General features: G+C 69.1%; 22 protein-coding genes and 1 pseudogene (1 of these 23 only partly in view). 13 read left to right on the top strand and 10 right to left on the bottom strand.

The window, feature by feature from the left end:
• On the top strand, positions 1–497 hold the 3' end of the coding sequence (locus tag ACFMRZ_RS06890; protein ID WP_400178379.1) for an MCE family protein. 502 nt of this gene lie to the left of the window's left edge; 497 of the gene's 999 nt are visible here — the last part of the coding sequence; the start codon falls outside the window, past its left edge; its stop codon occupies positions 495–497.
• A 12-nt stretch (positions 498–509) separates the two neighbouring features.
• Positions 510–647 carry a hypothetical protein gene (locus tag ACFMRZ_RS06885; RefSeq protein ID WP_400178378.1) on the top strand — a complete coding sequence of 46 codons (138 nt, stop codon included), beginning with the start codon at positions 510–512 and terminating at the stop codon, positions 645–647.
• A 6-nt stretch (positions 648–653) separates the two neighbouring features.
• On the opposite strand, the gene ACFMRZ_RS06880 is transcribed toward ACFMRZ_RS06885, so the two are convergent.
• From ACFMRZ_RS06880 to ACFMRZ_RS06870, 3 genes are read right to left on the bottom strand one after another with little or no spacing between them, the layout of a single operon-like run.
• Positions 654–1,397 carry an SDR family NAD(P)-dependent oxidoreductase gene (locus ACFMRZ_RS06880; protein ID WP_400178377.1) on the bottom strand — a complete coding sequence of 248 codons (744 nt, stop codon included), beginning with the start codon at positions 1,395–1,397 and terminating at the stop codon, positions 654–656.
• Entirely contained in the window at positions 1,394–2,401 is a 1,008-nt protein-coding gene (locus ACFMRZ_RS06875; RefSeq protein ID WP_400178376.1) for a phosphotransferase family protein, read from the bottom strand. The genes ACFMRZ_RS06880 and ACFMRZ_RS06875 overlap by 4 nt, the downstream gene beginning before the upstream one ends.
• An 11-nt stretch (positions 2,402–2,412) precedes the next feature.
• A complete protein-coding gene (locus ACFMRZ_RS06870; protein WP_400178375.1) occupies positions 2,413–3,612 on the bottom strand; it encodes an acyl-CoA dehydrogenase family protein in 1,200 nt (399 codons plus the stop codon).
• A gap of 129 nt (positions 3,613–3,741) precedes the next feature.
• Here ACFMRZ_RS06870 and ACFMRZ_RS06865 point away from each other — a divergent pair, with 129 nt between their 5' ends.
• Positions 3,742–4,635 carry a TetR family transcriptional regulator gene (locus ACFMRZ_RS06865; RefSeq protein ID WP_400178374.1) on the top strand — a complete coding sequence of 298 codons (894 nt, stop codon included), beginning with the start codon at positions 3,742–3,744 and terminating at the stop codon, positions 4,633–4,635.
• Positions 4,636–4,657: 22 nt separating this feature from the next.
• On the opposite strand, the gene ACFMRZ_RS06860 is transcribed toward ACFMRZ_RS06865, so the two are convergent.
• Genes ACFMRZ_RS06860 through ACFMRZ_RS06850 form a run of 3 tightly spaced genes read right to left on the bottom strand, consistent with a single transcriptional unit; the run spans position 4,658 to position 7,828 of the window.
• On the bottom strand, positions 4,658–5,416 hold the full coding sequence (locus tag ACFMRZ_RS06860) for an SDR family oxidoreductase (protein ID WP_400178373.1): 759 nt from the start codon (positions 5,414–5,416) through the stop codon (positions 4,658–4,660).
• 34 nt (positions 5,417–5,450) lie between these two features.
• Positions 5,451–6,224, bottom strand: a complete 774-nt coding sequence (locus ACFMRZ_RS06855) for an enoyl-CoA hydratase/isomerase family protein (protein WP_400178372.1) — start codon at positions 6,222–6,224, stop codon at positions 5,451–5,453.
• The gene (locus ACFMRZ_RS06850) at positions 6,221–7,828 is read right to left on the bottom strand and encodes an AMP-binding protein (RefSeq protein WP_400178371.1); all 1,608 of its coding nucleotides are present in this window, start codon (positions 7,826–7,828) and stop codon (positions 6,221–6,223) included. Before ACFMRZ_RS06850 ends, ACFMRZ_RS06855 begins: the two co-directional genes overlap by 4 nt.
• Before the next feature lie 122 nt (positions 7,829–7,950).
• Here ACFMRZ_RS06850 and ACFMRZ_RS06845 point away from each other — a divergent pair, with 122 nt between their 5' ends.
• The gene (locus ACFMRZ_RS06845; RefSeq protein WP_400178370.1) at positions 7,951–8,577 is read left to right on the top strand and encodes a TetR/AcrR family transcriptional regulator; all 627 of its coding nucleotides are present in this window, start codon (positions 7,951–7,953) and stop codon (positions 8,575–8,577) included.
• Positions 8,578–8,622: 45 nt separating this feature from the next.
• On the opposite strand, the gene ACFMRZ_RS06840 is transcribed toward ACFMRZ_RS06845, so the two are convergent.
• On the bottom strand, positions 8,623–10,401 hold the full coding sequence (locus ACFMRZ_RS06840) for a CocE/NonD family hydrolase (protein ID WP_400178368.1): 1,779 nt from the start codon (positions 10,399–10,401) through the stop codon (positions 8,623–8,625).
• Positions 10,402–11,649: 1,248 nt separating this feature from the next.
• Here ACFMRZ_RS06840 and ACFMRZ_RS06835 point away from each other — a divergent pair.
• The 5 genes and pseudogenes from ACFMRZ_RS06835 to ACFMRZ_RS06815 form a co-directional block, all read left to right on the top strand.
• Positions 11,650–22,596, top strand: a pseudogene (locus tag ACFMRZ_RS06835) (amino acid adenylation domain-containing protein); the annotation flags it as partial.
• Positions 22,597–22,726: 130 nt separating this feature from the next.
• Complete coding sequence (locus ACFMRZ_RS06830; protein ID WP_400178367.1) at positions 22,727–26,719, top strand: amino acid adenylation domain-containing protein; 3,993 nt, start codon at positions 22,727–22,729, stop codon at positions 26,717–26,719.
• Between the two features lies 1 nt (position 26,720).
• A complete protein-coding gene (locus tag ACFMRZ_RS06825) occupies positions 26,721–47,360 on the top strand; it encodes a non-ribosomal peptide synthase/polyketide synthase (protein WP_400178366.1) in 20,640 nt (6,879 codons plus the stop codon).
• Positions 47,361–47,513: 153 nt separating this feature from the next.
• Positions 47,514–48,188 carry a cupin domain-containing protein gene (locus ACFMRZ_RS06820; protein ID WP_400178365.1) on the top strand — a complete coding sequence of 225 codons (675 nt, stop codon included), beginning with the start codon at positions 47,514–47,516 and terminating at the stop codon, positions 48,186–48,188.
• 30 nt (positions 48,189–48,218) lie between these two features.
• Complete coding sequence (locus tag ACFMRZ_RS06815; protein WP_400178364.1) at positions 48,219–48,608, top strand: VOC family protein; 390 nt, start codon at positions 48,219–48,221, stop codon at positions 48,606–48,608.
• Positions 48,609–48,665: 57 nt separating this feature from the next.
• On the opposite strand, the gene ACFMRZ_RS06810 is transcribed toward ACFMRZ_RS06815, so the two are convergent.
• Positions 48,666–49,994 (bottom strand): protein kinase, encoded by a 1,329-nt coding sequence (locus tag ACFMRZ_RS06810; RefSeq protein ID WP_400178363.1) that lies wholly within the window; start codon positions 49,992–49,994, stop codon positions 48,666–48,668.
• Between the two features lie 495 nt (positions 49,995–50,489).
• Here ACFMRZ_RS06810 and ACFMRZ_RS06805 point away from each other — a divergent pair, with 495 nt between their 5' ends.
• A complete protein-coding gene (locus ACFMRZ_RS06805) occupies positions 50,490–52,124 on the top strand; it encodes an ABC-F family ATP-binding cassette domain-containing protein (protein WP_400178361.1) in 1,635 nt (544 codons plus the stop codon).
• A gap of 171 nt (positions 52,125–52,295) precedes the next feature.
• Positions 52,296–53,252 carry a patatin-like phospholipase family protein gene (locus ACFMRZ_RS06800; protein WP_400178360.1) on the top strand — a complete coding sequence of 319 codons (957 nt, stop codon included), beginning with the start codon at positions 52,296–52,298 and terminating at the stop codon, positions 53,250–53,252.
• Between the two features lie 24 nt (positions 53,253–53,276).
• On the opposite strand, the gene ACFMRZ_RS06795 is transcribed toward ACFMRZ_RS06800, so the two are convergent.
• Complete coding sequence (locus tag ACFMRZ_RS06795; protein ID WP_400178359.1) at positions 53,277–53,918, bottom strand: hypothetical protein; 642 nt, start codon at positions 53,916–53,918, stop codon at positions 53,277–53,279.
• Between the two features lie 544 nt (positions 53,919–54,462).
• Here ACFMRZ_RS06795 and ACFMRZ_RS06790 point away from each other — a divergent pair.
• Positions 54,463–55,122, top strand: coding sequence for a response regulator transcription factor (locus ACFMRZ_RS06790; protein ID WP_280271795.1), 660 nt, complete (start codon positions 54,463–54,465; stop codon positions 55,120–55,122).
• Between the two features lie 15 nt (positions 55,123–55,137).
• A complete protein-coding gene (locus ACFMRZ_RS06785; protein ID WP_400178358.1) occupies positions 55,138–56,559 on the top strand; it encodes a sensor histidine kinase in 1,422 nt (473 codons plus the stop codon).
• 6 nt (positions 56,560–56,565) lie between these two features.
• On the opposite strand, the gene ACFMRZ_RS06780 is transcribed toward ACFMRZ_RS06785, so the two are convergent.
• Positions 56,566–57,489, bottom strand: coding sequence for a TAXI family TRAP transporter solute-binding subunit (locus ACFMRZ_RS06780; protein WP_400178357.1), 924 nt, complete (start codon positions 57,487–57,489; stop codon positions 56,566–56,568).
• Between the last annotated feature and the right edge of the window lie 182 nt (positions 57,490–57,671).

The raw sequence follows: 57,671 nt of genomic DNA, 5'->3' as shown, positions 1-57,671 counted from the left end.
AGAACAACACCGCCACCCTCACCGGAATCACCGCTAGGTTGGGCCCTGTAGTCGACGTCCTCGGCGACGGCAGCCGCAACTTTCTGCAAATCTCCACCTCCCTCACCGCACAGGCCCGGACGTTCAACGCCATGTGGAACGCCGAAGATCAGAGCATCACCGCCAAGATCATCATCGAACTGACTCCCCACCGGGCCTACACCCGCGCCGACTGCCCCCGCTACGGCACCCTCGAGGCCCCCAGTTGCCGCACCGCACCGCCCGGCGAGCACACCATCATCGGCCCCGACGCACTCGCGCCACCGCAGCCGCCCCGCCTCATCGGCGGAAATGTGGGCCCCATCGGCAGCCCGCAGGAACAACGGCAGATCGCCTCGATCCTCGGCATCGCGCCGAACACCGCGGCCGACATCCTGCTCGGCCCGGTGCTCAGAGGTAACGACGTAACAACAACTCCCGCAACGGATTCGGCCACGCCAACAGGAGGGCAGCGGTAATCTATTGGGCCGGTGCCTGACCTGCAATTGTTTCGGGGTACGGCGATCGACGACTGGTCGGTCATCCCCGTGGGTGAGGTCGTGCACGCGGAGTATCGGACGGGCGGCAACAGCGGCCTCGCGATGGCGAGCGTCCTGGCCGAGTGGTGATCGGCGCTATGCGCGGTAGCCGTCCGTGCCCGCGCGTGACATGACGATGTTGGGTACCACGGCGCGGGCCGAGAGGCGCAGCACCGCGTCGACCATTTCCACGACGTCGGCGACGGGGAGCATCTGTTCGGGTGCGACCCGGTCGTGGATCCAGCTGCTCATGTCGGTGTCGACGTAGCCGGGTGCGATGGTGGTGGCGCTGATGCCGTTGCCGGACTCCTCGGCGTTGAGGGTGGCGAACAATGCGATGAGGGCCGCTTTGGCGGCGCCGTACACCGCGAGTCCGGCCTCGGCGTAGACGCCCGTGATCGATGCCAGCGCAATCACTTTCGCGCCACGCTCGGGCTGTGTTCCGGCGGCGGCGCGCAGCATCGGCAAGGCGCCCTGGATGAGCTGCAGGGGCGCGCGCAGATTCACGGCCAGCGTTTTGTCGAAGCGGCGTAGCGAGGATTCGGCCACGGTGCCGGCGGTGCCCACGCCGGCGTTGAGGATCAGGGCCGAGAGTGTCCCGAACCGGTCCTGATGCTGGTTGAGTACGCGGGTGACGCCGTCGGTGTCGGACATGTCGGCGGCGACGGCGACGACCTCGGCCGCACCCGCCGAGCGCAGTTCGACGGCGACGGCGTCGAGGCGGGCGCTGTCGCGTGCGCTGATGGTGAGCGAATACCCTTGCTGCGCAAGGCGTGTGGCGATACCGAGGCCGATCCCGCGGGAGGCGCCGCTGATCAGTGCGGTGTGGTTGCCGGTCATGTCCGGATTCCTTTCAGTGCGCGCAGGCCCGCGGCCATGAATTCGGGTGTGGCCTCGGCCGCGCGTTCGGCGGCCGATCCGGCGTCGGAACCGTGCAACGCCCGGTGGGTGATGCCTTCGCCGATCACGCCGAGCTTGAAGTTGGCCAGGGCGAGGTAGAAACCCCAGTGCGCGAGGTCACGACCGGAGGCGGTGGCGTATGCCTGCGCGAGGTCGTCCGGGGCGGGCATCCGGTGGCTGGTCCAGGCGGCGCGCGAGCCCAGGACCAGGTCGAAGATCGGCGCCCGGTACACGCACATCAGCGCCGCGTCGGTGAGCGGATCGCCGAGGGTCGACATCTCCCAGTCGACCACCGCGCGGACGCGGGCGGGATCGGCCCGGTCGAGGATCGTGTTGTCGATGCGGAAGTCGCCGTGCACGATCGAGGCCGCCGACTCCGGTGGCAGCGCCTGCGACAGCGCCGCGTGCAGGGCGGCGACGTCGGGTAGGTCACGGGTTTTGACCCGGTCCCACTGTGACGCCCACAGTGTCACCTGGCGGGCGAGGAAACCCTGTGGCCGACCGAACTTTTCGAGGCCCACCGCGGCGGGATCCACCGCGTGCAGGTCGGCGAGTACTCGCATGAGCCCGCCGATGCTCGCGGTCAGCTGGTCGTCGGTGAGCGCGGCGAGGTCGTCCTGGTCGCGGACGACGGTTCCCTCGACGTACTCGACGACGGTCATCGGGGCACCGAGGACGGACCCGTCCGCGTCGAAGGCGACTGTCTTCGCCACGGGCACAGCGGAATTCCGCAGCGCGCCGGTGACGGTGAATTCGCGCGCCATATCATGCGCCGACGGGGTGAGCCCGGCGACGGGCGGGCGGCGCACCACCCACCGCGACGCGTCGTCGGCGGCGAGGAAGGTCAGATTCGACCGGCCGCCACTGATCAATTCCACCCGCAACTCGCCGCGGACGTCGACGCCGCGTTCGCGCAGGAACCGCACCAGGGCGGGAATGTCCATGCCCGGCAGTGTCATTCGCCCGCCCGCCTCGCGCGGGCGATCGCGCGTTTGGCGATGGCCCAGCGGTGCACTTCGGAGGGGCCGTCGTAGATGCGGAACGGGCGCACTTCGCGGGACAGCCGCGCCAGCGGCAGGTCACCGGAGACGCCCAGGCCTCCGCACATCTGCATGCTGCGGTCGATGATCCGGTGAATCGCCTCGGCCGCAAAGGTTTTCGCGATCGAGGTGGCGTCGGCCGCGGGCTCACCGCGATCGAGTTCCCAGCACGCGCGAGTCAGCAGGGCGCGGGTGGCGGCAATATCGATCTCGTTGTCGGCGATCATCTGCTGGACCATGCCGAGGTCGCCCAATCGGGCACCGAACCCACGCCTTTCGGCCGCGTGCGCCACGGCGACGTCGTGGCCGCGCCGTGCCGCGCCGAGCCAGCGCATCACGTGCGTCATCCGGGCGGGACCCAGACGCACCTGCGCGTATTCGAAGCCGCGGTCGACCTCACCCAGCACCGCGGAATCGGGGACCAGCAGGTCGGTGAAGAACACCTCGCAGTGGCCGCCGATCATCGACCGGTCGAGGGTGTCGAGATGGCGGCCCACCTCGATGCCGGGGCTGTCGGCGGGCGCGAGGAACATCGTCGCGCCGCCGCGTTGTCCGGGCTCGCCGGAGGTGCGGGCCATGATGATGAACAGGCTCGCGCCGTCGGCGCCGGTGATGAACCATTTGTGCCCGTTGATCCGCCACCCGCCGTCGGTGCGGACCGCGCGGGTGGTCAGGGCCGACGGGTCCGACCCGGCACCGGGCGCGGGCTCGGTCATGGCGAACGCCGAGCGCACCTCGCCGCGCGCGAGGGGCGCGAGATAGCGCTGCTTCTGCTCCGGATTCGCGATATGGGCGAGCATGTGGACGTTGCCCTCGTCCGGGGCGGCGATATTCAGTGCCGTGGGGCCGAACAGGGAGTACCCGGCCGCTTCGAAGACCGGGGCCCGATCCGACATGCCCAGACCGTGGCCGCCGTATTCGATCGGCGCGTGCGGCGCGAACAACCCGGCCGCGCGCGCGGCCCGCTGCAGTTCGATCCGGAACGTGTCACCGCCCGCGGCGGCGATATCGCCGGCGTGGGCGTCTTCGAGCGGCAGCACCTGTTCGCGGATGAACTCGCGGGTGCGTTCGGTCAGTGTGTGCACCTCGGGCGGAAGTGTCAGATCGATCGCCACGGACCACTCCTCGTTCACAGTCGCCGAACGATCGCTCGGCATTCGACTGTTATGCAGACAAGCATGCGGTGATAAGTACTGTCAAATCGCCATTTATCTCGACACGTGGTGTTCAGGTATTCTGAACAAATGGACGACGGTGAGCGTGATCGACAGGCGCTGGGAGCCCGGGTGCGGCACGCCAGGACGGCGTCGGGGCTCTCGTTGCGCGCCGCCGCGCAGCGGATCGGTGTCAGCCCGGCGACCCTGAGCGCGGTCGAGAACGGCAAGACCGGCGTATCAATTCCGCGGCTGCGCGTAGTGGCCGCGGAACTCGGCACCACGGTGCCCTGGCTGATCGGTGCGTGGCAGCCGTCCACGACCAGTGCTCCCCAACGACGCCGCGCACCTGGCATTCCCCGCGATACCGACGGTGACGTGGTGGGCGACTGGCGGAGGTTTCCCCCACTCGAGATCGACCCGGTCCTGGCCGCCGCGATCGGTGCGTTCACCGAGATCGGGTACCACGGCGCCACCATGCGCTCGATCGCGCGGCGTGCCGGGATGAGCGTGCCCGGCGTCTATCACCACTACCGGGACAAGCAGGAGCTGCTGGTGCGGGTGTTGGAGTTGACGATGGACGAGTTGCACTGGCGGGTCCGCGCCGCCCGCGGCGAGGCGGGCACCGGTCGCGCGCGGGTGTGGCAGGTGGTGGAAGCGCTGGCCCTGTTCCACACCCACCGCCGCGAACTGGCCTTCATCGGCGCCAGCGAGATGCGGGGCCTGGCCCCCGCGAATCGGCGCCGGATCACCGCGTCTCGCAACGAGATTCAGTATCTGCTCGACGAGGATATCGATGCCGCGCTCGCCGAGGAAGGCCTGCCCGCCGAGCACGCCCGCGTCGCGGGCCGCGCCATCGCGACCATGTGTACCGCACTGCCGCAATGGTTTCGGCTCGACGGTCCCGTCACGCCAGAGCAAATCGCCACGGAATACGCGGCTTTCGCCCTTCGGCTACTCGAGATCCGGGAGCCGGACCGGTGATCCGGTGCCGTCGCGGGTGCTGTCAGCGGATCGAGGAACCGATGCCCAGGCCGCCGTCGACATCGAGGACCACTCCGCTGACATATCCCGCGGCCGGTGAGCACAGGTAGGCGGCCGCCTCGGCGATGTCGCGGGGCTGCCCGGTCTTGCGTTGGGGCACTTTGGCGATCAACTTGTCGCGGGCCGCGGTGTTCATCGAGGCCAGCATGGGTGTGTCGATGAGGCCCGGCGCTATCGCGTTGGCGGTGATGCCCTGGCGGGCAGTCTCCAGTGCGATGGTGCGGGTCAGTCCGACGATGCCCGCCTTGGCGGCGACGTAGTTGGCTTGGCCGAAATTGCCGCGCCAGCTCATCGAGGAGAACGACACTATCCGGCCGTAACCGCGTGATCGCATGTGCGGCAGCACGTTTCGCGTGCAGTAGAAAGCGCCCGTGAGCGAGGCGTCCAGCACCGCGTGCCAGTCGGCGTCGTCGATGTCCTCGATCCGGTTGTCGCGGATGATTCCGGCGTTATTCACCAGGACATCAATGCGGCCGTGCGCGCGGACGACGGCGTCGACCCACTCGCCGACGTCCGCCGAGGAGGTGACGTCGACCCGATGGGCCGGGCAGGCGCGCCCGAATTCGGCCGCCAGCCGGTCGGCGAGTTCGCCGGCGGCGGCCTCGTTGACGTCGCCGATGGCCACGATCGCTCCTTCGGCCGCGAATCGCTCGGCCATCGCCGCGCCGAGCCCTCGGGCTCCGCCGGTCACGAGGACTACTTGGTCGGTGTAACGGTTCATTGCACTCCCAGAGGGTGAGTCGGCTCGGTGCGGTTCAGGCGGATCGGCGTCGCAGGAACGCGGTCAGCGCGGCCGGTACGTCGGTGGTGTTCCAGTGCTGTTCGAAATCGGCGAGTTCCCTTGCCAGGCCCTGGGTTTCGTTCATAGTGGTCAGCGTGTGCAGCAGGGCCTTGAACGCGGCTTGGGCCGGGCTGCTCGCGGCGGCCAGCTCGCTCGCCGCGGCCTGGGCGCGGGGGAGCACTTCCTCGGCGGGTACCACCGCGTGCAGCCAGCCGGTGGCGGCGAGTTGCGGGGCGGGCACCAGCTGTCCGGTCAGGGCGAGCCAGCGTGCCGTGGAGTCGCCGACCTTGCGTGGCAGCCGCACGCTCGAGCCGGCGGCGGGGAGCAGGTTGTTGCGGATATGGCCGTCGCCGATCAGCGTCGTGTCGGCGGCGATGACCACATCGCAGGCCAGGGCGAGCTCGAGACCACCGGCGACGGCGTGGCCGTGCAGGGCGGCCACCACCGGAAGGTGGCTCGTCTCGAACCGGGTGACCACGGCCGAGACGCGGCGCAGGAACGGCGTCGGCCCGCCCGGGACGTCGGCTGTGCTCAGGAAGTACTGCAAATCGCTTCCGGCGCAGAAGCTTTCGCCCGCTCCGGCGAGGACGACGCACCGGGTGTGCGGATCCTGTTCGGCCTCGGTCAGGGCGGCATCGAGAGCCTCGATCAGATCCGGGTCGAGGGCGTTGCGGCGGTGGGGGCGGTTGAGGGTCAGGGTGCGGATCGGCCCGGCGCGGGTGACCAGCACGGGTGCGGGTGAGGTCATCGGACGACCGGGCCGGTGTCCGCGCGGCGGCGGCGTAGTTGTGCGCGTTGGATTTTGCCGCTCGGGGTCTTGGGCAGGGCGTCGACGAAATGGATACGCCGCGGGTAGGCGTGCGCGGCGTAGTTGTCCTTGACCCATTGCTGTAGCCGCTCGACCAGTTCGGCGTCGGCGGCCGTGCCGCCGGTGAGCACCACGAACGCCTCGACGACCTCGCCGCGCACCTCATCGGGTCCGGCGACGACCGCGGCCTCCGCTACCGCGGGGTGCCGCAGGAGTGTGGACTCGATGTCGAAGGGCCCGATGCGATAACCGGCCATGATGATCACGTCGTCGTCGCGCGCGGAGAACCGGACAATGCCCTCGGCATCGATGGAGGCGATGTCGCCGGTCAGGAAATAAGCGCCGTCCGCGCGGAACCGGTCGCTGCCTCGCCCTCCGACGTAACCGCGGAAGGTCATCAGCGGACTGTCCGCCACCACGATCGCCAGCCGTCCCGGCTCTCCGGCCGCGACCGGCGTGTCGCCGTCCTCGCTCAGGACGACGGCCTCCCAGCCCGGCAGCGCGGTGCCCATCGCACCGGTCAGCACCGGACGTCGCACGCTCGGATGGTGCGGGAAGCCGATCGGCATGCCGAGTTCGGTCTGGCCGTAGTGATCGTGCACTTCCAGCCCGAGCGCGTCGCGGGCCCAGTCGTTGACCTCCGGTGTCAAAGGCTCACCCGCGCTGGACAATCGGCGCAGGGCGAGGTCGCCGGGAACCGGGACTCCCGCGGCGCGCAGCCCGCGATAGACCGTGGGCGCGGCGGTGTAGTCGGTGACCGCGAGATCCTTCAGCACCCTCCAGGTGTTCGCGGCCGAGAATCCGCCGCGCAGCAGAATCGTCGGCACGCCCGCGGCCAGCGGCGCCACGATCGCGGTGTAGAGCCCGTAGGCCCAGCCCGGGTCGGCGCCGCACCAGAACACGCTGTCGGGTTGCACACCGAGACCGAACTCCAGGTAGCTCAGCCAGCCGGCGGCATAGCGCACCGGATGCACCACGCCCTTGGGCTTTCCGGTGGTGCCGGAGGTGAACATGTGCACCAGCGCCCCGTCGCCGCCCACCGGCATCGAGTCGATGTCGTGCCACGCGGCCGTGGCGAGCCGGGCGCTCAACCCGCCGGGGGAGTCGTCTGCGACGATCAGTGTCCAGTCACCCGCGGGCACCTTCGCTCGCTGATCCGCGTCGGCCACGACGAGCGTGACGTCGGCGTCGATGAGCCGGGATCCGATCGCGTCCTCGGCGAACGCGGTGAACAACGGCACGTACACCGCGCCCAGCCGCCAGTTGCCGAGCACGACCGCGACCAGGTCGGCGCTCTTGCCCATCAGGGTCGCGACCCGGTCGCCGCGTCGCACCCCGGCCTCGGACAGCACGGCCGCGGCCCGCCGCGACGCTTCGGCCAGCTCGCCATAGGTGTAGTCGCGCACGGTCAGGTGTTCGTCGACGATCGTGAGCGCCGTGGCCGCGACCGGGTGGCGGTCGCACAGCAACCGGGCCACATCGGCGTCCGGCGAGCCGAATTCCGCGAGCAACTCGGCGACCCGTGTCGCACTGTCAGGACTCATTGCCACTCCCATGTGGGTACTTAAAATAGTTCTAGATTACCCATAATAGTACCGGAGGTGCGTTCGCGGATAAAGACCGCTGCTCGCGGCGGGCCGGTCGCCGGTGTGAAACACTCGATCCCATGCCTCCTACGGCCTCGACGCGTCGAACCACGGTCAACAGCCCGCGTAAGCGACGGGTGGATGTGGCACGCCGGGAGGATCTGCTGCGGCAGGTGCAGGAGATTTTTCTCCGCGAGGGTTTCACCACCCTCACGATCGGTCAGTTGACCGAGCGACTGCACTGCTCCAAGGCCACCCTCTACAGCGTCGCCGCGACCAAGGAACAGCTCGTGGTGCTGGCCACCAAACAGTTCTTCGGGGAATCGGCCGAGCACATCGAGGCCGAGGTGTCCGCCCAGGCCGACCCGCAAGCCAAGATCCTCACCTACCTCGGCGGGGTCGCGACCGCGATGCGGCGCAATTCGAAAGCGTTCTACGAGGACATGGTGGCCTTCGCGCCCACCGCGGAGATCTACGCGCGCAACACCGCTCGCGCGGCCGAACGCGTCCGCGAACTGATCGACGAGGGCATCGAGTCGGGCCGGTTCCGTGCCACCGACGGCAGGTTCGCCTCCCAGCTCGTCGCCCTCGCGATCGAGGGGGTCCAATCCGGGGTCCTGCTCGAGCGCACGGGTCTGTCGGCGGCGGATGCCTTCAACGAACTGGCGACCCTGCTGCTGAACGGCTTGCTGCACAACGCCGAATGACCGGGCGGGTCGCGGCTGTCTCCGCGGCCCAGCCCGGTGACGATGTCAGGCGGCGGGCACCACCGGCAGGATCAGCCGGGAGGGTCGCGTGGCGTCGTGGAAGATTTGCTGGTGCGCGATGCGGTGTTCGGTCGCGACAGCCGGGTCTTCGCCGGTGTTGAGGTTGCGATCCCAGCGCGGGAAGTTGCTGGAGGTGACCTGAACTCGGAGCCGATGCCCGGCTTTGATCACGATACTGGTCGACCACAGGTCGATCTCGTGTTCGTCGACGCGGCCGCTTTCGGTGCGGACACGGGTGATGCCGTCGACGATGTTGAGCGATGTACCTTGTTCGTCGACGTCGCACAGCCGCACGACCCAGTCGGTGGACGGCCCGTCGGTGGCGGCGAACAGGCTCGCGGTCACGCGGCCGGTGATCTCGAGGTCCTCGGTCAGCGGATCGCTGGTGAACACCAGCACATCCGCCCGGGATTCCACTCGCTGCTGATCGAGGGGGCCGGAGGGGTAAGCGCTCGCCATGACCAGTGGGCCGCCCGTCGTCGGCACGGGGTCGGCGGGATCGTAATCGTAGGACGACGCTGAGTCTTGTTGTGCCGGAGCGGAAGTCGACAGCCGGTCGCCGGGGTGGAGAAAGAACTCGGTGTCGCGGGCGCGCTCGAGGGGCCATTGCGGTTCGTGCCGCCACTGGTTGACGCCCATGACGAACAGGTCCACGCCCGTGTCCGGTTCCTTGTCGGCGGGGTGGTCGGGCAGGAACCGGTCGAACCAGTCCAGCTGGATGCCGGTCATGGTCGCGTCGCCGAGCGGCGGTGCGACCGAGGCCAGTCCGAAGTTCACCTCGCCGATCCGCTCGGGCCGGGGGTTCATATCGTGGTAGTGATCCCACGGCCCGACGATCAGGCGCGTCGTATGGCCCTGTTCGCGCGCGGCGAGGTAGTTGTCGATCGTGCCCTGGAGGAAAACGTCGTACCAGCCCGCGACGTTCAAGGACGGGACCGCGACCTCCCCGTGCCGGCCCGCGACCCTCGCCTCGGCTGTCGAGGCGGGATCGCGCAGCGCGCGCGCCACCCCGATATCGGGCAGGTTCGTGCGCGCCACCACCGGCGACGCGCCGGAGGGCAACTCCCAGTACGTCGTCTCGGCGAGCCGATCGAAGTCGGTGATCGCGGCGCCCAGTCTGGCGAACAGTTCCTCGGTGTCAGCGGCCACCTTCGGTAGCTGTCCGAGCGAGACCATCAGGGACCAGAAGATATTCAGCCCGTGCTCGATCGCCCCGCCGCGGAAGAAGATCCCGTCGGCAGGCTCGCACCAGGTGATCTGCGGCGCAATGGCTTTCAGGCCCGGCGCTCCCGCGACGGCCGCCGACCACTGGGTGTTGCCGGTGTAGCTGCCGCCGAACATCCCCACCTTCCCGTTGCTCCCGGGCAGAGTGGCGGCCCACTCGACGGTGTCGTAGCCGTCCTCGTGCTCGTAGGCCCACGGCAGCCACTCGCCCTCCGACGCGAATCGGCCGCGCGTGTCCTGCTGCACCACGATGTAACCGCGCCGGACCGCCTCGAGCAGGTCGAGCTGGGCCGCCGCCAGCGGTGACGACTTGTCGTACGGCGTGCGCTGCAGGAGAACCGGCCACGGCCCCGCACCCGTCGGCCGATAGACATCGGCCCGCAGGATCACCCCGTCACGCATGGGCACAGGCACGTCGAACTCGATCGCCACTTGGTTCATCGGATCCTCACTGATCACTCGCGCACTCCGGCACGGCAGTCGGAGAACGTAATGCGGTACTAACGTATTCAATATAGTACCCACAGTGATGTGGCGCACTACCGGTTCGATCCGCGTGGCATAGACCTGGGGGACTGTCTCGACGCGGCCACCGCCGCCTGGCGGGCCGGGGCCGGGGACACCCCGCTGTCCGAACTTCTAGACCGGGCAATGGGCGTACTGGCGGAGCCGGAAATCACCTGGGGGGATCGGTCGAGCGAAGATTCCACGGCGAAGAAATAAGATCGACCGAGCGGCGTGCAGAGCGGACAGCAGGTCCATCGGGATGCAAAATGGGATCCCTGCCTTTGTAGCGGCTCTCGACGCGGAGCCGACCACGGTCGCGGAGGAGATCTTCCGAATGGATGCGCAACGGGCTCTCATCGTCAACCATCACATGGGCCGACCAGGGTTTTCCGGGCCGACTGGGCTCGTGGTAGGGCTCAGTCTATTCGCCGTGGGGCGTCGGCGCCGCAGGACGGTCGCCGATCTCGCCGTGGTGACGGGCGATGACCCTGTCGTGGAGATCGGGTGTGGACCTGGCGTTGCGGTGGCGGCGGCCGCGCGCCGCGGCGCCGGCGGAGGCCCGGCTGGTGTTGACTTCTGGATCGGAAAGGTTTCTGGGACAGCAGGTTACGGCTGGCCGTATTCCGACCGGTCCGTCCACGGATCGCGGCCGCGCGCCGAGTATCGTGTTGCCGCCCACGGGTGCGGATCGACAGTTGCTGATGATCGGGGGCGTGCGGTCGTCTTCCCCGTTCCGCCGACGCGTGCGAACCTGCGGCCGACATAGAGAAGATTTCCAGGACGTCCAGTTTGTCTTGATCCCCCGAATTAGGTTGGGTACCTTGACAAATCGGCATCCGGAAGGAACTCTGAGGTATAGACGGGGGTTCCAACGACGGGGCCGAACATCCACCACCGTGTTTTGCGGGCCCATTTGCCGTGGCCTCGTTTCAGTGTTCTCCAATGGTTCGTCCAGCTGATTCCAGCCAGCGTGTGCGCCCTGTCGGTATGGATTCCGTTCGAAGCCGAAAGGAGTTTCGGAATGAGTGCAGAAGCCACGGGGGGCGGTCGGAAGACGTCGAGTGTGTCATCGCGGTGTCTGCGCCGTCTTGCGCTAGGCTGGTCCCGCTGACCACGATGTGACGGCCGGTCGAAAATCTATCTGGATCACAACAGAACACTCGATTGCGTTCGCTTTTCCCTAATGCTCGTCCGGTTGGTGATGCGCGCAGGATAGCCGACCGGGTATGTCGCACACAGGATTTCCGGTCCATCCGGTGTGCGCCCGCAGGAAACCACACAATGACGGCTTGTCCGATATGCAATCCGGGAGTTAGGTCACCTATGCATCGTTCGACTTCGATTCAGAACGAACTTTGGATCGCTCACGAATTGTCGGATATTCCTAATAATTGCATTGTATATATCGATATCCGTGCCGCATTGGACCGACGCCGCATGGATACCGCGCTCCGGCAGGTATTCGCCGAGTCGGAGGCGCTGCGGGTGAACTTCCTGCGCGGCGCCGACGGGCTCATGGCCGTCGAACGGGATATCGACGGCTGGGCCTCCGCGTACGTCGATTTCACCGCGGAGCCCGATCCGGTATCGGCCGCCTTCGGCTATATGGCCCGGGACCGTGAGTCGGGTTTCGATCTGGAGCGGGATGCACTGCTGCGGGTCGCGCTGCTGCAGGTGGGGGATGATCACTATTTCTTGTCGGCGTGTTTCGATCACATCATCATGGACGGTGTGGGCGTCGCGGCCTGGGCGCAGCGAGTGCTGGATGTGTACGGCGCGCTGACGGCCGAAACCACTCCCGAGCCTTCGGGTTTCGTGAGCATCGACGATATCGTCGAAGACGATCGTGCCTATCGCCGCCACCAATGGGCACTCGATCGCGAGTACTGGCGCGGGCGCGTGTCCGATGTCGACCCGCTGCGGCTCCCGGGCCATGCCGATGCCGACGCGCGGCCCGGACGGCTCGGTCGCACGTACAGCTTCTCCGCCGCGGCGCTCGGCGAATTGGTGAGTGCGGCGCGCGCCGCCGAGGTCAAGCTGCCGTTTTTGCTCATGTCCGTCGCCGCGGCCGCCATCCAGCGCTGTTCGCTGCGCGACGAATTCTGCCTCCAGATGCCGGTATCGAACCGAGTCGGCCGCGCCGGCCGGACGCCGTGCCAACTCTCCGATACCGTTCCCCTGCCCATCGAGTCGAGTCGCGACCTCTCGCTGCGCGAGCTGGCAGCCAGGATCGCCGGCGCCTTCTCGGAGGCCGAACCCCACCTGCGGTACGGGATTCCGGACATTCTGCGCGACAGGCGGATACCGAACACCGGGCACAACCCGTTCGGTCCGGTCGTCAATGTCATGTCGTTCTTCGGCGCCCTGCGAATGAGCGGCGGCACAGCCGATCTCCAGCTGTACTCGGCCGGAAACAGTGGCGATCTGTCGATCGTCTTCTATTACGAACGACAGTCGGAGCGTGGGGGATATCTACGGCTGGAGGGGGACGCCCGCGTATACACCGACGACGATCTCCGCACTTATCTCGGATTCATCGAGCACTATCTGCGGCAAGCGATGTCCGATCCGGCCGTGCCGATCGGGGACGTAGATATTCTCGGTGACGACCGCCGGTTGGTGACGGATGTATGGAACGACACGGCAGTGCCGATCGATGCGGATGCGACGCTGCCAGGGTTGTTCGAGGACCGAGCGCGGCAGGTACCGGACGCGGTGGCGGTGGTCTCCGACGGGGTCGAACTTTCCTACCGGGAGCTGAACGCGCGGGCGGACCGCGTCGCACGGGAATTGATCGTACGAGGCGTGGGTGCGGATAGTGTTGTGGCCGTGGTCCTGCCGAGATCGGCGGACCTGATCGTCGCGATGCTGGCGGTGCTGAAAGCGGGCGGCGCCTATCTTCCCCTCGATCCGAGTTATCCGGCGGACCGGCTGGCATTCGTCCTCGGAGATGCCGCGCCGGTCACGGTCCTCACCGATGGCGCCACCTCGAAAGCAGTGCCGGAGAACGGGATTCCGCTCATTCTCCTCGACGAGATCGGCGCGGAATTCCCGCACGAACAGGCGGCGGCCCGCGAACCGCGACCCGGCAACCTCGCATATGTGGTGTATACGTCCGGATCTACCGGCGCACCGAAGGGTGTCGCCGTCACCCATCGCAATGTGGTCTCGTTGTTTCTCGGCACCGCTTCGTGGTGTGAATTCGGTCCCGACGATGTCTGGGCGTGGTGCCATTCCCAGGCGTTCGACTTCTCCGTCTGGGAAATCTGGGGCGCGCTGCTGCACGGTGGCCGGATCGTGGTTGTGCCCTGGGAGGTGGTGCGCACTCCCACACAGCTGTGGGATTTGGTGGTGGACAAGGGAATTACGGTCCTCAACCAGACCCCCGCCGCATTCCGTGCCCTGGCGGAGGCCCGATTGCTGCGCGACAGCACCGATTCCGCGCTGCGCCTGGTGATATTCGGCGGAGAGGCGCTGCACGACACGCATGTGCGGCCCTGGTATGCGGCCGGACGCTCCGAACTTCCGGCTCTCGTGAACATGTACGGAATTACCGAGACCACGGTCCATGTGACGCGGCTGGACCTGTCGACGGTGCACGACATCGCGGGCGGCAGCCCTATCGGGTGTCCGTTGGCCAATGTCCGGGCGTACGTGCTGGATTCGTGGTTGCAGCCGGTTCCGGTCGGGGTAGCGGGTGAGTTGTACGTGGCCGGTGCCCAGGTAGCGCGCGGGTATCTCGACCGGCCCGCGCTGACCGCCGCGCGGTTCGTGGCCGATCCGTTCGACCCGGGCGGCCGGTTGTATCGCACGGGTGATGTGGTGCGGTGGAATTCCGCCGGGCAGCTGGAATTCGTGGGCCGGGCCGACGATCAGGTGAAGATCCGCGGATTCCGCATCGAACCGGGCGAAGTGGAAGCCGCGCTGGCACAGCATCCTTCCGTCTCGCAGGCGGTCGCGACCGGCCGTGACGTCCGCGGTGACACCAGGCTGGTCGCGTATGTCGTGGTCGACCGAGGCAGTCCGGTCGAGGGCGGGGAGGTGCGTCGGTGGGTGGCGGATCGGCTGCCCGATTTCATGGTGCCGAGCACGGTCACGGTGATCGAGTCGATTCCGTTGACCGCCAACGGGAAAGTGGATCGGCGGGCACTGCCCGATCCTGAGGTGGCGTCGTCGGCGGAATATCGAGCCCCCGGCAGCGAGCGTGAGCGGGTACTGGCGGAGCTGTTCGCCGAAGTCCTCGGACTCGATCGAGTGGGCGTGGACGACAACTTCTTCGAATTGGGTGGCCATTCGCTGCTGGCGACTCGGTTGGTGAGTCGTATACGGGTGGTGCTGGGAATCGAGGTATCGATCCGCACGGTGTTCGACGCCCCGGCCGTCGCGCAACTCGCGACCCGGTTGGATGCGAACGCTCACGTGCGTCCGGCGCTGTCGGCCCGGCCGCGCCCCGATGTGGTGCCACTGTCGTTCGCGCAGCGGCGGTTGTGGTTCATTCATCGGCTCGAAGGTCCTTCGGCCACCTACAACATCCCGTTGGCCGCACGGCTGCGGGGCGTGTTCGACCCGGACGCGTTCGCGGCGGCGGTCGGTGACGTGATCGCGCGGCACGAGAGTTTGCGGACGGTCTTCGCCGAGGTGGACGGTGTGCCTGCACAGCGGGTGCTCGAGGTCGCGGATCTCGAACCGCCGGTGACGGTTACGGACGTGGATTCCGAGGCGCTCGATGCGGCCGTGACCTCGGCCCTCGGGCACCACTTCGATCTGTCCACCGAGATCCCCGTGCGCGCGTCCGTATTTCGTGGTGACGGCGACGAGTACGCCATGGTTTTGCTGATGCACCACATTGCCGGTGACGGGTTGTCGGCGGGCGTGTTACTGCGCGACTTGTCGACGGCGTATACGGCACGGCGAGCGGGCCGACCGCCGGAGTGGGCGCCGTTGCCGGTGCAGTACGTGGATTACACGCTGTGGCAGCAGGACTGGCTGGGGGCGAGCACCGACCCCGACAGCATCCTGTCTCGTCAATTCGAGTACTGGCGGCGCGAACTCGACGGGTTGCCGGAGGAGTTGCGGTTACCGACCGACCGGCCACGGCCGCGAGTGGCGTCCTATCGCGGGGACATGGTGCTGTTCGACATCGATCCCGAAATCCGTGACGCGGTGGAACGCCTGGCCGTTCGTGAGGGTGCGACGGTGTCGATGGTGTTGCAGTCGGCACTGGCGGTGTTGTTGTTCAAACTCGGTGCGGGCGAGGATATCCCGATCGGATCGCCGATTGCCGGGCGCACCGATGAGGCGTCGGCCGATCTGGTGGGATTCTTCGTCAACACGTGGGTGCTGCGCGCATCGGTCGCTCCGGCCGCCGCCTTCACCGAATTGCTGGCGCAGGTGCGAGCGAAAGCGCTGGCCGCGTACGAGAATCAGGACGCGCCGTTCGAGTTGCTGGTCGAATTGCTCAATCCGGCCCGCTCGGCGGCCCACCATCCGCTGTTCCAGGTGCTGCTGAGCTTCCAGGACAACACCCTGGCGACGCTGGAGCTGCCGGGCGCCGACATCGAGCCCAGGCCGCTCGCCACCACGACCTCACGATTCGATCTGACCGTCAATATCGGCGATACCGCCGGCACCGCCGGGTGGGAAGGATTCATCGAGTACGCCACGGATTTGTTCGACCGCCCCACGGTCGAGGCGATGGCGGCGCGGCTGGTGCGAATACTGCGGCAGCTGATCGCCGACCCGCACACCGCGATCGGATCGATCGAGGTGCTGGGCGCCGACGAACGCGAACGAGTAGTGCACCGCTGGAACGACACCGCCGTCGAGGTCCCCGGCGGCACCGTGCTCGACTTGTTCCGGGCGCAGGTCGCCCGGACACCGGACGCGGACGCCGTGTACTGCGGTGACACGGTCCTGTCGTATCGGGAACTCGATTCCCGGGCCGATCGGGCGGCGCGGCTCCTCACCGCACACGGAGTCGGCCCGGATGCCGTGGTCGCGGTGGCACTGCCGCGGTCGGCGGAACTGATCGTGACGGTGTTGGCGGTGTTGCGGGCGGGCGGTGCGTATCTGCCGATCGATCCGGCCTATCCGTCGGATCGGCTGGCCCTCATCTTCTCCGATGCCGCGCCGGTGGTCGTCGTGACCGACTCCGCCACCGCGAACATCCTGCCGCACACCGAGATACCGCAACTCCATGTGGAGACTCTCGACCGGGCCGGAGAGCCCGCTCGGATCGCTCCGGCGCATCCGCAGAATTTGGCCTACGTGATCTACACCTCCGGTTCGACCGGGGTGCCGAAGGGCGTCGGCATCAACCACCGGAACCTGCTGAATCTGGTGTCCCAGACCTGGTCGGCAGGGCCGGGTGAACGCGTGCTGGCGCATTCGTCGATCGCCTTCGACGCGTCCACCTACGAGATCTGGCCCGCGCTGACCAGTGGCGGCGCACTGGTCGTGGCCACCGAGCAGCGCTCGGACCCGGCCGAGATCATCGACCTGGTCGGTACTCGATCGGTGACGAAGATGTTCTCGACCCCGGCATTTCTCTCCGCGCTGCTCGACCGGGCGGAGTCGGCGCCCGGCAAGGGATTACGAAGCCTGAACCAGCTGATCGCCGGTGGCGCGGAGCTGACCTCTCCGACCGCGCGCCGGATGAAAGCCCTCGCCGCGACGGCCAATGGCTACGGTCCGACGGAGACCACGGTGTTCGCCACCATGTTCGCGGTGGGCACGGCGTCGACGGGCCTCTCGGTGCCGATCGGCGCCCCGTTGGCGAATATGCGTGTGTACGTGCTGGATTCGTGGTTGCGGCCGGTTCCGGTGGGGGTGGCCGGTGAATTGTATGTGGCCGGTGCGCAATTGGCGCGCGGGTATCTCGGACAGGCGGCGCTGACCGCCGCGCGGTTCGTGGCTGACCCGTTCGATGTGGGTGGCCGGTTGTATCGCACGGGTGATGTGGTGCGGTGGAACCCTGCGGGGCAGTTGGAGTTCGTGGGTCGTGCCGACGATCAGGTGAAGATCCGAGGATTCCGGATCGAACCGGGCGAGGTGGAAGCCGCACTCGTACAGCATCCTTCGGTGTCGCAGGCCGTGGTGGTGACGCGTGACACCGAGGCGGGCGGCAAACAGCTGATCGCGTATGTCGTCGCCGATCCGGGCAACCCGGCCGACGGCGGACGACTGCGCCGGTGGGTGGCCGACCGGCTGCCGGAATTCATGGTGCCGGCCGCGGTGACGGTGATCGACTCGATTCCGTTGAACCCCAACGGAAAAGTGGACCGCCAGGCCCTGCCCGACCCCGAATTCACCGCGATGGCCGGCTACCGCGCACCGGACACCGAGCCCGAGCGGGTGCTGGCCGGACTGTTCGCGGAGATTCTCGGGGTCGATCGGGTCGGTGCGGACGACAGCTTCTTCGCCCTGGGCGGGCACTCGCTGCTGGCTACCCGGCTGGTGAGCCGGATCCGGGCGGCACTGGGCATCGAGGTGCCCATTCGGACGGTGTTCGACGCACCCACCGTCGCACAGCTCGCGCACCGCATGGATACCGGTGTCCAGGTCCGCCCGATACTGACCCCCCGGCCGCGACCCGATGTCGTGCCACTGTCGTTCGCGCAGCGACGGCTGTGGTTCATCCATCGGCTGGAGGGCCGGTCCGCCACCTACAACATGGCCTTGGCGGTCCGCTTGTGTGGCGTCGACATCGCGGTCCTGCGTGCCGCGGTCGGTGATGTGGTGGCCCGGCACGAGAGCCTCCGCACGATCTTCGCCGATGTCGACGGCGAACCGTCGCAGCGCGTACTCGACTCCGGCGATGCGGACGTGCCGTTCCTCGTCACGGACACGACCGCAACGGAATTGGCGCCGGAAGTGACCGCGGCGGCGCGGTACGGATTCGAGCTGTCCGCGGAGATTCCTTTGCGCGCCACCGTCTTTCGCCGTGACTCCGACGAGTGTGTGCTGGTGTTGCTGATACACCATATCGCCGGGGACGGCTGGTCGATGACGCCCCTGCTGAACGACCTGTCGACGGCGTACGCGGCACGCCTCGAGCATCGCGCGCCGGAGTGGGCGCCGTTGCCCGTGCAATATGTGGATTACACGCTGTGGCAGCGGGAATTACTGGGGTCGCCGAACGATTCGGGCAGTGTGCTGTCCCGGCAACTCGAGTACTGGCGCGGTGAACTCGACGGATTGCCCGAGCAACTGCGCCTGCCGGCCGACCGGCCGCGGCCCCGGGCCGCGAGCTATCGCGGCGACATGGCCTATTTCACCATCGACCTCGCGACCCGGACGGCGGTGGAGCGGCTGGCGGCCCGCCGGGGCGCGACGGTGTCGATGGTGTTGCAGTCGGCCTTGGCCGTGCTGTTGTCGAAACTCGGTGCGGGACAGGATATCCCGATCGGAGCGCCGATCGCCGGGCGCACCGACGAGGCCCTGACCGATCTGGTGGGATTCTTCGTCAATACCTGGGTGCTGCGGACCGAAGTGACGCCGGAGTCCCCGTTCACCGACATCATGGCCCAGGTCCGCGCCAAGGCGCTGGCGGCGTACGAGAACCAGGACCTCCCGTTCGAATTATTGGTCGAATTGCTCAACCCGGCCCGCTCGGCGGCGCATCATCCGCTGTTCCAGGTGTCGCTGGCATTCCAGAACAACACCATGCCCGCCCTGGATCTGTCCGGTGTCCGGGCCGAGCCCTACCCCGCGCCCACCGGCACCTCCCGCTTCGATCTGTTCTTCAATATCGCGGATGCTCCGCCCGGCCGGGAGTGGAGCTGTTTCGTGGAATACGCGACCGAGCTGTTCGACCGGTCCACGGTCGAGGCGATGGCGCAGCGATGGGTGCGATTGCTGCGGCTGGTCGTGGCCGATCCGGACGTGCCGGTCGGGTCGATGGATGTGCTCGGCTCCGACGAGCGTGAACTGGTCCTGCGCCACTGGAACGACACATCCGTGGCAGTCCCGGACACCACGCTGGTCGGCCTGTTCGACGATCGGGCCGCGCTCTGCCCGGATGCCGTCGCCGTGGTCTGCGACGAGACCGAGGTGACCTACCGCGAGCTGGATACTCGCGCGGACCGGCTGGCGGGCGCCCTGCGTGCTCGCGGGGTGGGCCCGGACACGGTGGTGGCGGTCGCGCTGCCCAGGTCCGCGGAGTTGCTCGTGGCGTTGGTCGCGGTGCTGAAGGCCGGTGGCGCGTATCTGCCGATCGACCCGGCCTATCCGTCGGAGCGGCTGGCGTTCGTCCTCACCGACGCCGAGCCGGTGGCGCTCGTCACCGATCGGCCGACCTCGAAACTCCTGCCCCGCAACGCGATACCGCCGCTGTATCTCGACGAGGCCGACCTCGCCGACATGAGCGACCGCCGCCGGGACGTCGCGGTGCGGCCGCGGAATCTGGCCTACGTGATCTACACCTCGGGTTCGACCGGTGTGCCGAAGGGCGTCGGGATCACTCATGGGAACGTGGTGAATCTGCTCACCCAGGCATGGACGGCGACCTCCGGGGATCGGGTGCTGGCGCACTCGTCGGTGGCATTCGACGCCTCGACCTACGAGATCTGGCCCGCGCTGACCGGTGGCGCGGCGCTGGTCGTCGCGAGCGGGCAGCGATCGGATACGAGCGAGATCATCCGCTTGGTCCAGGAGCGGTCGGTGACGAAGATGTTCGCGACCCCGCCCCTGCTGTCGGCGCTGGTGGAGCACCTGGAAACCTTGCGCGGCAACCCTTTCGAGAGTCTGACGCAGATCGCCACCGGCGCCGACTCACTCGCCGGTGAACTGGCCGATGCGCTGAAATCCGCACGGCCGGGCCTGCGACTCGACAATCTCTACGGGCCGACCGAGGCGACGGTCGATGTCACGGCACTGGCCGTACCCGACGGCATCACCGGCACGGTGCCGATCGGTGCGCCGGTCGCGAATACCCGGGTGTTCGTGCTGGACTCGTGGTTGCTGCCGGTGCCCGTGGGAGTCCCGGGTGAACTGTATGTCGCCGGCGCGCAAGTGGCCCGCGGGTATCGGGGGCGGGCCGCGCTGACCGCGACGCGATTCGTGGCCGACCCGTTCGATGCGGGCGGCCGGTTGTATCGCACGGGCGACGTGGTGCGGTGGAACTCCGCCGGAGAGCTGGAGTTCGTCGGCCGGGCCGACGACCAGGTGAAAATCCGCGGTTTCCGCGTGGAGCCGGGCGAGGTGGAAGCCGCACTGGCACAGCATCCTTCGGTGTCGCAGGCGGTGGTGGTGGCGCACGACACCGATACCGGCGGCAAGCAATTGGTCGCCTATGTGGTCCCCGACAGCCGCGGACCGGCGATCGGCGAGGACGAATTGGTCGGTCAGTGGCGGCGGGTGTACGACGACCTGTATTCCGGCACGGCCGCTCTCGGGAACGCCGGCGCACCGGCGGCGTTCGGCGCGGACTTCTCCGGTTGGAACAGCAGCTATACCGGGGCGCCCATCCCGATCGAGCAGATGCGGGAATGGCGGGCCGCCACCGTCGACCGCATTCGAGAATTGCGGCCGCGCCGGGTGCTCGAGATCGGTGTCGGTACGGGACTGCTGCTGTCGCAACTGGCCCCCGAGTGCGAACAGTATTGGGCCACGGACTTTTCCGCCGCGACCATCGCCACACTCGAACGGCACTTGCGCGAACTCGGCGGCGACTGGACCGAGCGGGTCGCCCTCGAGGTCCGCGCCGCCGTGGACACCCGCGGACTGCCGGAGAACCACTTCGACACCGTGGTGCTCAACTCCGTCGTGCAGTACTTCCCCGGCGAGGCCTACCTGCGCCGGGTGCTCGGACAGGCGCTGCGGCTGCTGGCTCCCGGCGGTGCGATATTCGTCGGCGACGTGCGCAACCTGGCACTGCTCGAGGAATTCGCCACCGCGGCGCAGCTCGCGCGGCACGGTGTCGGAGATGCCGCGGCGATCGGTCGCCGGGTGCGCCGGGATATCGCCGCCGAACAGGAACTCCTGGTGGCCCCCGAGTACTTCGTGAGCCTGTGCCGCGAAGGCGACGATGTCGACGCCGTCGATATCGAACTCGAGCGCGGCCGCTGCCTCAACGAATTGAGCCGGTACCGCTACGACGTCGTGCTGCGCAAGTCGCCCTCGCGGCCGCTGTCGGTCGCCGACGTGCCGAAAATCGAGTTCCGCGACCAAGATCGGCTGTGCGAGACGCTCCGGGAACGCCACAGCGACGGCATTCGCATCACCGGCATTCCGCACGCCGGGCTGATCGATGAGGTCGAAGCCGCCCGTCGCGTCCGCGGCGGCCGTCTCGGCGACGCCACCCAGGGACTCGCCGTCGGTGTGGAAGGCGTGCTCGCTCCTACGAACGAGCGGCCCGGCGACGGCCTACTGCCCGAGGATCTGCACGCGCTCGGACGGCGATTCGGATACGCCACCGCGGTCACCTGGTCGGCGGAACCGGATCGGATGGACGCGGTGTTCATCGATCCGGTCGTCGCTCGCGGTCGCGCGCTGACCGACGTCTACCAACCGCCGGTCCCGCTGGGTGACCCGGCAGCTCATACGAACAACCCGCAGATCGGCATCCTGGCCGCCGACGCGCGCCGATTCGCCGAGGCGCGGCTGCCGGAATTCATGGTGCCCGCGGTGGTGATGGTGATCGACTCGGTGCCGTTGACGGTGAGCGGGAAACTCGATCGCAGGGCCTTGCCGGATCCGGAGTTCGCCTCGTCGATGGAGTACCGGGCGCCCGGCAGCGTCGAGGAGCAATCGCTGGCGGACCTGTTCGCCGAGGTGCTGGGGCTCGACCGGGTCGGCGTGGACGACAACTTCTTCGCGCTCGGCGGCCACTCACTGCTGGCGACGCGCCTGGTCAGCCGCATCCGGGCGGTGCTGGGCGTGGAAGTGCCGATCCGGACCGTCTTCGATGCCCCGACCGTCGCGCAGCTGGCGGCCGGACTGGACACCGGCGCACGGGTGCGCCCCGCGCTGTCGGCCCGGCCGCGCCCCGACGTGGTGCCGCTGTCGTTCGCGCAGCGGCGGCTGTGGTTCATCCACCGTCTCGAGGGATTGTCCGCGACCTACAACATCGCGCTGGCGCTGCGCGTGACCGGCGCGTTCGATGTGGCGGCCTGCCGGGCCGCGGTCGGCGATGTCCTGGCCCGGCACGAGAGCCTGCGGACGATCTTCTTCGAAGACGACGGCACGCCCGTGCAGCGAGTGCTCGACGCCGCCCAGCTCGTGGCGCCGGTGACCGTGTGCGACGTCGATGCCGCCGAACTGGACTCGGCCGTGACCGCCTCGGTGCGGTACGGATTCGAGCTTCTCGTCGGAAATCCCCCTGCGCACCACCGTCTTTCGCGTCGGCCCGCGGGACTGCGTGCTGGTGGTCCTGATCCATCACATCGCCGCCGACGGCTGGTCGATGACGCCACTGCTGCGAGACCTCGCCACGGCCTATACGGCGCGACTGGGCGGGCGCGCGCCGGACTGGGAGCCACTGCCGGTGCAGTACGCGGATTACACGCTGTGGCAACAGGAACTGCTCGGCTCGCACCTCGATCACGAGAGCGTGCTGTTCCAGCAGTTCGAATACTGGCGCCGCGAATTGGACGGTGTGCCGGAGCAATTGCGGTTGCCGACCGATCGGCCGCGCACCCGGCTGGCTGACTATCGGGGCGACATGGTGCTGTTCTCCATCGACGTCGACACCCGCGCGGCCGTGGAGCGGCTGGCGGCGCGCGAGGGCGCGACGGTGTCGATGGTGTTGCAGTCGGCCTTGGTCGTGCTGTTGTCCAAACTCGGTGCGGGAGACGATATTCCGATCGGTTCGCCGATCGCCGGGCGCACCGATCAGGCCCTGGCCGATCTGGTGGGCTTCTTCGTGAATTCGTGGGTGCTGCGGGCGCAGGTGGATTCGGCCGCGTCGTTCGCCGAGTTACTGGGGCAGGTGCGGGCGAAGGCGCTGGCGGCGTACGAGAATCAGGACGTTCCGTTCGAATTACTGGTCGAATTGCTCAATCCCGTGCGGTCGGCGGCGCATCATCCGTTGTTCCAGGTGTCGCTGGCATTCCAGAACAACACGCTGCCGGCGCTGGAACTGCCGAACGTGCGAATCGAGCCGTACCCGGCCTATACGGCGACGGCACGGTTCGACATGTTCTTCAATATCACCGACGCCCCGGCCGGCCGGGAATGGGCCGGGTTGGTCGAGTACGCGACCGGGTTGTTCGATCGGTCCACGGTCGAGGCCATGGCGGATCGGCTGGTGCGGATTCTGAGCCGGGTCGCGGCCGAGCCGGGTACGCCGGTGGGAGCGATCGACGTGCTCGAGGTCCGGGAGCGGGAACTGCTGTTGCGGCGGCGCAACGAGACCGCCGCACCCGTCGCCGACACCACCCTGGCCGCATTGTTCGAGGCCCAGGCCGCCCGGACCCCGGAGGCGGTCGCGGTCGTCGGTGCGGACACGAGCCTGACGTATCGGGAACTCGATACCCGCGCGGAGCAGTTGGCGCGGTCGTTGACCGCGCGTGGCGTGCGTCCGGATTCGGTTGTCGCGGTGGCGTTGCCGAGATCCGCGGCACTGATCGTGGCGATGCTGGGCGTGTCGAAAGCCGGTGGCGCGTACCTGCCGATCGACCCGGCCTATCCGCCGGACCGGCTGGCATTCATCCTCACCGATGCCGCGCCGGTGCTCGTCGTGACCGACTCCGCCACCGCGGGCGGACTGCCGCACACCGCGACACCGCTCCTGTGTCTCGATGCGCCGCACGCCGAGGACGCGCGCGGCCGGGAGCGGTTCGTGGCGCGGCCGGGAAATCTGGCGTACGTGGTCTACACCTCCGGTTCCACCGGTGTCCCGAAGGGCGTGGGAATCACCCACGCCAACATGGTCAATCTGGTTTCCGGGGCGTGGCCGACCGGCACCAGCGACCGCGTGCTGGCCCATTCGTCGATCGCCTTCGACGCGTCGACCTATGAGATCTGGCCCACGCTGTGCGGCGGCGCGACGGTCGTGGTGACGAGTGCCCAGCGCTCCGATCCGGCGGAGATCACCCGGTTGATCGAAACCTGGTCGGTGACAAGGATGTTCGCGACCCCGCCGCTGCTGTCGGCCGTGCTCGACCATGCCGGGTCGGTCCCGGGCACGCCCCTGGCCACGCTGGAACAGATCATGTCCGGCGGCACCGAGCTGACCGCGGACGTGGTGCGCGCACTGCACGCGAAATACCCCCGAACCGGGATCGTGAACGGCTACGGCCCCGCCGAGACGACGGCCTGCGTGACCGAGCACGCGGCCGCCGCGGGCGGTGACGGCACGGTCCCGATCGGGCGTCCAGCGCGGAATGTGCGTGTGTTCGTGCTGGATTCGTGGCTGCTGCCGGTGCCGGCGGGGGTCGTGGGCGAGCTGTATGTGGCCGGTGCGCAAGTAGCTCGCGGTTACCTCGGCCGCCCGGCGTTGACCGCGGCGCGGTTCGTGGCCGACCCGTTCGACGCGGGCGGCCGGTTGTATCGCACCGGCGACGCGGTGCGATGGAACTCCGCCGGGGAGCTGGAGTTCGTCGGCCGGGTCGACGATCAGGTGAAGATCCGTGGGTTCCGCGTCGAGCCGGGGGAGGTGGAAGCCGCACTGGCGCAACATCCTTCGGTATCGCGCGCCGTCGTGGTGGCGCGCGATACCGGCTCCGGCGACAAACAGCTGATCGCGTACGTCGTCGCCGACCGATCCGGTCCGTACCACGCCGAGGACGATCTGGTCGGAGAGTGGCGGCAGGTGTACGACGACCTGTACGTCGGCAACGGCGACGGGGCGGACAAGCCGGTGTTCGGCGGGGATTTCGGTGGCTGGAACAGCAGCTACACCGGGAAACCCATACCGCTGGAGGATATGCGCGAATGGCGTGCGGCCACCGTCGAGCGCATCCGCGACCTGTCGCCGCGCCGCGTGCTGGAGATCGGTGTGGGTTCGGGCCTGTTGCTGTCGCAGCTCGCCCCGGAATGCGAAGAGTATTGGGCCACAGACCTTTCCGCCGCCACCATCGGCACACTGCGGGACCAGCTGCGCGGCTTGGGCGTGGGCTGGGCGGACCGGGTGTTCGCGAGCGCTCAGGCGGCCGATGACACGAGTGGACTGCCCGACGGTCATTTCGACACCGTGGTGCTCAACTCCGTCGTGCAGTACTTCCCCGGCGAGGCGTACCTGCGGCGGGTCCTCGACGGGGTGCGGCGCGTGCTCGCCCCCGGCGGCGCGGTCTTCGTGGGTGACGTGCGCAATCTCGCACTGCTGGAACAGTTCACCACCGCGATAGAGATCACCCGCAACGGTGGCGACGACCCCGCCGCGGTCCGGGACCGCGTGCGCCGCGGCGTGTCCGCCGAGAAGGAACTGCTGATCGCCCCGGAGTACTTCGTCGGTCTGTGCCGCGAGGCGGGCGGTTTCGGCACCGTCGACATCGAACTCGAGCGTGGCCGCGCGGTCAACGAGCTGACCCGGTACCGCTACGACGTCGTGCTGCGCGAGGCCCCGGCGAACCCGCTGTCGGTGGCCACCGTGCCGGAAGTCGCGTTCCGCGACGAGGATTGGTTACGCGCGCTGGTGGCGGCCCCGCACCCCGAAGGCATTCGCGTCACCGGCATTCCGCGTGCCGGGCTGCTGGGCGAAACCGAGGCCGCCCGGCGCATCGGGACGGGCCGTCCCGTCTCGGTCGATCAACTCGACGACCCCGATCCGTCCGGCCTGCTGCCCGAGGATCTACACCGGCTCGGCCGGCGATGGGGGCACCGCACCGCGGTGACCTGGTCCGCCGAACCGGATCGGATGGACGCGGTCTTCATCGACGCCGCGACCGCGCGGAACCGGCCGCTGACCGATGTCTACCTGCCCACGGCCGCCGTGGATGATCCGGCGGCGCACGTGAACCGGCCCCAGGACCTGCTCCTGCCGATCGATCTGCGCAGGCTCGCCGCCGAGCGGCTGCCGCAGTTCATGGTGCCCGCGGCGGTGCTGGTCATCGACTCGCTGCCGTTGACCGCCAACGGAAAGCTCGATCGCGGCGCATTGCCCGACCCCGAATTCGCCTCGTCGACGCGCTATCGCGCCCCGGGCAGCGAGCGCGAACGGGTCCTCGCCGAGTTGTTCGCCGAGATCCTCGGGCGCGACCGGGTCGGTGTGGACGACGACTTCTTCGCCCTCGGCGGCCATTCGCTGCTGGCCACCCGGCTGGTCAGCCGGATTCGGGCGGTGCTGGGCGTGGAGGTTCCGGTCCGGGTGATATTCGACGCCCCGACCGTCGCGCAACTCGCACAGCGGTGGGAACAGCTGGCCCCCTCTCGGCGACCGGCGCTGCGCAGGATGAACAGAGAGGTGGTCTGAGATGATCCCGTTGTCGTTCGCGCAGCGCCGGCTGTGGTTCATCGACCGGCTGGACGGTCCCTCCGCCACCTACAACATGCCGGTGGCGGTCCGACTGCGAGGCGAATTGGACGAGTCGGCCTTCGCCGCCGCGGTCGGCGACGTCGTGACCCGGCACGAGAGCCTGCGTACCATCTTCGTCGAGGTCGACGGCGTGCCCGCCCAGCAGGTGCTCGACTCCGGCGGCGTCGAGGTGCCGATCGCGATCGCCGACGTGCCCGTCGGCGAGGTGGACGCGGCGGTCGCCGAGGCCGCGCGGCATCCGTTCGATCTGGCGACCGAGATCCCGCTACGGGTCACCGTGTTGCGTTGCGGCGCGGGCGAATACGTCGTGCTGCTGCTGATCCACCACATCGCGGGTGACGGCTGGTCGATGGCGCCGCTGCTGCGGGACCTGTCGGTCGCGTACGGAGCGCGCAGCCGGGGAAGTGCGCCGGAGTGGGAGCCGCTGCCGGTGCAGTATGTGGATTACACGCTGTGGCAGCGGGAGTTGCTGGGGTCGGCGGATGATCCGGACAGTGTGGTGTCGCGGCAGTTCGAGTATTGGCGTCGCGAGCTGGAGGGTGTGCCCGAACACTTGCGGTTGCCCACCGATCGGCCCCGGCCGCGCACGGCGGGCTCGCGCGGGGACGTCACGGTCATCGAGATCGAGGCGGATCTCCGCGCCGCGGTGGAGCGGTTGGCGGCCCGCGAGGGCGCGTCGGTGTCGATGGTGTTGCAGTCGGCCTTGGCCGTGCTGTTGTTCAAACTCGGTGCGGGGGAAGACGTTCCGATCGGTTCCCCGATCGCGGGCCGCACGGACGAGGCCCTGACCGAGCTGGTGGGATTCTTCGTCAACACCTGGGTGCTGCGGGCCCGCGTGGACCCGGCGGCGAAATTCACCGACATTCTCGGCCAGGTCAAGGCGAAGGCGCTGGCCGCCTACGAGAATCAGGACATCCCGTTCGAACTGCTGGTCGAACTGCTCAACCCGGTCCGCTCCACGGCCTATCACCCGCTGGTACAGGTCCTGCTGAGCTTCCAGAACAATGCCGCGCCCGCGCTGGAGCTGCCGGGGCTCGTCATGGAGCCGTACCCCCTGGCCGCGACGACCTCGCAATTCGATCTCGTATTCAATATCGGTGACGCGTCCGCGACCGGCGGCTGGAACGTCCATGTCGAGTACTCGACGGACCTGTTCGACCGGACCACCGTCGAGGCGATGGCCGCACGGCTGGTGCGGGTGCTGCGACAGGCGGCGGCACGTCCGGACGTCGCGGTGGGTGCGGTCGAGGTCCTCGATACCGCGGAACGCGAACTCGTCCTGCGCCGATGGAACGAGACCGCCGCCGAGGTCCCGGAGGCCACGCTGACCGGGCTGGTGCGGGCACAGATCTCGCGCACACCCGAGGCGGCCGCCGTGCTCTGCGGTGACGCCGCGCTCTCGTATCGGGAACTGGATGTGCGGTCGGCCCGGCTGGCGCGAGACCTGATCGCACGCGGCGTGCGGCCGGACGATGTCGTCGCGGTGGCCTTGCCGCGGTCCGCGGAGCTGATCGTGGCGTTGCTGGCGGTGCTGCGGGCCGGTGCCGCGTATCTGCCGATCGATCCCGCCTATCCCTCCGAACGGCTGGCATTCATCCTCGCCGACGCCGGGCCGGTCCTCATCGTGACCGATTCCGGGACGGCGTCCGCGGTGCCCGCCACCGTGGCGGCGCTGTACCTCGAGTCCGTCGACGTGGCCGCGCAGGACGCGCCCGATCTCGCCATCGATGTGCGGCCGCGGCAACTGGCCTACGTGATGTACACCTCGGGTTCGACGGGTGTCCCGAAAGGCGTTGGTATCACGCACCGTAACGTGGTGAATCTGGTCGCGCAGGCGTGGTCTGCGGGGCCGGGGGATCGGGTGCTGGCGCATTCGTCGGTGGCCTTCGACGCGTCCACGTACGAGATCTGGCCCGCGTTGTGCGGCGGCGCGACCGTGGTGCTGGCGACCGAGCGGCGTTCGGACCCGGCCGAGATCACACGACTGGCCGAGACTCGGTCGGTGACGAAGATGTTCGCGACGCCCCCGCTGCTGACGGCGCTGGTCGAGCACGCGGAGTCACTGCCGGACAACGCCTTCCGGAGTGTGGTGCAGGTGAATACCGGCGCCGACACCCTCGGAGCCGGGCTGGTCCATGCGGTGCGGGACATGTGCCCCGGTGTGCGGATCGACAATCTGTACGGCCCGACCGAGGCGACGGTCGATGTGACGTCCTCGGTCGTGCCGGACAGTGTCGATGTGACGGTGCCGATCGGCGCCCCGGTGGCGAATATGCGTGTGTTCGTGCTGGATTCGTGGTTGCTGCCGGTTCCGGTGGGTGTGGCCGGTGAGTTGTATGTGGCCGGTGCGCAGTTGGCGCGGGGGTATCTTGGTCGGGCGGCGTTGACGGCTGGTCGGTTCGTGGCTGATCCGTTCGATGTGGGTGGCCGGTTGTATCGCACGGGTGATGTGGTGCGGTGGAATGCGGTGGGGGAGTTGGAGTTCGTCGGCCGGGCCGATGATCAGGTGAAGATTCGTGGTTTCCGGGTCGAACCGGGCGAGGTGGAAGCCGCTCTGGCACGGCACCCTTCGGTGTCGCAGGCCTTGGTGATGACGCGCGACACCGATTCCGGCGACAAGCGGCTGATCGCCTATGTGGTCGCGGACCGAGCCGAGCCCGGCGAACTCGACGGGACCGCGGTGCGCGAGTTCCTCGCCGGGCAACTACCGGATTTCATGGTCCCGGCCGCGGTGACGGTGATCGAGTCCATTCCGTTGACCCTCAACGGGAAGGTCGATCGCGACGCCCTGCCCGTCCCGGAGATCACGTCCGCGGTGGAATACCGGGCTCCGGGCACCGAACGTGAGCGGGTGCTGGCCGGACTGTTCGCGGAGATTCTCGGGGTCGATCGGGTCGGTGCGGACGACAGCTTCTTCGCCCTGGGCGGGCACTCGCTGCTGGCTACCCGGCTGGTGAGCCGGATCCGGGCGGCACTGGGCATCGAGGTGCCGATCCGGACGGTGTTCGACGCACCCACCGTCGCACGGCTCGCGCACCGATTGGACGCCGACCTCCAGGTACGTCCCTCGTTGACGGTCCGGCAGCGCCCCGAGCCCGTCCCGCTGTCGTTCGCGCAACGACGACTGTGGTTCATCCACTGGCTGGAAGGGCCGTCCGCCACCTACAACATCCCGGTGACGGCGCGGTTGACGGGCGAACTGGATATCCCGGCGCTCGAGGCGGCGATCGGGGACGTCGTGACGCGGCACGAAAGCCTGCGCACGATATTCGCCGAGATCGACGGCGTGCCCGCACAGCGGGTCCAGGCCGCCGACCGGATCCGGCCGCCGCTCACGGTGACCGAGACGACCGCCGCCGAACTGGCGGCGGACGTGACCGCCGCGGTGCGCTACGAATTCGATCTGTCGTCGGAAATACCCTTGCGCACCACTGTCTTTCGTAGCGCCAGTGACCGCGTACTGGTGCTGCTGTTGCACCACATCGCGGGTGACGGCTGGTCGGCGGCGACGTTGCTGCGGGATCTGTCGGTCGCGTACACGGCGCGCAGCCGGGGGACCGCGCCCCGGTGGGAGCCGTTGCCGGTGCAGTATGTGGATTACACGCTGTGGCAACGGGAGCTGCTGGGATCGGCGGACGATCCGGACAGCGTGTTGTCGCGGCAGTTCGAGTATTGGCGTCACGAGCTGGACGGTATGCCCGAGCATCTGCGGTTGCCCACCGATCGGCCCCGGCCCCGCACGGCCGGATACCGCGGGAACGTCGTGGGTTTCGGCATCGATGCCGACACGCGCGCCGCGGTGGAGCGCCTGGCCGCACGCGAGGGCGCGACGGTGTCGATGGTGTTGCAGTCGGCCCTGGCGGTACTGCTGTTCGAACTCGGTGCGGGAGAAGACATTCCGATCGGTTCCCCGATCGCCGGTCGCACCGATGAGGCGCTGACGGAGCTGGTGGGATTCTTCGTCAACACCTGGGTGCTGCGGGCCCGCGTGGACCCGGCCGCGTCGTTCGCCGAGCTGCTGGGGCAGGTCCGGGCAAAGGCCTTGGCGGCGTACGAGAATCAGGACATCCCGTTCGAGCTGCTGGTCGAATTGCTCAACCCGGCGCGTTCGGCGGCCCATCATCCGCTGTTCCAGGTCATGCTGGCGTTCCAGAACAACACGCTGCCCAGGCTGGAACTTCCGGGAGTCGGCATCGAGCCCTACGCCGCCTTCACCGGCACCGCGCGGTTCGACCTGCTGTTCACCATCGCCGACGCCCCGGCGGGACACGACTGGGGCGGGCTCGTCGAATTCGCCACCGACCTGTTCGATCGGCGGACGGTCGAGGCCATCGCCGGGCGTCTGGTGCGACTGCTGCGGCAGGTGGCCGGGGAGCCCGGCGTGCCCGTCGGATCCGTCGAGGTGCTCGACGCCGGTGAGCGGGAACTGATTCTGCGGCGGTGGAACGACACCGCGGTGCCGGTCGCCGACACCACCGTGGTCGAGTTGTTCCGGGCGCAGGCCGCCCGGACCCCGGACGCGGTCGCGGTCGTCGGTACGGACGCCGAGCTGACCTACCGCGAGCTGGATGTCCGGGCCGACGCGCTCGCCGATGCGCTGATATCGCACGGCGTCGGCCCGGAGGCCGTTGTCGCGGTGGCATTGCCGCGCACCGCGGACCTCATCGTGGCATTGCTGGGCGTGCTGAAGGCCGGTGGCGGATATCTGCCCGTCGACCCGGCATATCCGTCGGATCGGCTGGGTTTCGTCCTGGCCGACGCCGCGCCCGCGGTCGTCGTGACCGACACCGTCACCGGAGAAACGCTGCCGGACAACGACATACCGCGGCTGCGTCTCGACACCATCGACGCCGGTGCGGCCCGGCGCGACCGGCTCCCGGCGGTGCGGCCGCAGCAACTGGCGTACCTGATCTACACCTCCGGTTCGACGGGCCGCCCGAAAGGTGTCGAGGTCACGCACCGCAACGTCGTGAACCTGATCGCTCAGGCCTGGGACACCGATACCGCGGACCGGGTCCTGGCGCATTCCTCGGTGGCATTCGACGCCTCGACCTATGAGATCTGGCCGGCCCTGTGCGGCGGCGCGGCGATGGTGCTCGCGGGTGCGCAGCGCTCGGACCCGGCCGAGATCAGCCGGTTGGCCGACACCGGGCCGGTGACGAAGATGTTCGCCACACCACCACTGCTGTCGGCGTTGCTGGACTACGCGAAGACATTGCCGGGCAACCCTTTCCGGGCTCTGCGACAGGTGAACACCGGTGCCGACGTCCTGTCCGCGGCGCTGGTGCGGACCCTGCGGGAGGGGTGGGGGGAGATCCGGATCGACAATCTCTACGGGCCGACCGAGGCGACGGTGAACGTCACCGCGTCGGTGGTGCCCGACGGCGTGGCGGGCGCCGTGCCGATCGGTGTCCCCGTGGCCAATACGCGTGTCTACGTGCTGGATTCGCGGTTGCGGCCGGTGCCGGTGCGGGTACCCGGCGAGTTGTATGTGGCCGGTACGCAGGTGTCACGAGGTTACCGGGGCCGGGCAGCGCTCACCGCGGCGCGATTCGTGGCGGACCCGTTCGACGCGGCGGGCGGGCGGCTGTACCGCACCGGGGATGTGGTGCGCTGGAACAGCGACGGGATGCTGGAGTTCGTCGGCCGCGCCGACGACCAGGTCAAGATCCGCGGGTTCCGGGTCGAACCCGGCGAGGTGGAAGACGCACTCGCACAACATCCTTCGGTTTCGCAGGCGGCGGTGACGGCGCACGCCACCGAGACCGGCGCCAAGCAGCTGATCGCGTACGTGAGCGCCGGTGGCGGCACGGTCGACGGCGCGGAGGTGCGCGAATTCGTGGCCGGGCGCCTGCCGGAGTTCATGGTGCCCGCGGTGGTGATGGTGGTCGAGTCGATGCCGCTGACCACCGGCGGAAAGCTCGACCGCGCCGCGCTGCCGGAACCGGAGTTCACCTCCACGACGCCGCATCGGGCGCCGCGCACGCCGCAGGAGCGAATCCTCGCCACCGTGTTCGCCGAGGTGCTCGGGCGGGATCGGGTCGGGGCGGACGACGATTTCTTCGAATTGGGCGGGGACAGTATTCGTTCCATCCAAGTGGTGTCCCGGGCGCGCGCACTGGGCGTCGAAGTCGGTCCGCGGCAGGTGTTCGAATGCCGGACCGTGTCGGCGTTGGCGGCGGTGGCGACCGAACCCGCGAGCGCGGTGGCGGACGAGTCGGCCCTCGGCGCGGTGGGCTGGCTGCCCTTGCTGCCGGTGGCGCGGTTCGTGCGCGAGCTGGGCGGCCGTTTCGACGGTTTCCATCAGTCCATGACGCTGGATCTGCCGGTGGGCATCGACCGGGCGGGTCTGGAGGCGACGCTCACGGCCGTGCTCGACCATCACGATGCCTTGCGGTCGCGGCTGGTCGATGACGAGCGCGGCCTTGGACTCGAGATCGCACCGCCCGGTTCGGTGGATGCCGGGATGTGGCTGCATCGCGTCGAGGCGGCCGAACCCGAACCCGCGGAGGTGACCGCCGGACACTTGGCGGACGCGGTCGGCCGGTTGGCCCCGGCGGCCGGGGTGATGATGCAGTTCGTGTGGTTCGACGCCGGTCCGGCGCGCGCGGGCCGACTGGCGATCATCGCGCACCACCTGGTGGTCGACGGCGTCTCGTGGCGAATCCTGTTGCCGGACCTGGTCTCCGCGTGGCAGGCCGTGTCCGCCGGAACGCCGCCGGACCTCATGCCCACGGGCACCTCGCTGCGGCACTGGGCGCACGGACTGGCCGAACAGGCGTCCGCGCCGGAGCTGACCGAGCAATTGCCGTGCTGGCGTTCAATTCTCGACGGACCCGACCCGATGCTGGGCACGCGGCCGCTGGATCCGCGGGTCGACGTCATGGCCACCGTGCGCCATACGGTCGTCGAGCTTCCCGTCGTGGAGACCGAGGCGCTGTCGACCACACTGCCGTCGGTCTTCCACGGCGGCGTGGCGGACGGTCTGCTGGCGGCCCTGGCGGCGGCGGTGACGCGCTGGCGCCGGGCTCGGGGAGTAGCCGAGGAATCGGTGCTGATCCGGCTCGAGGGGCACGGGCGCGAGGAGGAGACCGTGCCGGGCGCCGACCTGTCGAACACCGTCGGCTGGTTCACCAGTGTGTTCCCGGTCCGGTTGCGTGCGAACGCGGCGGCGTGGGAGGAGTTCTGCGCCGGTGGTCCGGCGGCGGGCGCCTCGATCAAGTCGGTCAAGGAGCAGTTGCGCGCTATTCCGGGCAAGGGCATCGGCTACGGGTTGCTGCGCTACCTGAATCCCGAGACCGCCGCGGCACTGCGGCCGTACTCGGCGGGACAGCTCGGGTTCAATCACCTGGGCCGGTTGACCTCGACGGACCTGCTCCCGCAACGACTGCGGGGCGCCGGATGGACTCCCGCGCAGGGCGATTCCGGATCGGTGGCGGCCCCGGACGCGGCGATGCCCGCGCTGGCGGTCGTCGACGTCACCACCATGATCGTCGACACCGACGAAGGTCCGGTCCTGCGAGCGGTGTTCGCGACTCCGGCCGGAGTCGTGGACACGGCGGCGGCCGAGGAATTGGCCGGGCTCTGGCGGGCCGCGGCGCTCGGGCTGGCCCGGCACGCCGTCGGCTCGGGCGCGGGTGGCCTGACGCCGTCCGATCTGCCGCTGGTGGAGCTGGCGCAGAACGAGATCGAACACTTGGAGCGGCGCTATCCGGGGCTGGTGGAGGTCTGGCCGCTGACCGCCATGCAGTCGGGGTTGCTGTTCCATCGCGCGCTGGCGGGCAAGGGGCCGGACTTCTACCACATGCAGGTGGTGTTCGGCCTGACCGGAACGGTGGACCCGGCCCGGATGCGCGCGGCCGGTCAGGGATTGCTCGACCGGTATCCGAACCTGCGGGTCGGATTCGCCGAGGACGCCGCCGGTGTTCCGGTACAGGTCGTCGTCCACCCGGTCGAATTGCCTTGGCGTGTGGTGGATTTGCGGGACTGCGACGAGGCGGAGGGTGCCGCGGCGCTGGATGCGCTCCTGGCCGAGGACCGGCACACGCAATTCGACGTGGCGACGCCGCCCCTGCTGCGACTGACGTTGGTACTGACCGCCGACCGGCGCTCGGAATTGGTGTTCACCGCCCACCACATGCTGCTGGACGGCTGGTCGCTGCCGCTGCTGATCCGAGATCTGCTGCGCCTCTACGGTTCCGGTGGTGACGCCGCGGCCCTGCCGCCGGTACCCGGCTATCGCGAATTCCTGGCCTGGCTGAGCCGATGGGATTCCGGCGCGGGCCTGCGGGCCTGGGCCGCGGAACTCGACGGCTTCGACGAACCCACGATGCTCGCCGGCGCCGCCGACGACGCCGCGCCCGCGGAGGTCGAGCAGGTCGAGGTGCCCCTGCCCGCGGCGACCGCGCAGGCGGTGGGCAGGCGGGCCGTCGAACTCGGGGTCACGGTGAACACGGTCGTGCAGGCGGCGTGGGGGATTCTGCTGGCCGCGTCGACGGGCCGCCGCGATGTGGTGGCCGGGACGACGGTCTCGGGCCGGCCACCCGCGATCGCGGGGGTCGATTCGATGGTCGGCCTGTTCATCAATACCGTGCCCGTGCGCGTGCGGTTCGACCACGGCGACACCCTCGCCGACGTGCTGACCGATCTGCAGGCCCGGCAGGTTGCGCTGCTGGACCACCATCATGTCGGGTTGAGCGATATCCACCGGGCCACCGGGCTGCACACGCTGTTCGACACGCTCATCGGCTTCGAGTCCTATCCCGTCGATTGGACCGGGATCGACGCGGCCGTCACCGCCAGCGGACTCGGCCTCACCGATCTGCGTCCCACCGCGCCGACGCACTACCCGCTGACCGTCGTCGCCGGCGCCGCCCCCGACCTGACGCTTCGACTGGAATACCGCACCGATATGTTCGATCGCGCCACGATCGAGTCCGTCTCGCGGCGGCTGGTGCGGATATTCGAGCAGGTGGCCTCGAACGCGACTGTGCCGGTGGGTTCGATCGACCTCCTCGGCGACGAGCGCGACCTGGTGCTGCGGCGGTGGAACGAGACCGCGCTGGACGTCCGGGACACCACGCTCCTCGGGTTGTTCGAGGCGCGGGCGGCCCGCACCCCGGACGCCGTAGCCGTCGTCTGTGGCGATACGGAGCTGACGTATCAGCAGCTCGATTCCCGGGCGGCCCGGCTGGCGCGAGTGCTGGTCGCGCGCGGCGTGGGACCCGACACGCTCGTGGCCGTGGCGCTGGGGAGATCCGTGGAGCTGCTGGTGGCGCTGGTGGCGGTCGTGCGGGCCGGTGGCGGCTACCTACCGGTCGATCCCGCCTACTCGGCGGATCGGGTGGCGTTCGTACTCGCCGACGCCGATCCGGTCGTGATGGTGACCGACCGATCGACGGCGGACCGCTTGCCGCGCAACGCGATACCGCGCCTGTATCTGGACGAAGTCGGCGAGGCGGGCGGCCGCGATCGAACGGCGGCGGTGCGGCCGCGGAATCTGGCGTATGTCATTTACACCTCGGGTTCGACGGGTGTACCGAAAGGCGTTGGTATCACGCACCGTAACGTGGTGAATCTGGTCGCGCAGGCGTGGTCTGCGGGGCCGGGGGATCGGGTGCTGGCGCATTCGTCGGTGGCTTTCGACGCGTCCACGTATGAGATCTGGCCCGCGTTGTGCGGCGGCGCGACGCTGGTGCTGGCGGCCGCGGAACAGTCCGACCCCGCCGAGATCACCCGGCTGGTCGAGACCCTGTCGGTGACGAAGATGTTCGCTACGCCGCCGCTGTTGTCGGCGCTGGTCGAGTACGCGGAGTCGTTGGAGCGTAAGCCGTTCCGGAGTCTGACGCAGGTGAATACCGGCGCGGACACGCTGACCGGGGGATTGGTCGCCGCGGTGAAAGCGGTGTGCGGCGGCGTCCGGGTCGACAATCTCTACGGTCCGACCGAGGCGACCGTCGATGTGACGGCGTTCAGCGTGCCCGACGGCACGAAGGGCTCGGTGCCGATCGGTGCTCCGGTGGCCAATACCCGGGTGTACGTGCTGGATTCGTGGTTGCTGCCGGTTCCGGTGGGTGTGGCCGGTGAGTTGTATGTGGCCGGTGTGCAGTTGGCGCGGGGGTATCTCGGTCGGGCGGCGTTGACGGCTGGTCGGTTCGTGGCTGATCCGTTCGATGTGGGTGGCCGGTTGTATCGCACGGGTGATGTGGTGCGGTGGAATGGGGTGGGGGAGTTGGAGTTCGTGGGTCGGGCCGATGATCAGGTGAAGATCCGAGGTTTCCGGGTCGAGCCGGGCGAGGTCGAAGCCGCACTCGCACAGCATCCTTCGGTATCGCGGGCCGCGGTCATCGCGGTGGACACCGGGACCGGCGGCAAACAGCTGGTGGGATACGTCGCCCCCGGCGTGGCCGGACTCGAGGGAACACGGCTGCGCGAGTTCGTCTCCCGTCGGCTGCCGGAGTTCATGGTGCCGGCCGTCGTGATGGTGCTCGACTCGATTCCGTTGACCGCCAACGGCAAGGTGGATCGCAGGGCGCTGCCCGCCCCTGAAGCGGCGCCGTCGGCGCGCTACCGGGCGCCGGTCACCGCCGAGGAGCGGGCGCTGGCCGCGGTGTTCGCCGAGGTGCTGGGAGTGGAGCGGGTCGGGGTCGACGACAGCTTCTTCGAATTGGGCGGGGACAGCATTCGTTCCATCCAGGTGGTGTCGCGGGCGCGGGCGCTGGGCGTGGTGGTGAGCACGCGGGAGGTGTTCGAACGCCGGACGGTGGCGGCCTTGGTGGCCGTGGCCGATGGGCGCGCGACGGATTCGGTGCTGCGGGAACCGGCGGGCGCCGGAGTGGGCTGGATGCCGCTGCTGCCGGTGGCACGGTTCGTGCGGGAGCTGGGCGCCGGTTTCGACGGTTTCAATCAGACCATGGTGCTCGAGCTGCCGGCCGGTATCTACCGAGCGGGCCTGGTGGCGACGCTGACGGCGGTCCTCGATCGTCATGACGCGCTGCGGTCGCGGCTGGTCGACGACGAGCGCGGTCCGGGACTCGAGATCGCACCGCCCGGTTCGGTGGATGCCGGGATGTGGCTGCATCGCGTCGAGGTGACCGAGGCTTCCCGTGCGGACGTGATCGCCGCGCAGCTGGAAGCCGCGGTCGGCCGGTTGGCTCCGGCGGCCGGGGTGATGATGCAGTTCGTGTGGTTCGACGCCGGTCCGGCAGAGCCGGGCCGGCTGGCGATCGTGGCGCATCACCTGGTGGTCGACGGTGTGTCGTGGCGAATCCTGTTGCCGGACTTGGCCGCCGCGTGGCAAGCGGTGGCGGCCGGAGCGCAGCCGGTGTTCGCCCCCGCGGGGACATCGATGCGGCGGTGGGCGCGCGGACTGGCCGACGAGTCGGTCCAGCCGCGTCGGGTGGCCGAACTCTCGTGGTGGCGTGGCGTTCTCGACGGACCCGATCCGATGCTGGGCGCGCGGCCGCTACGGCCGGACGTCGACGTCCTGGCCACCGTGCAGCATGTCGAGGTGCCGATTCCGGTGGCCGAGACCGAGATCCTGGTGACGACCCTGCCCGCGGTCTTCCACGGTGGCGTCGAGGACGGGCTGCTGGCGGCCCTGGCGGTGGCACTCACGCGCTGGCGTCAGGCGCGCGGGGTCTCCGAGGAATCTGTCCTGCTCCGGCTGGAAGGCCATGGGCGCGAGGAGGATACCGTTGCGGGCGCCGAGCTGTCGGACACCGTCGGCTGGTTCACCAGCATGTACCCGGTGCGGCTGCGGGCCGCCGCGACGGCGTGGGATCGACTCTGCGCGGGCGGCGACGCCGCGGGCGACCTGGTCAAGGCGATCAAGGAGCAATTGCGGGCACTGCCGGACAAAGGTATCGGCTACGGGTTGCTGCGGTACCTGAACCCCGAGACGGCCGCCGTCCTGCGGCAGTTTCCGGACGTCCAGATCGGATTCAACTACCTCGGCCGGTTCACCTCGGCGGATCTGCTGCCGCAACGATCGCGGGGAGCGGGCTGGGCGCCCGCGGCCGACGCCGGACCGGTGATCACGCCGGTGGACCCCGCGTTGTCCGCGATGCCGGTGATGTCGGTGCTGGACATGAGCGCCATGGTGATCGACACCGACGCCGGTCCGGAGCTGCGGGCGGTGTTCGCCGCGCCCGCCGGGGTGCTGGCGGAATCCGAGGTGCGGGAGCTGGCCGCGCTGTGGCGAAGCGCGGCACTGGGATTGGCACGCCACGCCGCGACGCCGGGCGCGGGTGGCTTGACGCCCGCGGACCTGCCGCTGGTGGAATTGGAGCAGGCCGAGATCGAACTCCTGGAGCGACGCTATCCGGGACTGGTGGACGTGTGGTCGCCGACCTCGATGCAGTCGGGGCTGCTGTTCCATCACGGGCTGGCGGACACCGGCTTCGACGCCTATCACATGCAGGTGGTTTTCGGCCTGGCCGGGCAGGTCGATCCGGCCCGGCTGCGGGCGGCGGGTCAGGGCCTGCTCGACCGGTATCCGACACTGCGGGTGGGTTTCGCGGCCGACTCCCACGGCGCACCGGTTGAGGTGGTCGTCGACGGTGTCGAATTGCCTTGGAACGCAGTGGATCTGCGCGACCTGGACGAGGCCGGACGGGCGGCGGCGCTGCGGACATTGCTGGACGAGGATCGTAGCGCCCGTTTCGATGTGACGACCCCGCCGCTGCTGCGGCTGACATTGGTGCGGACGGCCGAGCAGCGATCCGAACTCGTGTTTACCGCCCATCACGTCCTGCTGGACGGCTGGTCGCTGCCCCTGCTGATCCGGGACCTGTTGCGGCTCTACGGTTCCGGTGGCGACGCCCACCGCCTGCCCGCCGCGCCGGACTACCGGGAATTCCTGACGTGGCTGCACCGACAGGACCGCGACGCGGGCCTACAGGCATGGATGCGGGAGCTGGAGGGTGTCCGGGAACCCACACTGCTCGCCGACAGTCTCGGAAAGCCCGGTGGCGCAGCGCCTTCGGAGGCAGCCGATGTCGACCGGGTCGAGGTGGAAGTGACCGCCGAGACGGTCTCGGCGCTGGGCCGCCGGGCCAAGGCGCTCGGGGTCACGGTGAACACCGTCGTCCAGGCGGCGTGGGGGATGCTGCTGGCGGTGTCGACCGGTCGCCGCGATGTCATCGCGGGAGCGACCGTCTCGGGACGGCCGCCCGCGATACCGGGCGTGGATTCGATGGTCGGATTGTTCATCAACACCGTGCCCGTGCGGATGCGATTCGATCCGCGCGACACCTTCGCCGCTGTGCTGAACGATCTGCAGGCCCGGCAGGCGGCCCTGCTGGACCATCATCATGTCGGATTGAGCGAGATACATCAGGGCGTGGGGTTGCCCGTCCTGTTCGACACGCTCATCGGATTCGAGTCCTATCCCATCGACCAGGACGGGATCGGCAGCGGCGCCGCCGACAGCGGCATCGCCCTCACCGGTGTGCGCTCCGATACGCCCTCGCACTACGCGGTCACGCTGGTCGCCACCGCCGTCCCGGACGTGCGCCTGCATCTGGAATACCGCACCACCGTGTTCGATCGGCCCACGGTCGAGGCGATGGCGCGCAGGCTGGTGCGGATCTTCGAACAGCTGGCGGCGGACCCGTACGCCGCGTTGCGGTCGATCAATGTGCTCGGCGCCGGCGAACGAGAAGCGGTGCTGCGCCGATGGAACGAGACGAGCGCCGAGCTTCCCGGCGGCACCGTCGTCGCGCGGTTCCGGGAACAGGTCGCGGCGACGCCGGACGCGGTGGCCGTCGTGTGTGGTGACGTCGAGGTGACATATCGCGAACTCGACAGTCGCGCCGAGCTTCTCGCCCGCGCCCTGACCGCGCACGGGGTGCGTGCGGACGCCGTGGTCGCCGTGGCGTTGCCGAGATCGGCGGAATTGATCGTGGCGCTGCTGGGCGTGCTGAAGGCCGGTGGCGGATATCTGCCCATCGATCCGGCCTACCCGTCCGATCGGCTGGCGTTCGTCCTCGCCGATGCCGACCCGGTGGTCGTCGTCACCGATCGGGTCAGCGCGAATGTGCTGCCCGACAATCCGATTCCCCGGCTGTGGCTCGACGCCGTGGACGCCGAACAGGGCTCCGGCGACGATCGAGTCGTCACGGTGCGGCCGCAGAACCTGGCATATCTGATCTACACGTCCGGCTCCACGGGTGTGCCCAAAGGCGTCGCGGTCACCCACCGGAACGTGTCGGCATTCGCGGCCGCACCCGGGTGGCGGGGCGATGCGCACGACAGCGTGCTGATGCATTCCTCGGTGGCCTTCGACGCCTCCACCTACGAGATCTGGGTGCCGCTGCTCCGCGGCGGCCGGGTGGTCGTCGCGCCGGCGGAGCACGCCGATATCGCGGCCCTGACCCGTGTGCTGACCACGCAGGCGGTCACGGCGGCATTCTTCACCACCCGCCTGTTCGAAGTACTCGCCGACGACCACCCCGAGGCGCTCGCCGGGCTTCGCGAGGTGTGGACCGGTGGCGAGGACATGCCGCCGGAGGTGTTCCGGCGGGCGGTGCGGAGGTCTTCCGGGACGCGCGTCGTGCATGTGTACGGGCCGACCGAGACCACGACTTTCGCCGTCCGCCGGTCGTTCGAGGCCTCGGAATCCGTCGCGGGCACAGCGGTGCCGATCGGGCGCCCGTTGACGAATGTCCGTGCGTACGTGCTGGATTCGTGGTTGCTGCCGGTTCCGGTGGGTGTGGCCGGTGAATTGTATGTGGCCGGTGCGCAATTGGCGCGCGGGTACCTGGGCCAGGCCGCTCTGACGGCTGCGCGGTTCGTGGCCGATCCGTTCGATGCGGGTGCTCGGTTGTATCGCACGGGTGATGTGGTGCGGTGGAACGCGATAGGAGAGTTGGAGTTCGTCGGCCGGGCCGACGATCAGGTGAAGATCCGAGGTTTCCGGGTCGAGCCGGGCGAGGTGGAAGCCGCACTGGCACAGCATCCTTCGGTGTCGCAGGCCGTCGTGACAGCCCGCGATACCGGTTCCGCCGGCAAACAACTGATCGCGTACGTGGTGGGCGACGGCCGCGTGCTCGACGGCGGAGATGTGCGTCGATGGGTGGCCGACCGGCTGCCGGAATTCATGGTGCCGACCGTGGTCACGGTGATCGACTCGGTGCCGCTGACCGTGAACGGCAAGCTGGACCGCGCGGCGCTGCCACAGCCGGAACTCGCCTCCTCGGCACGCTATCGAGCCCCCGGGGGCGAGCGCGAGCGGGTACTGGCGGAGTTGTTCGCGGAGGTGCTGGGCCTCGCTCGGGTGGGTGTGGACGACAGTTTCTTCGAACTGGGCGGGCACTCGCTGCTGGCGACTCGCCTGGTGAGTCGAATCCGGGCGGTCCTGGGCGTCGAGGTGTCGATCCGGACGGTGTTCGACGCTCCGACGGTGGCGCAGTTGGCAACTCGGCTGGATGTGCACGCGCAGGTGCGCCCGGCAATGTCGGTGCGGGAGCGGCCGGACATCGTTCCGTTGTCGTTCGCGCAGCGGCGGCTCTGGTTCGTGCACCGGTTGGAGGGTCCCTCGGCTACGTACAACATTCCGTTGGCCGCTCGGCTGCGGGGCGTGTTCGATCCCGTGGCGTTCGAGGCGGCGGTGGGCGACATCGTCGCGCGGCACGAGAGTCTGCGGACGGTCTTCGCCGAGGTGGACGGTGTGCCTTCGCAGCGGGTGCTGGACGTCGCGGATCTCGAACTGCCGGTGCGGGTTGCGGAGGTGGATTCCGGTGCGCTGGACGCGGCCGTGACCTCGGCGCTCGGGTACCGGTTCGATCTGTCGGCCGAGATTCCGATCCGCGCGACCGTCTTACGATCCGGTCCCGGCGAGAGCGTGCTGGTACTGGTGATTCACCATATCGCCGGTGACGGCTGGTCGATGACGCCACTGCTGCACGATCTGGCCGTCGCCTATACGGCACGGCTGCACGATCAGGCCCCGGGGTGGGAGCCGTTGCCGGTGCAGTACGTGGACTACACCCTGTGGCAACAGGATTGGCTGGGCTCGACCACCGACCCCGACAGCATCGTCTCCCGGCAATTCGAGTATTGGCGGCGCGAACTCGACGGCATGCCGGAGGAGTTGCCGCTACCGACCGACCGGCCGCGGCCGCGCGTGGCGTCCTATCGCGGGGATCTGGTCACGTTCGACATCGACGCGCGGACCAGAGCGGCGGTGGAACGGCTGGCCGCCCGCGAAGGGGCGACGGTGTCGATGGCGCTCCAATCGGCCCTGGTCGTCCTGCTGTCCAAACTCGGTGCGGGAGAGGACATTCCGATCGGCTCGCCGATCGCCGGGCGCACCGACGAGGCGGTCGCGGACCTGGTGGGATTCTTCGTCAATACCTGGGTGCTGCGCGCGCGGGTCTCCGCGGCGGCGGCGTTCACCGAGATCCTGGGCCAGGTCCGGGCAAAGGCATTGGCCGCGTACGAGAACCAGGACGCGCCGTTCGAACTGCTCGTCGAATTGCTCAACCCGGCCCGCTCGGCGGCGCGTCACCCGCTGTTCCAGGTGACACTGGCCTTTCAGAACAACGCCCTGCCGACGGTCGCCCTGCCGGACGTCGAGCTCCGGCCCTATCCGACGACCATCTCGACCGCGCGATTCGACCTGTTCTTCAATATCGCCGACGCCCCGGCCGGTCACCCGTGGAGCGGTTTCGTCGAGTACGCGACCGAGTTGTTCGACCGATCGACGGTCGAGGCGATGGTGGAGCGGCTGCTGCGGCTCCTGCGGCAGTTGGCGTCGCATCCGGAAACGCCGGTCGGGGCGATCGATGTGCTCCGCGACGACGAGCGCGAGCTGGTGTTGCGGCAGTGGAACGACACCACCGCCCCGGCCGCCGCGGAGGCCACCCTGATCGGCTTGTTCGAGGCCCAGGCCGCCCGCACCCCTACCGCGCTCGCGGTGATCCACGGCGACGACGAGGTGACCTACGGCGAACTCGATCGCCGCGCCGATCGGCTCGCGCGGATCTTGACATCGCGGGGCGTCGGCCCGGACACCGTGGTCGCGGTGGCCTTGCCGCGGTCGGTGGATCTGCTCACGGCGATGCTGGCCGTGCTGAAGGCCGGCGGCGGATACCTGCCGATAGATCCGGCCTATCCCTCGGAGCGGCTGGCGTTCATCCTCGCCGACGCCCGTCCCGTGCTCATCGTGACCGACTCCGTGACCGGAAACATGTTGCCCGACAACGGCTTGGCGCGCCTGCATAGCGACGCGCCGGGCGCTGCCGACGGCGCGGCTCGCGGCCGGGCCGTAGCGGTGCGGCCGGAGAATCTGGCGTACTTGATCTACACCTCCGGCTCGACCGGCGTTCCCAAAGGCGTCGAGGTGACGCATCGCAATGTGGCGAGCTTCGTAGCGCAGGCGGCGCGGCCCGGGAGTCCCGAGGATCGGATCCTGGTGCACTCGTCGGTGGCGTTCGATGCCTCGGCATATGAGATCTGGCCCGCGCTGTGCAGTGGCGGCGCGCTGGTGATCGCGGGTGAGCAGCGCTCGGATCCGGCGGAGATCGCGCGGTTGGTCGAGGCCCGCGCGGTAACGGCGATGTTCGCGACACCGCCCTTGCTGGCGGCGCTGCTGGACCATGTCGGGACGCGGTCGGGCAATCCGCTGCGGACGCTGAGCCGAATTCTGTCCGGCGGAGCCGAATTGACGGCGCGTATGGTGCGCGAGCTGACCGACGCATACCCGGATATCCGGGTCGCGAACGGTTACGGCCCCACCGAGACGACCGTGTACGTCACCCGGTACGACTGGCGGAAAGCCATCGACGGAGCCGTTCCGATCGGCCGCCCGATCGGGAATGTCCGTGTGTACGTGCTGGATTCGGGGCTGGCGCCGGTCCCGGTCGGGGTGGCCGGTGAATTGTATGTGGCGGGCGCGCAATTGGCCCGCGGATACCACGATCGGGCCGGGGCCACGGCCGCGCGGTTCGTGGCGGATCCGTTCGGATCGGGCGGCCGGTTGTATCGCACGGGTGATGTGGTGCGCTGGAATGCCGCGGGCGAGCTGGAATTCGTCGGCCGGGCCGACGATCAGGTGAAGATTCGCGGTTTCCGGGTCGAGGTCGGCGAAGTGGAAAACGCGCTCGCACAACATCCTTCGGTCTCGCAGGCCGTGGTGGTGGCGCGGGAAACCGGCCTCGGCGACAAACAGCTGGTCGGCTACGTGGTCGCCGACAGATCCGGGCCGATGGTCGGGCAGGACGAACTGGTCGGGCAGTGGCGGCAGGTGTACGACGACCTGTACGCGGGCGCCGAGGACGCCGGCGACGGCCCGGCGTTCGGCGCGGATTTCGGTGGGTGGAACAGCAGCTTCACCGGGGAGCCGATTCCGTCCGAGCAGATGCGCGAATGGCGGATGGCCACCGTCGAACGCATTCGTGAGCTGGCGCCACGCCGCGTGCTGGAGATAGGTGTGGGTTCGGGCCTGATACTGTCGCAGCTCGCGCCCGAATGCGAAGAGTATTGGGCGACAGACTTTTCCGCGCCCACCATAGCCACGCTCCGGAGTCAGCTGGACGCGCTGGGAGTCGAATGGGGTGACCGCGTCATCCCGAGCGTGCGGGCCGCCGACGATACCGATGGCCTGCCCGAAGGCTACTTCGACACCGTGGTGCTGAACTCGGTGATCCAGTATTTCCCCGGCGAGGGTTATCTCCGCACGGTCCTCGAACGCCTGGAAAGACTGCTGGCCCCTGGCGGCGCGGTCTTCCTCGGCGACGTGCGCAATGCGGCGTTGCTGGCGGAGTTCGCCACCGCGGTGCAACTCGCGCGCACCGGCGACACCGATCCCGCGGCGGTCGGCGCCCGGGTGCGCCGGGATATCGCGGCCGAACAGGAACTGTTGCTGGCGCCGGAATACTTCGTGGGATTGTGCCGCGCCGCAACCGGTTTCGACGCCGTCGATATCCAGCTCCAGCGCGGCTACGCGGTCAACGAGCTGACCCGGTATCGCTACGATGTGGTCCTGCGCAAATCGGCCACGGCCCGGCTCTCGGTGGCCGACCTGCCGACCATCGAATTCCGCGACCGTGATCGGTTGCGCACGCTCCTGGAGGCGCCGCGGTCCGGCGGAATTCGTGTCACCGGTATTCCGCATATCGGCTTGATCGACCAGGTCGGCGCGACACGCAGCATCGGGGATGGCCTGCCCGTCATCCCCGCCGGAACCCTCGCCGTCGATTTCGAAGGTGTCCTCGACGACGGCCGGCGGGCGGATACGGCACTGCTGCCGGAGGATCTGCACGCGCTGGGACAGCGGTTCGGCTACCGCACGGCGGTGACCTGGTCGGCCGACAAGGGCCGGATGGACGCGATCTTCCTCGACATCGCGACCACCGAAGACCGGCCTCTGACGGATATATACCTGCCGCCGGACGCGGTGGGTGACGATCTCACCGCCTACGCCAACAATCCGCGCGCCGGTCTGCTGGCCGCCGACGTGCGCCGGTGGGCAGGCGAGCGCCTCCCCGAATTCATGGTGCCCGCGGTAGTCATGGTGATCGAGTCGCTGCCACTGACCGCGAGCGGAAAACCGGACCGCAAGGCGCTGCCGGACCCCGAATTCGCCTCCGCGAACGAATATCGGCCGCCGGGCACCGAGCGAGAGCGGGTGCTGGCCGGGTTGTTCGCCGAGATCCTGGGCATCGACCGGGTCGGCATCGACGACGACTTCTTCGCGCTGGGCGGGCATTCCCTGCTGGCGACCCGCCTCACCAGCCGGATTCGGGTGACACTGGGGGCGAATGTGCCGGTCCGATTGATATTCGACGCGCCGACGGTCGCCCGATTGGCGGCCCGGCTCGAGGACGGCACGGAATTCGGCACGGATTTCGACCCGGTGCTGGTGCTGAAGGACTCCGGGACCCGGGAACCGCTGTGGTGCCTGCCGCCCGGCGGTGGTCTCGGCTGGTTCTATCAGCAACTCGGACCGCACCTGCCCGACCGGCCGATCCATGCGGTCCAATCCCGCGGGCTCGACGGCGGGGCGATGGCCACCTCGTTCGAGGAAATGATCGACGACTACGCCGACCGAATCCGCACAGTGCAGAAAGAGGGACCGTACTTCCTGCTGGGGTGGTCCTACGGCGGCATCGTCGCCCACGCGCTGGCGCAGCGACTCACCGAGCGCGGCATGCCGATCGGATTCCTGGGGGTCGTCGACAGCAAGCCGCCCGTGCCCGCGGTCGATCAGCCGGACGTTTCGGAACAGGACGCCTTGGCCAGCCTGCGGGAGTGGATGGCCGACAGATTCGGCGAGCACCTCGAGGCGCCGGTCGTGCAGGAACTGGCGCAGCGCGCGGCGCGGGTCCTCATCAACAGCAGCACATTGCTGGAAGGCTACGTCGCACCCCGCTACGACGGTGATCTCACGATATTCGGCGCCGCACTGGACGCCGCCGGTGATCCACTTCCCGATTTCGCGGACGACCTCGAACAAGCCTGGCGCCCGCACATCGGCGGACGGGTGCGCGTGCTCGAAGTGCATTGCGCCCACGGCGATTTCGACCGTCCCGAGAATATGAGCACGGTGGGCCGTCTGCTGAACGACCTCTTGTGACCGCCGGGGGCGGCGCTTGGGGTCGTCGGCGCACGTTCATCGCGGGAAAACAAGAGGCCTTTGGCACGAAAATCGGGACCGGCGCACGTTCATCTAACGGTTGCTACGGCGTAGCGTTCGCCCTGGGTCGGCCGAACGGTGAGGTGACCGGACATGACGAAATTCGTGCAGACGATCGAGTTCAAGACCACACGACTCGACGAATTCAACAGAAATCTGGACCAGTGGCTCGCGGTAACCCAGGGTAAGCGGGCCGCGACGCACAGCATGGAGACCAAGGACCGCGATCAGGACGACACGTATCTGCAGATCGTGGAATTCCCGTCCTACGAACAGGCCATGGCGAACTCCGCGATGCCCGAGACGGCCGGGTTCGCCGAATCGCTCGCCGCACTCTGCGACGGGCCGGCGGTATTCCGCAACCTGGACCTGGTCCGCGAGGACGACATGGCTCCCCACGAGACACCCGGCCTCCAGGTGCGGAGTTTCGACACGCCTGACGAGACACGGCGATTCGAGGCCGGCAGCGGCCGGCTCGAGGTCCTCGCGGCGGCATCCGGCGCGGTCGGCCGCGGCACCTTCCTCCCGGGCTGGCGCTGGTCCACCCATGTCAAGCCGATCGCGGGCACCGACAGTTGCGAGGCCGCCCACGTCGGATACTGCGTCTCCGGGCGGATGCACATCGTGCTGGACGACGGATCCGAAGGCGAGGTCGGCGCCGGCGACTTCATGGTCTGCCCGCCGGGACACGACGCCTGGACCGTCGGCGAGGAGCCCTGCGTGCTCATCGACTGGACGGCAGCCGCCGACTACGCCCGGCGCCACTGAGGTCGGGGGCCGCCGGACTATCATGCGACGATGCTGAACGACGCGCGGATCGAAGCTCGCATTCCCACTCAGGATCTCGGTCGCGCTCGGCGCTGGTACGCCGAGAAGCTCGGCCTCGAACCGGTCGAGGAACGCGACGGCGGTCTGCGCTACGAAGGTGCGGCGGGTGTCTTCTGCCTGTTCGCCTCCGCGGGGGCGTCGGACGGGTCGTTCACGCAGATGGGCTTCTACGTCGACGACATCGAAGCGGCGGTCGGCGAATTGCGCGCTCGCGGAGTGGTGTTCGAGCAGTACGAGGGTTGCGTCGGCGGGATCATGGATATCGAGGGCAACTACCCGAGTAAGGGGCGCGGCGAGCGGGCGGCGTGGTTCCGCGACAGCGAGGGCAACATGCTGGGCATCGCCGAGGTAGTGCGCTGACGCCGCCGGACGACCCGGTCCTGCACGGTGGTGACCGATGACCGTGGCCACGCTGTACTACTTCTCGGGTTTTCCGGCTTTGCCGTTGCCCTGCCCGCGATTACCGTGATCCGACTTGCCGTTGCCGTTGCCGTTGCCGTTGCCGTTGCCGTTGCCGTGTGGTGTCGAAAGAGACGGCTCCGGAATACTCTCCGCCGGTTCGGGAAACGCGGGCGGGCAGCCGCCGCCCTCGGGACAGAACGGGCCGGTGGCCGGGAGCGGCCGGCCGATTTCGGCGTGCGGCCGCGCGGAATCGAACACCAGCGGAGGCTCGGGAGCGGTCGTCTGCGCCGTCCCGCTCTCCGGCCCCGGTATGCGCTCGGGAGCGGTGTCGGTCCCGAGCGTTCCCGGTCGGCCGAACCACAGGGCCGCACCGATCGCCGCGGCGAGTAACGCCAGCGCCGTGACCGCGACGAGCGGTTCGGTCAACGGTGCGAGCAGCGCGATCGCGCTGTATCCCGGTGTGCGCCACACCCGAGCCGGTATGGCCGGGTTGGTGGCGACGGCGCTGTCGACGGTCGGAGCGTCTCGGCCGGTGATCGCGATGTGCGCGGCGTCGGCGAACGCGCCGACCGAAGGCCAGCGCCGCCGCGGGTCCTTGGCCAGGGCGCGGGCGAGGATCGCATCGATCGCGGTGGGCAGGACAGGGTTGATCGAGGAGGCGGGCGGCGGCTCCTGGGTCAGATGCGCCCGTACCTGTCCGGCGGCGTCGGCGTCGCCGAAAGTCTTTCGGCCGGTGAGGCATTCGTAGAGCACGCAGGCCAGGGAATACTGGTCCGAGCGGGCGTCCGCGCGGCCGTCGAACCGTTCGGGCGCCAGGTAGCCGAGCGTGCCGACGACATTGCCGTCGAGGGTGAGGGCCGGTTGGTCGGCGCGGTAGGCGGTGCCGAAGTCGATCAGGTGGGCGGTGCCGCCGGCATCGACGATGATGTTGGAGGGCTTCACGTCCCGGTGGGTCACGCCCGCGCGATGGGCGGTCTCCAGCGCGTTCGCGATCTGGGCGACGATGGCCGCCGCGGTGGCCGGCGGCAGGGGCCCGACGCTCAGCAGCGTGGCCAGGGTGCTGCCGGGGAGATAATCCATGGCGAGGTAGAGGCGATTGTCGATCTCTCCGAACGCATGGACCCGCGGCAGGTACGGGCTGCGCAGCTGCGAGATCAGACGGGCCTCCCGGGTGAAACGCTGCCGGTGCGAGACGTCGACCGGGGCGGCCGCGAGCACCTTCAGGGCGACCTCGCGCTGCTCGAGCGTGTCGTGTGCCAGCCACACCAGCCCGGTGCCCCCGCTACCGAGTAACCGATCCAGCCGGTAGCGCCCGAATCGGCGCTCCCCGGCATCGTGCCTCACGACCCGTTCGCCCCCGGCTCATCGAGCGCGTCGGAGCCCACGGACTCCGTAGCGCCGCAACAGCCGCGGATCCGAGCATGCCCGGTCGCCCGGCGGCAGGGGAGAGGTTCGTGCATCCGGTCATGGTACGACCGCGCCAGACCGGTGTCCCGCAGTGAAACGAATTCGCTCCGGTTCGGGTGCCGAGCGCTGTGCCCGGCCTGAGGGTTCGTCGCTCGGCGGTGTAGAGTGGCCGCGTGCTCATCGAGGTCGACAGACTCTAGCCGCCTGTTCGTAGGCGGCGGTCCCGGGTCGCGCGTTCACCGCATTCGGTGAACGGCCGAGTTCGCGTGCGGATCATGCGTGCGGGCTTGTCGGCGTGCTCGGTCGTCGCTTCTCTCACCTCATTCCGCGGTAGTCGGCCGCGGCATTTCGTCCTCCGGTAAGACCGGTGGGGCCGATGCCGTTCGCGCTCGGCTATCTCGGCATCCCCACGGGCACAAGGAGTCACCAGACATGCCGACATCTCCCGACGCGCCGATCATCGTGCACGACCTGACCTTCGAATGGCCCGACGGCACGGTCGCGCTCTCCCATCTCGACGGCGTATTCACTACCGGCAGAACAGGATTGGTCGGACGCAACGGCGCCGGGAAATCCACCCTGCTGCGGCTGATCGCCGGACTGCTGCGACCCACCTCCGGTCGCATCGACGTCGAGGGCGAAATCGGATACCTGCCGCAGACCCTGACCCTCGGCCACGGCACCACACTCGCGGAACTGCTCGGCATCGCCGACACACTGACCGCGTTGCGCGCCATCGAGGCCGGTGACACCGACGAACGGCATTTCGACATCGTCGGCGACGACTGGGACATCGAGGCCCGCGCCGAACAGCAACTCGACGAGATCGGTTTCACCGCAACCGATCTCGACCGCCGCACCGACGAGATCTCCGGCGGTCAGGCGATGCTGGCGGCCCTCACCGGGCTGCGGATCCGCCGCACACCGATCACGCTGCTCGACGAGCCGACCAACAACCTCGACCGAGCCACGCGGACCCGTCTGACCGCGCTGGTCGACAGCTGGCCCGGCACTCTCGTCGTGGTCAGCCACGACCTGGAGTTGCTCGAGCACATGGACAGCACCGCCGAACTGCACGCGGCGGAACTGGACGTATTCGGCGGCCCGTACAGCGCCTGGAAACGGCACGCCGACGAACGGCAGGCCGCCGCCGTACAGGCCGCGCGCACGGCCGAGCAGGCGCTCAAAGCCGAGAAACGCCAGCGCGTCGAGGCCGAGACCAAGCTCGCGCGCCGGGAACGCACCGCCCGCGCGACACAGCAGCACGGCGGCATCCCGCGCATCCTGGCGGGCAACCGGGCCGCCAAGGCGCAGGTCTCCGCGGGCGCGCTGCGAACCGGCCTCGACGCGAAGGTCCGCACGGCGCAACAGGCACTCGCCGACGCCGAGTCGCTGGTCCGCCGCGAGGAGCACATCCACCTCGACCTGCCCGACCCGGACGTGCCCCGTGGGCGTCGCCTCGCCGAATTCCGGGATGGCGACAGCACTTTCGTCATACAGGGACCCGAACGGGTCGCGCTCGCCGGAGCCAACGGCGCCGGAAAGTCGACCCTCATCGAGCACCTGCTCGGCGCCGGGTCCAGGCCGCCGGGCCGGGTCACCGGGACACTGCTCACCGACCGCGTCGGGTACCTGCCGCAGCGCCTGGACGGGCTCGACGACAGCGCGGGCGCGGTCGAGAACGTGCGTGCCGTCGCGCCCGGCAGCCCGCCCGCCGTCATCCGAAACCAGCTGGCGCGGTTGCTGCTTCGCGGCGACAGTGCGGACCGGCCCGTGTCGACCCTGTCGGGCGGCGAACGCTTCCGGGTATCGCTGGCCCGGCTGCTGTTCGCCGACCCGCCCGCCCAGCTGCTCGTACTCGACGAACCCACCAACAACCTCGACATCGCCAGCGTCGACCGGCTCGTCGAAGCGCTGAGCGACTACCGGGGCGCGATTCTCGTGGTCAGCCACGACCACCCGTTCCTGTCCCGCCTCGGCATCGACACCATTCTCGAACTCCGCGCCGACGGCACTCTGCACCGGCGCGGCGCCCTCGCGGAATTACCGCGAACGCGAATTCGATAATCCGGCGAGGGCCGCGGCGGCCAGTCTCAAGAGACTGTAAAGTTGCCGATTCCGGTCTGCGGCTTCGAATGGCCGATGCTAGCTTTCTGTGCGCGGATCCGGGCACGAGTCCGGATCGGCGCGGACATTGTTCGGTAATTCAGCGGCTCGGCCCGCGGAGAGGGTCGGGCGTTGACGCAGCAGCCTGTGGTGCGCATTCTCGCCGGGGTGGCCGGTCGGAGTCTCAGCATGATGGTGGGGATGGCGAGCGGGGCCGTGGATGCGCTCGCCGACCGGCGGGCCGGGAGCGGCATGCCGGGTGCTGTCCCGTTCCAGCCGATTGTCGCCGGTGTCAGCGGCGGCGCGATCGCGGCGGCGGCGACAGCGCTCGGAATGACGCGAGAGCGGACACGGCAGATCGCGATCGCCTATCCGGAATCCGACGTCCTGGGGGCGAGAAGTTTTCGCGCTTTTCTGGCGCGCCGTGTGCTGTATCCCGACGCGCGAATTCGCGAACTCGCCTATGCCGTGGTCGGCGATCGCACCTTTGCGGACTTCGCTCTCGAGCCGACCGTACCGGGGCACGAGGCGGCGTCGACGCTGATTATTCCGGTCTACTCGGCTGAATACGGCACCCTGGTGTTGCCGCGGGACCTGCCGAAGCTCGGCGTGTCGGACCTCCCGGTCGCCGACGCGCTCGTGGCCGCGACGCGAATCCCCGGTGCGCTGCCCGCCGCCGCGGGCCTCGAGAACATCTTCGACGGCGGCTGCCACCACCGCGTTCCGCGCGACATCTTCGCGCCCCATCGCGCGCTGGTGCTCGACCTCTACGGGCCGCAGCCGTACAACAGCCGCGGCGGGCTGCTCTTTCCCGTACTGCACCCGTCGCTGCGGGCAATTCGCAACCGGCCGCGGCCTTTTCACGACGCGGCCCTGCGCGACGCGACCGTTTTCGCGCAGCAGCCCTACGGTGCGGCGCTCCGGACACCGGGGCGATCGCCGGAGGAATTGTTCGACAGCGGCTACGACATCGCGGCGACCTGGATCCGTTCCCGGACCGACGCGCAATTGCTGAACGTGGTCGACCCCGAGGTGCTCGGTGCGGCGGAGGGCGCCGTCGACGGCGATCGGATCCAGCCGGTCACCTGACGCGGCGACCGCCGCCGGATGGTGTTACAGCCCCGGCCCGTTCAGGCCCTTCAGCAAACCGCAGACCTTCCACTCGCCGCCCTCTTTGACCAGATCGTAGGTCAGGGCATGGGTGGTGGGTTTGGCGCCGATCTTCACCTGCGACTCCACGGTGAAGGTGCCCTTGTCGGCGCCGTCGGGCACGTCGACGCTCTTCAGCGTCGTCTTCACCTCGACCTTCGGGCTCTTGGACGGCGTGACCGTCGTCTTCCCCGCGCTGTCGATCTTCGCCTTGTCCGCCTTGCAGATCAGGGCGCTGTTGTCCTTGCCCTCGCTCGCGCCGTCCACGAACTGCTGTGCGACGTCGCGCGGGCTGCTGGATGTCCCCGGCAGTCCGCCGCCGCCGGAGAACAGGAAGAACCCGCCGACCACCAGGACGAGCACCAGAATGCCCGCACCGCCGAGGATCCAGGGCAGCGGGCTCTTGCCGCCGCCTTGCGGTGGGTAGGGATACTGCCCGTACGGCGGTGGCTGACCGTGACCGGGCGGCGGGCCGTAGGGCTGCTGCGGCGGCGCACCGTAGGGTGGCGGCATGCCGGGGCCGGGTGGCGGCGGCGCGCCGTACGGCTGTTGTGGCTGCCACCCGCCGGGTGGCATGCCGGGGTGGGGCTGATTGGGGTCGGTCATGTTTTCGGTCCTAAGGATCGGTGATGACAGCGGCCGATTCTCGGCCGCCGCGCCTGGAACGGCGGGTCGTGTGCCGACTCCGCCGCGGCACACGCGACGCCATTGAAACACGCGAAAGGCGTTGGGCGAATTCGGTGTTGGGGTTTTTACAGTCCTTTGAGGTGGTGTCCCGGTCACCGGGGACCGGTGCGGAATGTCGGGTTCGGTGCCGAAAGCGTCGCGTCTGCTCCTCGAATCCGGAACAAGCGGTCTCTAGGCTGTACGGGTCGCGCCGGGCTGTCGCTTGCGGCCGGTCGGCGCCGGGCGGGTATCGAGCTAGGAGAATGACCGGTGTTTCAGATAGTGGCTTGGGCGGTCATCGCCGTAGAAGTCCTGATCGTGATCGGGGCGCTGTGCTGGCCGACGGGGGAATGGCCGGCCCGGCGGGGTGCGCGGCACCGGCGTGATCGGGATCGGCGCGGGCACACGGCAACTCGTGCCGCCGCGACGGGCCGTGTGCATGCCGACTGAGAGCCGGGTTCGCGAGGCGGGTGCGGATCGGCGGGTGCGTCTGCTGATCGTCGAGGACGACGAGGATGTCGGGGACGCCCTCGTGGAGGTGCTCACCGAGCACGGCTACCACGCCGAGCGCAAGACCCGCGGCCTCGATCTGCTTGTCGGACATCGCCATTACGACGTCGTCATCCTCGACCTCGGGCTGCCCGATTGCGACGGACTGCAGGTGCTGCGGCAGCTGCGCGAGGTGTCGGCGATCCCGGTGGTGATCCTCACCGCTCGCGACGACGAGCGCACGATCGTGCGCGGCCTGCGCGGCGGCGCCGACGACTATCTGGTCAAACCGCCGCGCGTGGGTGAGCTGATCGCCCGCATCGAACTGGTCTCCCGGCGCGTCGCGGTGGCGTCGGGCCCGGAGTCGTCGGTGGTCGTCTCTGGCGACGTGCGCGTGGACCTGGCGGCGCGCGAGGTGGTGGCGGGCGGAGTGCCGATCACGTTGACCCAGAAGGAATTCGACCTGGTCGAGGCGCTGGTGGAGCGGCCGGGATCGGCGGTGAGCCGCGAGGTGCTGATGGACCGGGTGTGGGGCGACGCCTTCGCCGCGGTGTCGCGGTCGCTGGACGTGCACATCTCCACCCTGCGCGGCAAGCTCGGCAGACCGGGCCTGATCACCACGGTCCGCGGGTTCGGCTACCGCTGGGGCCGGTGACGCGAGAGTGGGAACGTGCGCCGACAGCTGCTGGTGATCCTGTTGTGTTTCGCCACGTTCGCGGTGACCGGTTTCGCCGCCCCCTTGGCCGCGACGAGTTCTACGGCCAGGACCCAGCAGTTGTGGTTCGACCGATACGTGGACGCCGAGTGGTTCGCCGACCTGGCCGTGCACGCCATGGCCACCGGGGACCGGTCCATCCTGGACACCGAGATGCGACGCTATCGCGACCTCTATTCCGATCGCGTACTCGTCGTCGACGCCCGCGGCGGCGAGTTCGCCAATACCGGCGTGGACACCGCGGACGCGCGTACTGTCGCACTGCTGGCGGCGGTCCGCAGCAATCGGCATGCGGTCGCGCCGCCACATCGGCTGCGGCCCTGGGATTCCGACACGATGCAGATCACGCATCCGATCGGGGCCGGGATGCAGGTCGGCGGGGCCGTGCTCATCGAGGCCTCCACGGTGCGGGCCAAGCACGACATCCTCGACCGCTGGGTGCTGATCTCGCTCGGGACCTGGACCGCGCTGCTGCTGTGCACCGGGCTGGCGCTGGTGGTCACCCGCTGGGTGCTGCGGCCGCTGGCACGGCTGTCGCGATCGGTGACCACGCTGGCCCAGACCCTGCCGCGCCCGACCGCACCCCCCGAACCCACGGCGATCACTCGGCATTACGGCGGACCGCCGGAGGTGCGGGATCTGGCCGGGTCCTTCGAGGCGATGGCGCAGGCGGTGGGTGAGGCGGTGGACGCGCAGCGGCAGCTGGTGGCCGATACCGCCCATGCCATCCGAAACCCGTTGGCGGCATTGACTATTCGGCTGGATCAGCTCGGGCGCTCGATTCCCGACCAGGCCGCGCAGTCGTTCCGGCGGGCCGTCGCTCAGGTGGAGCGGCTGAAGGCGGTGCTGGACGGACTGTTACGGCTGGCCGTGGCGGAGACGCCCGCGGGATTCGGTGCGGAACATACCGATTCGGACTTTCCGAGCCGCTGCGACGCGGTGCGGATCATCGACGACAGGGTCGATTCGTGGCAGCCCGCCTGCCACGAGGCGGGACAGGCGGTCGCGCTGGTCCTGCCGTCCCGCGAGGTGGAGGTCGCCGTTCCCGAGGATGCCCTGGTGCAGATTCTCGATGTGCTGCTGAGCAATTCGTGCCGATACGCGGGCGCGGGAGCGCGGGTGGAGGTGTCGCTGCGGGAAACGGGGGACGGCGTGGTCGTCTCGGTGACCGATGACGGCGTCGGTGTCGCGCCGGACGAACTCGACAAGCTGACCACCCGCTTCTACCGTGGTGCAGCCGCCGCCGCGGGCGGGACCGGGCTCGGGCTGCCGATCGCGGCGGCCTTGGCGCAGCGTCATCGCGGCACGCTGACGGTGTCGGCGGTGCGGCCGCACGGGTTGCGCGCGTCGGTGCGGCTGCCGCCCGGCGGCGACTGAGCGTGGTCAGCCGTGCTCGTCGCGGTACTGCGCGGCGGCCGCGGGATGCAGCGGAACGCTGCCGGTGCCGACCAGCCAGCGGCGGTTCAGGAAGTGGAATCCCAAGGCCTGCACGGGCATCAGCCCGTCGGCGCTGTGCACGAGGAGCCTGGTGATGCTCGCTACTGTCGCGTCGGGGAGTCCGGGCCCGGCGAGGAGCAGATTCGGCACGCCGATCGTGGCGAGTCCGGGGCTGCCCGGGTAGGCGTCGGCGGGTATCGCGACCCGGTCGTAGTCGTAGCCGAACCGCTGCCGCAGGGCGGGGACCATCTCGCCGAGATCGATCAGCCGGGCCCGCGCCGGGATGTCGGGTCCCGGCGTCGGTATGCCGCCGCCCCAGACGATCGCGTCCACCGCGCCGGTGTGCAGCAGGGCCACCGCGTCGGACAGCTCATGGTTGCCGCTCACCACATCGCGGGCGGGGTCGAGGCCCGCCGCGCGCAGCATCCGCTCCGCGGTGCTGGACCCTCCGGATCCTCTGACGCCCAGGTCGATTCGCGCGCCGCGCAGCTCGCCGACCCGCCGGATCGGGCTGTCGGCGGTTACCGCCAGCTGGATGTAGGTTTCGTAGAGCCGCCCGATCGCCCGCGCGCGGGTGCCCGTGGCGGCCACCGTGTCCGCCAGCGACAGCGCGGCGTCGATCTCGCCGCGGGCGAGCAGGTCGAGATTCGCCAGCGACCCGTCGGTGACGATCGGCTCGATGCGCACCGTGCTGTCGCGCGCCGCGGCGTCGGCCAGCAGGTGCGCGAACTCGTGGAACAGCCCACCGGCCCGGCCGGAGCCGAGCCGGACGGACTCGATGTCGCCCCGGGCGCCGCAGCCGGGGAGTGCCAGCGCGGCGGTCAGGCCGAGCAATGCCCGGCGCCGCAGTACGGGAGCGCCGTCATACATCAATGGTGCTCCTGATCGTCTGCCTCGCCCGCGCCGCGTCGGCACACTGGTGATCGGTGCGGTTCGGGTCATTGCAGCCGTGTCCCCGGCGTCTGTCAACGCGGTGCCGCCGCCGGTGGGAGCAGGCGGTTCCGGGTCGGCCACGCCGTCGGCGAGAGACAGCGGTTCCGGCCGGGCGGCTT

The sequence above is a fragment of the Nocardia sp. N2S4-5 genome, assembly GCF_044628355.1.
Classification (GTDB): Bacteria; Actinomycetota; Actinomycetes; order Mycobacteriales; family Mycobacteriaceae; genus Nocardia; species Nocardia wallacei_B.
Note: the sequence above shows the minus strand (reverse complement) of the source record. Positions and strands in the feature narration are given on the sequence as shown.

Bases quoted from the DNA above. Each gene is read 5' to 3' on its own strand.
- ACFMRZ_RS06875 (WP_400178376.1), bottom strand. From the start codon at position 2,401: ATGGACATTCCCGCCCTGGTGCGGTTCCTGCGCGAACGCGGCGTCGAC.
- ACFMRZ_RS06795 (WP_400178359.1), bottom strand. From the start codon at position 53,918: ATGACCGACCCCAATCAGCCCCACCCCGGCATGCCACCCGGCGGGTGG.
- ACFMRZ_RS06780 (WP_400178357.1), bottom strand. From the start codon at position 57,489: ATGTATGACGGCGCTCCCGTACTGCGGCGCCGGGCATTGCTCGGCCTG.
- ACFMRZ_RS06855 (WP_400178372.1), bottom strand. From the start codon at position 6,224: ATGACCTCACCCGCACCCGTGCTGGTCACCCGCGCCGGGCCGATCCGC.
- ACFMRZ_RS06860 (WP_400178373.1), bottom strand. From the start codon at position 5,416: ATGAACCGTTACACCGACCAAGTAGTCCTCGTGACCGGCGGAGCCCGA.
- ACFMRZ_RS06825 (WP_400178366.1), top strand. From the start codon at position 26,721: ATGATCCCGTTGTCGTTCGCGCAGCGCCGGCTGTGGTTCATCGACCGG.
- ACFMRZ_RS06845 (WP_400178370.1), top strand. From the start codon at position 7,951: ATGCCTCCTACGGCCTCGACGCGTCGAACCACGGTCAACAGCCCGCGT.
- ACFMRZ_RS06880 (WP_400178377.1), bottom strand. From the start codon at position 1,397: ATGACCGGCAACCACACCGCACTGATCAGCGGCGCCTCCCGCGGGATC.
- ACFMRZ_RS06865 (WP_400178374.1), top strand. From the start codon at position 3,742: ATGGACGACGGTGAGCGTGATCGACAGGCGCTGGGAGCCCGGGTGCGG.
- ACFMRZ_RS06820 (WP_400178365.1), top strand. From the start codon at position 47,514: ATGACGAAATTCGTGCAGACGATCGAGTTCAAGACCACACGACTCGAC.
- ACFMRZ_RS06850 (WP_400178371.1), bottom strand. From the start codon at position 7,828: ATGAGTCCTGACAGTGCGACACGGGTCGCCGAGTTGCTCGCGGAATTC.
- ACFMRZ_RS06815 (WP_400178364.1), top strand. From the start codon at position 48,219: ATGCTGAACGACGCGCGGATCGAAGCTCGCATTCCCACTCAGGATCTC.
- ACFMRZ_RS06805 (WP_400178361.1), top strand. From the start codon at position 50,490: ATGCCGACATCTCCCGACGCGCCGATCATCGTGCACGACCTGACCTTC.